Here is a 57,671-nt window from a genome sequence, read left to right as displayed (position 1 = left end):
TAGATCCTGAGCTAGCTGAAAATGAATATAAGTTTAAGATCATTGAAAAGCTGCAACATCTTGCGAATGAAGCGGGGATTCTACTAGCGGATATGGCAGTCGCTTTTACCCAAAGTCATCCGTCCGTCACGTCAACTCTCTGGGGCCCGCGCACTTCAGAACAATTAAAAGCCTATATTGCCGGTGCAGAATTGAGGCTCGGCACGGATGTGTTGGATGCGATCGATGCCATTGTTCCACCAGGCAAACGGATCGATGACAAAGAGCAAACGTGGAGTCCTGAGTGGATGAGTGCCGAACGGCGCAGACGACACGTGAGTTGAAAAATCATTGGAGAGGAAAGGAACCTTGCGAAATCATACAACGGCAGCCGATCACACGATCGGCTGCCGTTGTTTATCGTAGTATTGGGGAGTGCACGTTTCGGATCTTCATGAATATTAATGATGATTTGTCCCTCTAAACGGCTTGTAGAAGGCACGAATGTCTTGTGCCAAGAGCTCGGGTTCTTCCAATGCGGTAAAATGTCCGCCACGGGGCAGCGTAGTCCAGCGGGTTACATTTAGGTTGCGTACAGCCCATTCTTGGGGCGGCAGCAATATATCTGCTGGGAACAACGCGATGCCTGTCGGCACCTCAATGTAGCCCAATGGCGGCAAGGAATGAGAATTCTCATAATAGATGCTCGCTGCCGACATGGCCGTGTTTGTCACCCAATAAATCATCATATGCGTGATCAGTTCATCTTTACTGAATTTTTGCTCAAGATTACCGTTACAATCGCTCCATGCCCGGAATTTTTCAATGATCCAGCTTGCTAAGCCGACCGGTGAATCGGTTAGTCCATACGCTAATGTTTGGGGGCGGGTCGATTGAAGGGACATATAGCCACCCTCTTCAGCAATCCATGCCGAAGCGTTTTTCTTATATCGCAGTTCTTCTTCCGACAGCTTTGCCTGATCCGTTGCCGTCATCAAATCTCTGATAATGCCGATATCCGTCAAGTGGATCCCGAATAACAGTTCCGGATGGTTTGCTGCCAGGTACCTTGTAACACCGGAGCCGATATCCCCGCCGGCGGCAGCAAATTTACTGTAGCCTAAGTGCTGTGTCATCAGCTTAGCCCACATTTCCGAGACACGAAAATTGTTGACACCGGGATGTGCAGGGCGGCTTGAGAATCCAAAGCCAGGTAATGATGGGACAATCACATCAAATGAGTCTTCAGGGTTACCGCCGCAGCTGGCTGGATCCGTAAGCAGAGGAATGATTTTTTCGTAACGAAGGTAACTGTCGGGCCAACCGTGGGTAAGAATGATGGGCAGAGGGTTAGGGCCTTTACCGCGCTCATGTACAAAGTGCACATCGATCCCGTCGATATGGCAGCAATACTGGGATAAGCGGTTCAACTCGGATTCCTTGGCTCGCCAATCATAATGGTCCTTCCAGTACGAAACGAGCGACTTTAAATAACTTAATTCCGTGCCTCGTTCCCATCCATCGTTATCTACTTGTTCCGGCCAGCGAATATGATCCAGTCTGTATTTTAGATCGTCCAAAATTTCGTCTGCGACATGAATGTGAAAACGCTCAATAGTCATCGTGCTTTCCCTCCTTTTGTCGTTGCATCGCCATTATATCCTTTGTGCTGGTATGGTACACTGGCATAAACGAAGCATCTAACTATAAAATTTGATAGGTGATTGCTATGCCGCAAATAGACCGACACAAACATCGTACCGTGAATATTGAGTTTGCCGCTGTGGAGGATCTCAGCATGCTTCCTTATCCTGAGCGTTATACTCTCATTCTCTTCACATCAGGAAGGATGAGCGGGACGTTAAACGAACGGCCGATTTCGATCGTAGCTCCTGGTATCCTTTGCTTGGCTGAGGATGATGAGATGGAAGTGACAGAAAAACAAAACGTTGCTGCACAATCCTTTCGTTTTCATCCCGAATTTCTTAACACGATCACTCTCTCCGAAACGCGGGGCTATTTCCCGACGAGTCCGAAAATACAAGCAGGCCGTTCCCTTTTTCACAGGGAGGATTCATATACAGCTGTACCCCGTATCACCGAGAAAGCATTTCCGCTATTATTTGAATGGTTTTTTATACTTGGCATGGAAGTGCAGGCGCAAAGTGATGCCCGCTGGGCGTGCAGAATAAAGAAATACCTCATCCAGATTTTAGGTTTGCTCGAGGATTTAAACCGAAATGGCGAACATTCCCCTGTCGATTTGGTGCTAGAGTATATTCACACGAACTATTCCAGGAAGATTTCTTTGGAAGATCTGACGAGCTGCGCTCATTTAAACCGAGTGACACTGAATAAGCTGTTTCAGGAAAGATGCGGTCTTACAGCCATGGGTTACTTGCTGTCATACCGTTTAAAAGTTGCAAGTGAACTTTTAACGCACACCGGGATGAAGCTTGATGAAATTGCTCACGCTGCCGGATTTGAGTATGACACTCACTTGATCAAGCAATTTACGGCTAAAAAAGGCATCTCACCTACAAAATACAGGACCATCTCCCGCAAGTTTTCCACGGTTCAATAAAAGACGGAGAGCCCTTGAGCCTCCATTGACAGTGATCCGCTTAACGATTAAGGTAGTGGAGGATATGAAGTAGAAAGTCATTTATTTTTGGAGGATATTTATGAATCAACGCTTTCGAATTACGAGATCGATGCAGCCGGACTCCGGTGATCAAGACATTTCATTGGAAGAATGCAAAGCTTATTTTTCTACCAAGGCTGATTTTACTTACCAAACGGTGCTGACTGTACAAGGGGAAGAAAGTACTATGTCGATCGAAGGGGATTTCTTTATTTGGCAGCATGGAGACGCCCTCATTCCTTTTAGGCATTATATGGGGGAGTTGTATGCAGCTGTCTCTCATCAAGACGTCGTACCCCTTATGATTGAAATTGCAGGAGATTTGCGGGCGGATATCGTGGAAGGGTAATGGACATAGGAGGGGAGACCATGGAAGTTTTTGAAGAATACTTAACACGGATGGATAACCCCGAGCATCGTGCCAGATTGGAAGAAATACTGGGCTGGATCACGAAGACATTCCCGAATTTAACGCCAAAGATTGCGTGGAATCAGCCTATGTTTACCGATCACGGCACATTTATCATCGGCTTCAGCGTAGCCAAACATCATCTGGCTGTTGCCCCTGAAAGGGCCGGGATTCTTCATTTTTCAGATTTAATTAAACAGTCTGGTTATGATCACACCAAGGAGTTGGTGCGGATCCGCTGGGATCGTCCTGTTGATTACTCCTTACTTGAGAAAATGATCAAATATAACATGTTGGATAAAGCAGACTGCACAACGTTTTGGCGGGCATAGCTTATTCATACGGTGAAAATAGCAAGATTACGAGAATACACATTAGTTAAAAAAGCCGCAGCTGTGCGGCTTTTTTTGTATTTTATATCCAATTGCAAAAACCTGGCCTACTTAACCTTGTTGTTCTTCTTAAAATAGGCGCGCGCATCTTCCCGGGTTTCCTTGGGCAAGGTGCGCTCCAGTTCCTCGTTCATCCACTGCAGTGTCCGGCTTCGCAAAGAGTCCCGCATTTTCTCCTCCGCATCCAGCATGACCATATTGATCAAGCAATCCGAAGGTGTACAGGAAGCGCAAGCATCGTTGTTTTCCTTGCTCCGGTAGAAATAGTTTTTATCTTTAATGTTCTGGCATTGAAAAATGGGCTGATCTCCTTCGACGGCCGTTACGACATCCCAGAAAGTTATCGCATCAGGGGATTTGGCCAGCTTGTAGCCGCCCTTGACCCCTGGTACCGAATCCACAATACCCGCTTTGGACAGCTTCCCGAAAATTTTGGACAGATACGTCTCCGACAAACCTTGGTAGGCGGAAAGTTCTTTGATCCCGATCGGACTGTCCACCGGGAGATCAATCAAATATACGAGGCAATGCAAAGCATATTCGACCCCAATACTATACTGCATGCAAGCCACCTGCCTCCCGACAAATTCACTAACCTTAATGTTAAAAGCAAACATTTTTGATGTCAAACGTAACGCGATTGACAAACGGAATGATTGCAAGTTATAATGTCGACATAACTAATCGACGATTAATCCTGTCGACAATTATATAAATAAGTAGGAGAGGATGCATCATGAATAAAATGCTGGTTCTAAATGCCCATCCGGACGTCGAATCCACCACCTCGGTGACTTTAAACGTGCTCGAGTCTTTTTTACAGCGTTACAGAGAGCTTGTCCCGGATGGTGAGGTCGAACAACTCAATCTTTATGGTGACGAGGTACCACTGCTGGATCATGTTGCTCTAACGGCCCGCAGCAAGTCTGCAGCAGGAGAATTGCTTACACCGAAGGAGCAGGCCGTTACGGACCGGACGAACGAACTGCTGCGGCAGTTCATAGGTGCGAAGAACATCGTCATTGCGATGCCGATGCATAATTTCAATATCCCGTCCAAACTCAAAGACTACATGGACGCCATTCTCATTCCGCGGGAAACGTACACGTTTACCCATTCGGGATCCGTAGGCTTGCTCAAGGACGGACGGAGCGTACTCGTTATTCAGGGAAGCGGATCGATATACACCAATAACGACTGGTACACGGAAGTGGAGTATTCCCATCAATATCTACGATCGATGTTTACCTTTATGGGATTTGACAGCTACGAGATCATTCGCGCGCAGGGAAACGCTGTTTTACCGAAAGAGAACGTACTGGAGCAGGCCAAGCAGGAGGCTCTTCAGGCGGCCGAACGTTTCGCATATCGCATGTCTGGCGGCGTTACGCGATAAGTACTCGTATTAAATATCGTGCTGGGGGATACGATAAAGATCAAATCGGATCTGAAACGCCCCGCCATCTTTAGGCCAGGAAGGAAAACCGTCATGGAATGCGTCATTTTCATTGGGATACAGGCTTCCGGAAAATCAACATTTTACAAGGAAAGGTTCTTTGCAACTCATATGAGGATTAATCTTGATATGTTGAGAACAAGGCATCGGGAGAATGTTTTTCTGGAAGCATCCGTCCGAACGATGCAATCCTTTGTGATAGACAATACGAATCCCACCGTGGAGGATCGAAAAAAATATATCGATTTCGTGAAAAAACATCATTATAAGGTTATAGGGTATTATTTCGAACCTGACTATGAATTATCCCTTAACCGTAACAACAAGAGGGAAGGGAAAGAAAAGGTTCCTGAGATCGGAATGATTAGCACGTTGAAGAAGCTGCAACGGCCGTCTTATAGTGAGGGTTTTAATGAGCTGTATATAGTCAAGTCACTAAATGATGCGTTTGAGATTCAAAAATTACCTTTATGAAGGATAACGCAATCCTACCGTGCGCCGTTAGGCGGCACGGTTTTTTTGCTAATCCTTTCCGGTCAACAGCCGTCTTCCGAGCTGCAGTCTCGCTTCAAGCTCAATCCGGTTTTTGCAATCCTCGCAGTAATACATTCCATTTCTGTTTCGTTTCGCGCGGTCGTAAGCTGAAGTGCCCTCGAAGGCGTTAAATGCCCGTTTGCACCCATAACAGATCAGTTGCACACGAAATCCATTAGATTGCTCCTGCACAGAATTCCCCCTTCTGTAATTGATGAAAAAGTCCAGCTCCCTTGACTTGGTAACCACGGCACGGTATAACTGAAAAATGAAATAACACACTGTGCTATTTATAATAATACAGTGTGTTAAAATAAAATCAAGGGGCGTTTTCACCGTGCCAAAAATTGTGGACCATGGCCAAAAAAGAAAACTAATCGCCGAATCGGCATGGAAAATTATTGGAACAAAGGGGATTGAGCATGCGTCTATCCGTGCCGTCGCCGCTGCGGCAGGGGTTTCGCCTGGAGCCTTACGGCATTATTTTTCAACGCAGGACGAGCTGCTGTTATTTATCGTAGATTATTATTTGACGAGGGGAGCCGACAGAGCAAAAGGAACAGAGATAAGCCGTATTCCGATGAAAGCCGCGCTGGAAGTGGTATTAGAGCTCCTCCCCATGGATTCGGACAAACGAACGGCAGCCGGCGTCTGGTGGGTATTCGCCATCCGTTCCCTCACGAGCTTGGCGTTACAAGATAAAAAGGATGAGCTCACGGACGGGCTTCATGACCTGACCAGAACCGTCCTCGATCTTCTGGCTAAGGCAGAGCTTCTTCCCTCATCCATCAACATGGAGCTCGAAAGCTTGAGATTGGCCGCGCTGATCGAAGGCTTGACGGTCCTCGCATTGCTTCGGCCGGAGATCTACGGGCCGGGGACCATTGAACGGATCATCGTCCGCCACCTTCAGGAGCTGTGCGGGCACGCGGTGAATGAGTAAACAAGAAGAGGAACGGTTTCACCAAACTCAACTTAGCAATTGAAAAGAAATCGCAATCGTTGAAATACGATAATATTGGGTTGAGCTTATTGCGTCATTTCTAAAGCGATCTGCATCACTATTGCTCGGATGAAGGAGATGTGCGAAATGAAGGTCAATAAAATAGATCATGTAAGTATAAACGTAAATGATCTCTCGGCCGCCAAAGCGTTTTTTCTCGATATAGGCTTTGAGGTGCGAGCGGAATGGGAGATGGAAGGCGAGCTGTTGGATCGGGTACTAGGGCTCCGCAACGCAAAAACAGCCTGCGTAGCATTGGGGGCACCAGAGAGCCAGGCATGGATCGAGCTGGTCAAATATTATCATCCGTCCGATGATACCGAAATTCAGCAGTCTTATCCCTATACGCTCGGTATTCGGCATATGGCCATTGAGGTTGAAGATATTGAAGCCATCGTCTCCACATTGAAACAGAAGGGCACGGAAACCTTTAGTGAGATCCAGCAATATGAACAAAGTTACAAGTTATGCTATGTTCGTGGGCCGGAAGGGATCATTTTGGAGTTGGCAGAGAAGGTCAAATGACGGGAGATCACGTCTCAGGCATACGCAAGGGATTGCATGCGCAGACAATCAGGGTTACTCGAATTTCGAAGGCGGCACGTTGTAATATTTTTTGAAGGCTTTTGAAAAGGTAAACGGATCAGGATACCCAAGAAAGCCTGCGATCTGTTGGATTGTGTATTTTTTGGCGTAGAGATAATCTCGTGCCCGGTTCATTTTGATTTGGGAAATGTATTGTCCCGGCGTAATGCCAACGCTTTTCTTGAAATAGGAGATAAAATACTTTTCGGATACGCCGACTAGCGCAGCGAGCTCATTCATCCGAACGGAACGGTGCAGGTTTGCATCCACGTATTGAAATACGTCCTGCAGTACACTTAGGCTTCCTTCGGTTTTACCCGGTTTCCTGCCGTTGAGGAATGTGCCGGTGTAGGCGCCTTGCCCGTGAAGCTCAAGGATCTTCGCAATAACGGCGAGGAGGCAGGCTTTCAAGTAAAGCTGGTTCCCCGGTGTGCCGCTGCCCTGTTTCAACCGGCGATAGGCCTGTGTGAACAATACCGCTTCCTCCTGGATCTGGCCGCTTGGCACAATTCCAGGGAGTTCGAACTCACCTAGTATTCGCTGTTGTTCGCCGATGCCGAAATTGAAATGAATGTAAATGAATCGGCAGCCGTCTTCGGTCGTCGAAGCGATATAAGGCATATCGGGATAAAAAAACACCGCATCTCCCGGACCCGCCGTATGTTCGGACCCGCCGATCGTCACCTTCACAGAGCCCGATTGAATGAACCACAGATCGTAATCAGGATGGGACTTGTGCTCGGTCCAATTCTTATCGTGAGCTTGTTCTAAATAAGAGCTTATGCCGAGCGTGACATACTCCGAGAGTTCGTTGAGAATACTCATGTTTGCATTCATCGGGTTGCTTGGCCCTCCTCTACCGCATGACATTTATGATTTTAATCTTAGTATAACAAAGGGTTTACGAGTTGTTAATGATATTACTTTTTGACATGTACTTGAAACTATCTCACATTCCGTTTTCCGGCCATCCTCCTATAATGGACTTATACCATACGAGGAGGGTTATTTGTGAACGGTGTGAACATGCAGCAGCCGAAGGTCGTCGTCATTGGAGCAGGCAGCCTGTTTTTCGGTCGTCAGTCCATTTGGCAGATGGTCCATTCTCCATACTTGAATCAGGGAACGCTTGCTTTGGTGGATACGGACGAGGAACGACTATCGAAAATGGTCAAACTGGCGGAGATGGTGGCCCGGGAGAACAACGTATCTTTGAAAGTGGAGGGCTCGACGGACCGAAGACAGGTGCTTCCGGGAGCTGACTTTGTCGTACTCAGCTTTGCGGAGCAATCGGTCAAATACCGGGGAATCGACTGCCAAGTATCATTAAAATACGGCATTCGCATGTGCTCCGGGGACACGATCGGTCCAGGCGGTATATTTCGGGCGATGCGGGAGCTGCCGATCATTATGGAATGCGCTAGAGATATTGAAGAGCTGTGCCCCAACGCCTGGGTGATCAACTATATTAACCCGTCTACCGTACACGGGATCGCTTTACACCGGTATGCGTCGAAGTTGAAATCATTCGCGCTGTGCGACAGCCACCATATGCCGCATAAAAAGGCCTATTACGCCGTACGGGCCGGAATTATCGGGGACAGAAGCGGGTTCAGCGAGGAGATCGACCGGAAGTTCGACTTCCGCGTCGCCGGCGTCAACCATTTCACGTGGCTTTTGAAAGCGGAGTTCGAAGGCAAGGATGTCATGCCCACGATCGCGGAAGCGATGCGCAAAGCGGCTGGCGAGGAGAACAACGGGGGAGACCGCGGGGCAAAGGCGCTTCATAACGACGCCATTACGTATGAGCTGTACGATATTTTTGGGTATATCCCTACGTGTACGGCCCATACCAAGGAATACGTCCGTTATTGGCAAGGTCACGGCAAGACGCCGGACGCCATTCCGCCGTTATCGATATGGGAGACGGAGGACCGGTATCAGCGTCACAACGAGATGTGGCGGCAGGTCGACGACTTCCTCACAGGAAATGTTCCGATTGCCGATTACATGAGTACCTTCGGCCCGGATCATGCGACGGACATTATCGAAAATATGGTGGGCAACTTGGGGAAACGGTTCTTCATCAATACGCTGAATCGCGGAGCGGTCACAAATATGAGCGACGACTCGTTCCTGGAACTGCTGTGCGACGTGAGCATGGACGGGGCGAAGCCCGTTCACGTAGGCGAGATGCCGCGGGGAATCCGGGGCATGCAGGAGCTTGTGTTGGATACGCATGAGCTTACGGCAGAGGCGGTTGTGGAGCAGAGCTACGAGAAGCTGCGGAGAGCGATGCTGACGGATCCGCTCGTGAACTCGATCAGCGACGCAGACCAGATCATCAAAGAACTGCTGACACTTGAGCGGGAGATGATCCCTGATGTCTGGTATTAAGAATGACCATCCAAACCCAAACCAGGTTCGGCGTCATGATCGTCAGTATATGTAGGAGAAAGCCGGGCGCATTAAGCTGAAAAAGTTCCATGATTGGACGTTGGTGCCCATACAACAATAGCAAGCGAGCTAGCGCATTATGCGCAGCTCGTTTGTTGTTTTTGGATAATCAGGCCTCCGATCGTGCTGGATTTATCGTTTCGGGCTGGGGTACATCACCATCACGCCAATTATACACATGAATCTTTAATAACACCTTATTATATAGAAGGCATGTATTCAGATAAAATATTATTGAAACGATCTTCTCCCATTATGAATAGCTGATATAAAAGGGTGTATATAAAGAAAAAGGGATGGTGGAAAATGATGAATTTTACGAAGCTTACTGCGTATCTGGATACTTTTTATAACGAAAAAAACATTCCCGGTTTAGGTGTCGCTATGTATCACAAACACCAGCCTGTTTACGAACATTATACCGGGTTTTCAGACGTAGAGAATCTAGTTCCATTTAGCCGGGACAGCATTTTCAAACTGTATTCTGCAACAAAGGTTGTGACCTGTACAGCACTGCTGCAGCTGCTAGAGCGAGGAAAATATAAGCTCACGGATTCTTTGTATGAGTATATCCCAGAGTTTAAGCACATGCTTGTTCGTCATTCGCGGCCAGATGGAACAGTCGACCTGCTTCCTTCACAAAATCCAATTACCATCGAGCATTTGTTTACAATGACAGCAGGAATCGAAACGATTCATACGGATGCAGTTCATAAGGCTGTCGCCGAGAGCAACAGTGAGGGACGCACACTTGCTGTTATCAAGGCGGTGGCGCAGGAGCCGTTAGCCTTTGAACCGGGCTCGCATTTTAAATATACCGCGTGCCACGATGTGCTGGGTGCATTGCTCGAGGTCATAACTGGGCAAAGCTTTGGACAATATTTGCAGGAGAATATTTTCGATCCGCTAGAGATGAAAGATACCTCATTCCAGCTAAAGGATGAGAGCCGCTTTTGCAAGCTGTACAATCGATTTAATGGTAAGACGCACACGGCAGAAAGCGTCGGAGAAACTTTTAAGCTTAAGCCAGGCCCAGCTTATGAAAGCGGCGGCGGCGGATTATATTCCACAGTGTCAGACTATATTATATTTGCAGAGGCATTATGCAATTACGGATTGGCACCGAATGGCGTGCGCATCCTTAAACCGGACACAGTGGATGCTATGCGAAGCAAGCACTTGTCGCCTACTGCGCAGCAGGACTTTACCAAATTCGGCGGGGGAAGCAAACTGGGCTACAGCTATGGCTTAGGCGTAAGAACCTTAGTGAATCCTGAGGATAACAATGCACTTAGCCAACACGGGGAATTTGGCTGGGATGGCGCTAGAGGCTGTTACGTTGTCATGGACCCAGTATCGGAAGTCACGCTGTTCTATGCGCAGCAGGAACATGGTTCGGAGTGGTATCGCTGGCACGGAACGATACGGAACTATGCCTATGCGAGCATTTGGGATGCAGGGATGCCGCCAACCCGATAACATAAGCCGACGCTTAGTGGATTTGTGGGGCGAAAAAAGCCGCATGGTTGCGGCTTTTTGTATTTTCTTAAACGACCCTTGCTGTTCCAAATGCATAATGATGCCATAAAATATCTTCCACTGTATCAGCCTGCTCCTCCTCACACTCAATCAAGAGGATCACTTCCGAATTTTTGCCCCGTAACAGACGCCGCTGCTTTTTAATGACTTTGTAGTAGAACAAGTCGATGCAAACCCCAAGGATAAAACCAACAGACGTGCCAATCAGGCCGCAGTAGATCGGCCCCCAAGCCAGCTTAAACCCGACACTGGCACCAATGACGGCAAACGCTGTTCCAAGCGCTGCTCCAGTGCTGATCAACGAAATGCCGTCCGCGTTGTGGATACTGTCAAACAATCTCCGCTCCGTTTTGCGGTTCGTTAAGGGTACAGCGAAAATGTTCTCTTTATGGATTCCGTTTTTCTCCAGAACCGTGATCGCTAATTCCAAATTGGTGGAATGCTCAAACGTTGAAAATATCTGTACCATCGGGTTTATTTCACTACCTTTCCCTTTTTTACTTGAAACGAAGGGCTTTGGTAATGCTTGATCAGGAAGCTCTTCTGCTCGTTGTTAAACAGCTTGTTGTTTTCCACGGTGTTTGCATACGAATCGTACGCTGCAAATCCCCACATGGAGGGCATAAACAGCAGCCATTGTTTGTCAAGCACGGCCGTTGATTCCGTTAATTGACCAAGGAACAGGTATTGGACGGACAGAAGCAGTTTGGAGAAATATAAAAATGCGATCGTCCAAGCAAGTGAGAAAAATGCGGTGACGATGCGGTGAATGTGCAGCTGTCCAAGCCCTGGCATAAATAAGGACCAGATGGCTGACATAACGGGTTGTCGTTTATCCAAATAATTGATTTCCATCGCTCCGATGGTAAAGGAGTTAAACGGAGCGTTTTCTTTTTCCGCGAGTAAAAACACTTTGTTCATATCGACCGATGTCCGGTAACTATCCCATATGCCAAACAAATAAACCGGGATATACATGAGCATCCACCTTGGTTCCAGGACCTCTTTCGCTGCCTCAATATTCCCGCAAAACGAATGTACTATCGCCAGATTAATCTTTGCGTTGTAATTGACAATCACTTCCCACATAAACAAGGTGAACCCACGTAAATATTTGCTTAACAGGAGGTGCCCAAAACCAGGAAAGGCCGCAGACCACCAAGCAATGACATACGGATTGCGGATATGAAACTGGGTGGTACCGGCAATGGAAATATGGGCTTTGTAGCGGCGGAATTTGTTTTCGACATTCCTGTAATTATCCACGAACTTTCCTCCATAAATACACTTAACGATTGGCTATTTGCCTTCTCACGAGTTTCAGATTATACACAAGAATTAAGAATATAAAGGGATATAACACAGCTGAATACCACAGCTTCCAACCGTTATAATAAAAAAAGTCAGTCTGCAAAGTTAGCCATTCAAAGCTGGTAGAAAATACTGACCACACAATAATATATATCATTTTGAACCGCATTCTCTTATGGAAAGGGAAGAAATTCAAGAACAGAAAGCTGACGGATGGGAAATACATGATAATCGCCAACATTGACAGCCACTGGAAGCCAGGGGACAGATAACCATAGAGATCATAATGCAGGTCGAACACCACATCCGTTGTAAGACCGAATGCGTAGGCAAAAAAAGAAGTCGCATAAACCTCAATCCTGCTTAAATTTTTGGGGACAGCAAAAGACACAATGTTCAGAAATAAAAAAAATACAAATACATAGACCATGCTTATTGACCACTTCCCATTTTGATCCGGCGCAGTTCTGTGCCTGATTAGCATTATGGGATGATTCAGATGATTATAAACCCCCTTCACTGAAGACAGTAAAAAGCCCTCGGCGATGGTGCCAAGGACTTATCGGATTTTTGTTGGGCATTACTAGTCTCCCCAAAAGATCATACTTTTGGTCGGGTCGTGTTTCTACCCAAGCATTACCATAGGGACAGCATACATTAATAGAGTCAACTTATGATGATTAAGGAGGAGATATGATGGGGAACAACAATATTCACGGCTGTCCCGCTCCACAGAATATTACATTGGTGCAGCGCTTGCAGGCGCTTGTGGGACGAACGGTGACGGTGTTCCAGCCCGGGTTTCCAAGATTGACCAAAACGACAGGCAAGCTCTCCAATGTGACCAAGTCCTCGTTTACAGTTGGCAAGACTGTAGTCGCAATCCAAACCTCCTTTTATATCGTCACGAACGAAAGGGTTGTACGGACGAAACCCTTTGACTTGACGGCCACCGCAGAAGATATCGGCGAACTGAACGGGATATTAATCCGCGTGGGTCGGGGGTTTGTCGAGTTTGTCCAGACCCCGGGCCGAAGAGTGCCTACCATTTTTCCATTAAATATATTTACTGAAGTGACTTGCGAAAGCGAAGAGGAGTAAGAACCGCACCAAAGCGAAAACCTTCAATCCGTTGTGGCATGGATTGAAGGTTTTTGAGTTTAGATGCTTCTATTATATTGTAAGATGTAATGCAGTTTTTTACCCTTCTTCCGTCGAGTACGTCTTCAGGTTCCGAAGAACAGGGAAAAGCCAATACATCCAGATTACGGCAACAGCTAGGGTGCCAACGCCGCCGATGATGGTTGCCGGCACGGCACCGACCAACCCGGCCATCGTACCGGATTCGAATTCGCCGAGCTGATTGGAGGTGCCGATGAAGAGCGAGTTAACGGCATTGACCCGGCCCTGCATCTCTTGGGGCGTGTTCACCTGTACAAGCGTCGAACGGATCACGACGCTGACGACGTCGGCTGCGCCGGTGAGAAACAACGCGAAGAGCGAAAGCCAGATGCTGCGGGAAATGCCAAACAGGATGGTCGCCAAGGCGAACACCACGAGCGAGGCAAACAGCGTTTTGCCAATGGCTTTCTCAATCGAAATTCGCGTAAGAATCAGCGAAACAACGATCGCGCCGACTGCTGGCGCTGCGCGAAGCAGGCCGAGACCGGTCGGACCGGTCTTCAGGATTTCGTCGGCAAAGATGGGCAGCAATGCCGTCGCGCCTCCGAGCAGAACGGCGAACAGATCGAGCGAGATGGTGCCCAGGATGATTTTACGGGCGAATACGAACCGCAGACCGCTGAAAAAGGTGTCGATCCCGACGGCATCCAGCTTTTTAACGAAATGAACGGTCTTCACGAAGAAAATCAACACGACGGATATTAGGAGCGCGACCAGCGTTGTGATGTAGGCCGTAGAGATGCCCCAGATCACGAGTACGCCTCCGAGCGACGGGCCGACGATCATCGCCGTTTGCATCCCCGAGGCGGACCAGGCTGCTGCCTGCGGCAGCTGCTCGCGGTCGACGATATCCGGCACGAGGGCGGCAGAAGCCGGGCCTTCGAAGGTACGGCAAGCGCCGAGAATGGCAGCGGCGATCAACAAATGGACAGAGGTGATCCAGCCCTCAATGCTGCTGATGACGAGAAAGACGACGACAACGCACTCTATGAGTTGGCAAATATAAACGATGGTACGGCGATCATAGCGGTCTGCCGTCTGCCCGGCCGGCAGCGTCAGCAGCAGCATAGGCAGGAACTGGGCAAGCCCGACAAAGCCGAGCTGAAAGGCGCTGTCTGTCAGTGCGTACATCTGCCAACCAATGACGACTGACAAAATTTGAAAAGCGCTGGCCGAGAAAATCCGCGCGATCCATAGGTGCAAAAATGAGCGGTTATGGAGCACGGACGAAGTGTTCACATTCAATGCAAGTCATCCTTTCTTGTTGTGGAAAAAATGCCGAACGTATAGTTTCCGTAAAGCGAAACTATGTATTTGCTTACATAGTGCTAATTCATTTTATATGAAATGAAAAAAAGAAGGAAGGGAGGGGGAGAAAAACATTCTCAGAACCGCCAAGGCTGTCTTATACTTGGAGGCCACTGGAGATGTGAGGCATATGTTACTTGAACGATTCAAAGTTTAGGGGATGTTTAAGTAAACCGGATCTTAAGTAACGGCGAACTATAATGTGAAGATTACAAGGAAGCCCCTCACGATAATGATCGAGAGGGGCTTGCTTATTATTCGTGCTATTTCCGAAAGTTACCTTTTCCCTAGGGACTATTGCAATGGAGCAGAAATCATAGCTTTCAGGCTGTCTTCCGGGAGTTTGTCCATGCCCCAGAAAACGGCAGTATAATAAATATCGTTTTGCTTCCATAAGTAATAAGGAAGTTTAATGTTATCGTCTGATGATAAGTAGACATGATTCTTGTCTTCATAAGCCGAAACTTCGACGCCGTCCAACTCCATTGTCCGGGTGAGCGAGAGTTGGGACGCGTCGAAAAGCGGCTCTTTGCTCTGATATAGCGAGACAACGGTTGAGGAATCGGAAGGTCCGTGATAAGTTGTCCATAGTGCGTCCGCCGCTTGTCTGAAACCATACATGGTATTCTGGTCGCCGGCTCTAAGCAGTACCGAACCGCTCAGTTTATGTTCGGGCAATTCCTGAGGGATTTTCACCTTAAAGCCGAGAATGTTCTTCGCCGCAAGCAAATCTTTCTCATCATACAGGGGAAATGAGTTTCCAGCTCCGTCGTAGTGGACATGCTGTACTTCCTTCGGCATAACAAAAGATTGCACCATTTTTGTCGGATCTTCCTGCGACATATACTCGCTGTAATAATCGATTGCGTACCATACGTGGTCATCCTGCCAATAGAAGCTTCTGCCGGTTTCCGGCCTTTTCTTGTCGCGTCTCATATCCGTGAATAAAGTACCTTTGACATTGCCGATCGTCACTTCTTCCTGTCGGTATTCAAGCGGCTTGTTCGGATTTGGGGGAATCTGAGAATAAGGAGCTCCCCGCAATTCACCTTCCTCAAACAAATTTCCCTTGCCCTTGGAAGCCTTGACCTCTATGGTTTGTTCATTTTTTTGGCCAAAGTTAGATACAAAAGTAACGGATACTCCGTCGATAATAGGATCGGTATCATGAATGTTGGTGACTTTTTTAAAATATGTGATAGCCTCAAATTGATAACCTTCAGGAAGATAGTCAGGTACTTTATAGTTATACTTCGGAAAATCAAGTGCCTGATCGATACTATGAAACCATCTGAAACTGTCGTTGTATGTAGGATATAGATTCAAACCAGTGTTTACGGATGGTTCCACCATATCCAACTTAGTATCCTTCCCGGCATCCGACGCATTGGTGAGCAAGATGGCGCCCAAGACCATAACCAAAAGAATCGCAGCGGCGGATAGCTTGTACGAACCTTCCTTAAACTTGGTAATCATCTTCATTCTCCGTTTCGCTTCATATTTGCTGTCCCCAAAATGCGACAGGTTGATGCCAGGAGGAGGTTGTTGGGAAAATGAACGCGACAGCATGAGTAAGGTCTTGCCATAAGACAAAGCTTCACGCTCTCCCAATGTTTCAAGAACTCTTGCGTCGCAGGCCACCTCCTGATCGGCTTTCATCTTTCTAACGGTAAGCCACACCAAAGGGTTGTACCAATGCATTCCTACGGAAAGAGCCCACAGAGAGTTGAACCATAGGTCCTTACGCTTGTAGTGAATCAGCTCATGCATCAGGATATGCGTTAGCTGATTTGAATCGGCGATCGTGCTGATATCTTCGGGCAAATAAATCCTTGGCTTCCATAAGCCATAAAGACAAGGGCTGCGAAGATGGCTTGTTTCATAGGCGTATATTCGTTTTTTTATATTCAACTTTCGTTTACACGCTTCAAGAACGTTGAGTACTTTAGTGTCCTCAATCTGTAAGGAGTTTCCAACTCTTCTTCTGAAAATGAGCGCGCTCAGCAGGTAATATCCTCCTACGCATAGAAGCACTACAAGCCATACCAGCGAGCCGATCGATAGCCAAGTCAGTCCATTCGTAGTGCCTGTGGAATGGTCTTGAGAAGAACGTGTTACGAAGGAAGACCCAAGTTCCTCCGCCGGATTTGGAGTGAGTTCAGGAAGCTGTTTTTTTACATCCGTTTCATTGTATTGAATTTCCGTACTTGATCCGTTCTCACTTTGATGAGTAGGTTGTATACTATCCGAATTTCGTTCCATCGGGAACATTTGCGGCAGCACATTAAACAGGCTCATCGGACTCTGCGGAGCAATGGGAACCAGAAGCTTAATCAACACAAGAAACCACAATATATAAACAACTCTAGGTTTAAGATGCTTTTGGAACAGCTTCCGGATTATAAGCAATAACAGTAGGATTACCGTCGATGCCACTGACGCTGTGAACAGAAGAGAGAAGGCCGTTTCCAGATACTTCATGACTTCTTCTTGTTCTCCAAGATTTGTTGAAGCTCCTCAATATCTTTCTCCGAAAGTGCCTCTTCTTCGAGAAATTTTGCGCACAGCATCCCTACAGCTCCTTTATAAACTCTATTCAGGAATGAGCGATTCTCGGCTTTCAAGTATTCATCATGCGAAACTAGCGGATAGTAGAGGTAATTCCGGCCGGACTTTTCAAATCGAATGGCCTTTTTTTTGTGAAGCCTATTCAGGAAGGTTTTAACTGTCTGGTCTGACCATTGCATTTGCTGGGTTAATTCAGAAATGATCTCGCTTGCGGACATAGGCTCCTTTTGCCAGAGAAGCTTCATCACTTCGCTTTCGGCTTCGGTAATGTGCGGGGATTCGTGCATGGTATTCACCTTTCTTGGTTTTTTTGTTTACAGCTGTAAACGATATTTAAAGTTTACGAGTGTAAACGTAACGTGTCAAGCTTAAATTGAGCCCCCGAACGCAACAAAATACTCATACTTTTAACGCCCGCATCCTTGACAACGGCATACAGTTGACGATCAATCTTTGTAAATGTTATTTTGTAATAATACCCATTTTATGGGTCACAAATTAAGGGGTGCTTGGCATGAAGTTACCTTTACACGATCGATTCATTAAACAAGCGATTGAACATGTAAGCAAAGATCAACGTTTTATGGGCCTGCTCGCGGGCGGATCTATGATGTATGGAGAAATGGATGAGTATAGTGATCTGGATTTAATTATCGTCTACAACGATGCTTTTCAAAAAGAGATCATGGAACAGCGCATCCAATTTGCCGAAAGGCTTGGTCATTTACTGTCTGCATTCACAGGCGAGCATGTTGGGGAACCCCGATTGCTTATTTGTTTATATGGACCAGCCCCTCTCCATGTCGATTTAAAATTTGTTCATTTGGAAGAGCTCGAATCCCGGGTCGAGAACCCACTGATTCTTTGGGAGAGGGGGAGTGGAATTTCAACAAAACTCAATAATACAAGTGCATCTTTCCCCACCCCTCAGCCTCAATGGATCGAAGATCGCTTCTGGGTATGGGTTCATTACTGTGCTGCAAAATTAGGGAGAGGCGAATTATTTGAAGTGATCGATACGATAACATTTATGCGGAATACAGTGTTAGGACCATTGGTACTCATCCGCAACGGTCGTTCCCCGAGAGGAGTTCGAAAGCTCGAAAAGTATGCCGTCAAGGAAATGGAGGAATTACAAGGAACGATCCCTATCCATAGCTTTGAAAGCTGCTATCATGCGCTAAAAAATACGATTAAGATGTATCAGCGTCTACGCCAAGGTTCGGAAATTGTGCCAAGGAACGAAGCAGAACGCGTCTCCATCGAGTTTCTTGACGGTATCTATTCAGAAAACTCCAATGGCAGCTCGTTCAACGAACGGAAACTATAGCGCAGCATAACACAACAGCAGCCGATCCAACGGATCGGCTGCTGTTGTTACTCTCACAAGGGTTTGTTCGATGAGGCGTCATGAATTTAATAATCTATTCATTTGTACTCATCGCCAACAAGTGTTTTAAGTTGTCATCAATAAATTGATTATCGGCAGGGTTGATTCCGCGGCCGGCAAAATGGCCCCAGATCGACTCGATCGGTTTAAAGACGGCATGCGGCATAAGCTCAGCCTCGTATTTGTTGTCGTCCGCCGGGCAGAAAAGATCCGTGCTCCCCGGCATGACGTAGGCGAGCGCTTGAATGCTTCTGAGCGCCTTCTCGAAATCCCCGTTATAGGTGGGGTTCGCACTAATATCTGCATGTATTCCCGTCCGTAACATGGCCAGGACATTGTGCGGATCCATTTTCATAAAGCTATCCTCCCACACGCCGGCCATAAAATCTGCCACTGAGTCAAATCCCATCTCCCGATAAAGCCCCTCTCTGTAAAACGCCTGCGATAACCCCCATCCCGCATAAACATGGCCAACGGCGCGCATGTCAGCGGAAGTCAACTGGTTTAGCTTACTTGAATCGAAGCGGGCGGCAGCCATGAGCGGAGCCTTCATTCCCTTCAGGACCAAATACGTTTGCGGCCAAGTCTTGGCCATACCGGCAATAGGCGCCATTCGTTCCACCATGTCGGGATAGCTTGCTCCCCATTGGAAGGCTTGAATACCTCCCATGGACCAACCGACAACGAGGGCGATCTTCTGAATGCCGAATTTTTCGGTCACCAGCCGATGCTGGAATGTAACGTTGTCATAGATGGTTACCTGCGGAAAATTCGCCCGGTCGAATGGAGGTGGCGTGTTGCTAGGAGAGGAAGATAATCCGTTGCCCAATAGATTCGGAACGATAATGAAATATTTCTGCGGATCCAATGCCATGCCGTTCCCAATCAACCATTCATTCTGAACGTGCTGGTCGCCAAAAGCCGTTGGATAGACGATGACATTATCTTTTTTCTCATTCAATTGGCCATAAGTCTTATAAGCGAGAAATGCGCTCGGTAACGTTACTCCCGATTGCAAGGTTACGTCACCCAAATCAAAAATTTCATAATCCATCATATCGTTTGCTCCTTTCAAAATGAAACCAATAGATTGTATTGCTTGTTGTCAGTATAGTTCTGTGTTACTCTCAATAAAAGTGAATAGAATTCAAAGCAGTGTTCAATATTTTTGAATATGAAAGGGGAGCATGTGATGGAATTGCGCCAGCTGAATACGTTCCGTACGGTTGCATCCACATTGAATTTCAGTCGGGCTGCGGAAGTGCTAAACTACGTCCCTTCCAACGTCACGATGCAAATAAAAGCATTGGAAGATGAGCTTGGAGTTCGCCTCTTTGACCGCTTGGGCAGGCAGCTTGTTCTCACGACGGCGGGGAAACGCTTTTTAACTCACATTCAAGGTGTTCTGGACAAGCTGGACGAAGCTCGCGGCGCCGTTCATGACAATGAAGATTTAACCGGCACCCTGACGATCAGTGCCAATGAGGTCGTATGCGCCTATCGGCTCCCAGCTGTCTTTCAACGATTTCGCTCGAAGCATCCGGGGGTTCGTCTGATCTTCCGCTCCGTTCCAAATCTAGAGCTCAAGCAAGCACTATTTGAGGGAACTGCCGACGTCGTCTTTATGCTGGACGAGCCCATTCGCTCGAGCGGACTTGCCGTGGAACCGTTGGTGGAAGAGACGTTCCGCCTTTTTGCTGCTCCCGACCATCCTCTCGCAAAAAGAAACCTGCTGCAGCTGGATGATTTTCATGGAGAAGTCTTCCTGACGAATGAAAAGGGTTGTCCTTACAGAACCATGTTCGACCGGTCATTTGAGAAAGAGGGGATAGATAGTATTACGTATCTAGAGTTTCAAAGTGCTGAAGCTATTAAACAATGCGCCGTTTCGGGAATCGGCATTGCCTTTCTTCCTGAAATCGTAACGGAAGCTGAAGTTGAACGGGGCGACCTTGTTGCTCTTCCATGGGAAATTCCGGATCTGCAAGTGTATACCCAGATGTCTTGGCATAAAGACAAGTGGCTCTCACCAATTATAGAATCTTTTATAGAAACGGCAGGGGAAGTACTTGCAAATTCCCCTATTCATGCCGTGTAGCTCGCGGAACTATTTATTAAACAAAAAAACAAGTTCTCGTCTTTATCGAAAGACAAGAACTTGTTTGGTTAAAATGGATCGTTGGGGGACGTATCATATGGATAGAAGGGCGTGGCTAGAGGCATATAGGTTCCATTCTTATAGCCGCTTGTAGTCCTGGACAATGGTGTCCACCACATGCTTTCCCCAATCCGCAGCTTCCGAGCCCTTTTCATTCCAATCATAGGTGATGAGCCCTTTCCATAGGGCCCAGCCGCGAGCGCGATGAATGGTGTCCACATCAAAATCCATCCGTTTCAGGAACAGGTCGCGGCTGGCTTCATCAAAAAAGTTCCAGGCCATCACAAGGTCGCTCGAAGGATCGCCTACGCCCATCGTTCCAAAATCAATAACGCCGCACAGTCGACCATCCCTCACCAGCAAATTGCCTACGGCAACATCACCATGCAGCCATAGCGGCTCTGATCGGTATCTTGTCGCAAGGGCAAGCTCCCATATTTCCGTTAGCAGGTTGTGATCGTATTGACCGGATAGCTTTTCGATGATCGTTCTTGTATCATCATCATATACCGCAAGATTTCCCCCTCGATGAAAGTTCTGGACCCCTGCCGGGACGCCGCGGCTTGCGTCGATCGCCTCCAACTCTTGTAAAAAACGGGCGAGGTCTTCGGCAAATTGGTTGTGATCGGATATGTTGTTATGCGTGACCGTGTCGCCGTCAATCCAACGGTTAACGGACCAGGGAAGAGGATATTCGTCCGTGGGCGCTCCTTTTGCAACCGGAACCGGAATGGGGACGGAAAGAAGCGGTTTGAAAACGGGAAGCCAGGTCAGTTCTTTTTCAACAGCCGAGGCGTAGCGTTCATGACTTGGTAAACGGACGGTCATTTCACTGCCCAGCCGGAAGGTACGGTTATCGTGGCCGCTTTTTTCTACATGCTTTATCTCTAAATTCGCCCATTCCGGAAATTGGCTGTCGATTAATCGGCGTACCAGCTCAATGGTAATCTCCATCTTCTCACCGCTTTCTAAAAAATGGTAATCAAATTATAACCTTTCACCTGCATCTCCTCAAGGGTTGGAGAGACCAAGAAATAAGAACGTAAAAAAACCGGGACATGTATAGCCCGGCTATCGCTATTTTTGATCATGTCTCTATGAAATCAGAACAGTCACCCTGGTGGAGAGCAATATTATAATCAGCTCAACCCTTTAAAATTTGAAGAAAATAAGATTTTAAATCGACGACCCGCAGTGACTCCGGTTTATGGTCTGTACCGGCAATCATTAGAGGAACAAGCGACTCCGCTTGACTTATGCCCCCGTGCCCTGCGCCTCCTATATGCGTGGGTGAACTGCCGTACTTCAGTTCATATCCCGGCTTTGCGGTTACGACCATGTACTCCCCATGATGTGAATGTAAGGCAGCGAACAATCGCCGGAGAACATCGGGATAATGTCCATAGTCCACCGTATTCTTTTGGGTATTGATTTGTAAATCAAGCACTTCGGGATCTTCGGCCAATGTCCATGATTGATGATAGGGATCAACCGTGTCTCCTTGTGACCGATAGGCAAATTTCTTGGATGATCCTGATCGAACAACGCGAATCCAATCATCATCTTTCCAAGCCAATATATCGATTCTCGGGTCAGCCTTCAATACCTCTGATATTTGCTCAAAAGAATATTGTGAGGTTAGCTTGTACAGATAAGCCATTCTATCATTGATGGCAAGAATAAGCTCGGTCTGGTCCGTGACGGCGCCTCCCTGCCGTAAAATGCGGTACCCGTTCAAGATTTGCCCTAAATCAATTACCGGTTGGCGATTTTTCGGGTGGACGTGAGCCATTCCGTTATCCCCCATGATGATGATTACGGCTTTTTCCAGAGCCTCTTCCGGTGAACCAAATGCCTGCAGCAAGGTCTTTAATTGGTGATCGGTGCGGATCACGCCATCCAAATCCGACGGACCTTTTTTATGTATTTTTTGGTCCAGATCTGGGAAATAGACATATAGAAAATGAGGCAATTGCTCGTTTTGAATGAGATGCGTCACCATTTGGAGCGCATATTCATTGTTAAAGCCGAACTTACCGATGGGGCTCACCGGCAACCTTTTCACGCTTTTCAGCGGATTTGAAAATGCTCCATAGGCAAACAAATCCGGACCTTTGACCGTGACATTTTTAGGTAACGCTGTCGGCATATGAAGCCAAAAAGGAAAATTCAGCTGGTGATCCGCGCTTCCCCGATAGATCAAGCCATTAACGGACCCCGATTGTAGCCCCATACGGTTCAATTCTTCAAAAATGGTCGGTATTTGAGGATTCAAGTGGTCGCCGTTCATACGGATTAAGGCATCATTCAAATATTGGTTGATTCCGTTCTTGTAGATTTCCCAAAACCCACTGCCATAATTAATGACTTTCTTGTCTTGTGTTGAGTACCAGACCAGTCCCGGTACACGATGTTCATCCGGATACGTTCCCGTCAGCAGCGTGCAGTCAATCGACACGGACATCGTCGGAAATGAGGTAACGACATTCCTATAGTATTGACCATGTTCCATCAAGAACTGAAAAGTTGGAAGTTTGTTTTGCTCGATTCCCTTATCAATCGACTGGCTCATTAACGTATCGACACAAATGAAGATAATGTGCTGCAACCTGTTCACCTGCCAATTTTTTCTGCAAGCCTATTCTTAAGCCACATTATTTGCTATCAGTATTCAAAATATTCGGCAAGTGGAATGTCATGTAGGATGACATCCGATAGAAGGGGGAGTAGAAGTGAGCGATCGTGCGGATTTGGCGCTGCCATTGGATAAGCTTTTTGAACAGTTTCATATCAAAGAGGCCTCTCCATTGGGTGGGAGACTCAACCAGCACTGGCTGATAAATTTCAAGAACGACCACCTTGTATTACGGCGCTGGTACAAAGAAACTCATTTGGATGAGATCGATTATGAGGTGAAATTGCTTAAAAGCATAGCCGAGCTTGGATGGCCTGTGGCAGCTGTTATTGAAGGGCCGTTCGAGATGGATGGGTATATCTGGGGTTTGTTCCCTTATCTTTACGGTGAACCGCCATCTGTGGACAATCGGGCGGTCGAACAGCGTGCAAGGGGGCGGCTTATGGCCCAGTTTCACTCTGACCTTGGCAAACTCAGTGGAATCGGTCAGCGCAAGGATTGGCGGCGGTGCGAAGAGATTCTATTTGACTCCGAGCTGGATCGATTGCTGTCACGAAATGAAAAGCAGCGCCCTGAGGAAATACGAATTCTGCGGTGGCATTTGGAGCGTGCCCGCAGGCGGGTGGAGGAGCTGAAACTTCATTCCAGACCCGGGATCGTGATCCACGGGGATTTTACACCCTGGAACCTGCGATTCCAGGATGGGAAGCTCTCCGGCATACTCGATTTTGAGCTTGCGCACTGGGATCATCGAGTAGGCGACTTTGCTCTTTCTTGGCGGGGAAAGTACGACGAGGTTATTTATGGGTATGATGAAGTATCACCTCTTGAGCCTGAGGAGTGGGAACTGATCACGCCGATGTGGTGGGCGGGGCTGATTGAGAATGCATGCAGGCACCTGAAGGAAGGAACTTGGGACGACGGCTGGATTGTCAGGAAATTGTTAGAGCGTTCACCGTTGATGGGGCAGGACGCCGTCCCGTTCCGTTAAATGCGGCTGTTAGACTTCAAGATGATAAACTTTAATTTGTTTGGTTCGTTTGAAAAAGCACTTCGAACATCGCTTTCCCTTTCTTCTCCAGCCAAGTGTCAAAATCCATAAGACCAGGGTGTAGGCTGCGCAATGTAGGAAAATCGACTTCGTAGCCGTCTCCGTTTAACCATTCATAGATCCGCGCCAAGGTTTCGTTGTGCTGACGTATCGTTTCTATAGGAATTTGGACATAGCTTATCGGGCGGCCTGTCGCACGAGTGATGGCTGACGCAATGCTAGGTGGAGTCCGCGCGTCACCTGCGATTTCGATCGTCTTGCCCAGAAATTCGCCGGGATGTTTGAAGGCCAGCTTGACGAATGCACCGATGTCATCCACAGCTATGCAATATACAGGCACGTCCGGGTTGGTGGCTTCAGCCAATGTCCCGTGCTGAATACCATAAAACGGACTGGCGTAACTTTCCATAAATCCCGACGGGCGCAAGATCGTTGCAGGAAGACCAAGCGTCTTAATGTATTGTTCAATTTCCCACTTGGCAAAATAACGAAAGCGGGACTGTACGTCAGCACCGCTATTCGATGAATAAACGAAATGCTGAACCCCGGCATCTTTCGCCGCATCGGCTGCATTTTTACCCCAACGAATTTCTTCGGCCGTTCTTGCATCGCTTGGCTCCCACGTAGGTGGTTGAACACTGAAGACCCCGTGCACTCCTTGCATGGCAGCATCCAGTGAAACGCGATCTCCCAAATCCCCCCGGAACAATTGAGCACCCGCTTGAGCAAGGGTTTGGGCTGCCTTACTTGAAGGATCACGGGTGAAAGCACGCACCTGCCAGCCATCAGCAAGCAGATGTGCCGCTACCGCACCCCCTTGCTGGCCTGTGGCTCCTAAAACCAAAATCGTCTTCTGAAGTGTAGTCATATGCTTCCTCCTTCAAGGTAATGGAATAACTAATTGGAAGTGTAAATCATATATTATTTCTTTGTAAGGAGACACTTTGTTGAGTTATACTTACGAATAGTAAGTAATTTGTGAGGAAGTGATTGCTTGAACCCAAGTGATGAACAAAAATGCCTATCCGCGGTTAACGAAGCGTTACAAGTGATAGGCAGCAAATGGGCCTTCCTGGTAATCTCTCAATTGTATTATGGACCTCAGCGCTTTAATCAGCTGCGCCGGAATTTGAGCACCATCAGCATCAAATCTTTAACCGATATTTTGCGGCATTTAGAACATTATAAAATCGTAAATCGTCAGGTTTACCCAACAAATCCTATTAGCGTCGAGTACTCTCTAACGGAAAAAGGCAGAGAGTATCGGGAAGTACTTTTTCAAATGCGCCAATGGGGAGAAAAATGGAGCTCCACCTCAAATGAATAAAAAGTTGTCAACCATAGGTGCTTTGAAGAAGCAGGGGAGGACAGTAATACAAAACCCGACTAACATTAAGTTAATCGGGCTTTTGTGCGCAAGCCGGCTTTAATGATTAACTCTCAGGACAGAATACATATGTCCATCAGGGTCAATAAACCCAAAGAAGCGGCCAAAGCTTTCATCGCGGATGGGTGTAACCGGAACGCCTTTTGAACGAAGAAAGCGATAGAGCTTATCGATTTGATAAGTCTCGAATCCGATCATAGGAACAGCTTTTCCTTCCATGTTTATTTTTCCATTGGATGACCTGTTATCAGATCTGGTAAGAATTAATTCTGGACCGCGCTCCAGACGTAATATTCCGATATCGTCATTTTTATATTGAACATCAAATCCGAGAAAGGATTGATACCATTCAAGCGAATACTCCAGATTTGATACTGGGATATCATTAAAACGGATTTGATATAGGTAGCTGTTCATACAAATCAACCCCTCTGCCCCGAAGCACTGACAGCTTTTTCAGGGTGCCGTTGCTGTCCCGTTTTCAGTAAGAAGATGAGCAGGAACGCATAGATGACGGACAAGATGAGAACAAATTCAAGCGCGATGGTAAAGGCGTGTGCATAACGGGCATGCGAGTCAGGCAAAGCTGAAATATCCAAAGCACGATAGAAGAAGATTCCGACGAAACATACGCCCAGCGCGGTGCTGAGCTGGGTTGCAGTCGTCAAAACTCCGGAAGCCGCCCCGATATTCACCTGACGTACCTTGGACAGAATGGTTCCGATGAGCGGAGCCGCGCAGGTGCCTTGCCCAATGCCAATAACGAACAAGCTCGGCCAAAGCGCCATCCAAACCAGATGACCGCCGTGATGATGGACAATTTCCAAAGTGTAACCAATGCCACCTGCCGTAATTATAGCTCCGACTAACAGAACAGCCGGTCCGAACCTGCTCACGAGCTTAGGTGATGCCAGTGAAGCGAGGAAGAAGCCGATTCCCAAGGGCAAATAGGTTAACCCCGACGTTAAAGCAGAATAGCCGAATCCCTGCTGGAGCATAACGGCCAACGTAAAGAACAATGCCGAAGCGATCGCATAAAAGACGAGTATGAGCGATATGCCGAGGCTAAAGGAACGATCCCGGAAAAGTGAAGGGGAGAGCAGTGGCGATTTTCCATTTTCAAGCATTTTCCGCTCATATATAATAAACAGTGTCAAACCTGCCGGGAAGCAGGCAAGCAAGATGAACGACCATGCGGGCCATCCAGCCTCACGGCCTTGAACAAGAGGAAATGCCAGCGCCAGCAGGCTTGCCGTTAAAATGATTGCGCCGACCAGATCAAGCCGTTTGGCTGAAGGGTTGCGCGACTCTTGAAGCAGCGGGATTCCGGCGAGTAACGCAGCCACACCAATTGGGACGTTCACAAGAAAAACGGAACACCATCCCAAACTGAACAGATTTTGGCTGATAAGGTAACCTCCGAGCAGCTGCCCGGATACGGTGGCGATGCCGATAGTCGCACCATACAAACCGATGGCTTTCGCTTTTTCATGCTCGGGAAAACTCACTTGGATCATGGCGAGCACCTGCGGCATCATGGCCGCCGCCGTTATGCCCTGAAGCACGCGAAACAGGATCAGGTACAGCGAGGAGGGAGCCGCACCGCATAGCGCCGAAGCGACTACGAATCCTAACATCCCCGTGAGAAACAGACGTTTTCGCCCAAACATATCGCCGAGCCGGCTCCCGGTAATCAGCAGTACGGCATAAGCAAGCGTATAGCCTGCGAGAATAAACTGAATGTCCGAGGCGCTTGCCCGTAAATCGGCTTGGATGGACGGAATCGCAACATTAACGATAAACGAATCAAGCAAAGCCATAAATGTCGCTGCCAACACCACCGCCAAAGCCCACCATCTGCGAGAATCGACGCGCTCTCCACTAGTCTTGGTCATTTCAATCACCTTTCTCCATCAAGTTATATCCCTATCCTAGATGAAAAAGGTCTTTTCGTAAGAATACCGTTTATACGATTATAAAAAATAATACCTAGCAAGAATGAACGTGAAAAATGATTTCATATGTAGATAGAGCGGAGGGAAGGGCATGGAAGAAGATTTGAAACGCCGCAAAGAGTTAGGCGCATTCTTGAAATCGCGACGAACGCGCATATCTCCGGCCGACCTTGGTATCCAAAGCGCACCGCATCGGCGGGCCAAGGGTCTTCGTCGTGAAGAAGTGGCGGACATCGCCGGGGTCAGCAACATATGGTATACGTGGCTGGAACAGGGGCGGGATGTCAGGCCTTCTGCTCAGGTTCTTGACAGTTTGGGCAAAGCGCTCCAATTGAACCGGTATGAGCTGCTGCATTTGTATACGCTTGCGGAGCACCGTCCGCCCGCCAAGGATTGGATGTCCGACATTCACGTGGATCCGTCCCTGCAGCGTATGCTGGATAAATTAGAGCCTTTTCCCGTTTACATAAGAGGACCCCGATGGGACACGCTCGCTTGGAATCATGCGGCTTGCGAGCTGTTTGGCGACTTTAACCGGATGAACGTTTTGGAAAGAAACAGCTTGTGGCGAATGTTTGCCCGTCCCGATTACCCCGATTTGCTTCCGGACTGGCCGCATGTAGCCCAGAACCTCTTGGCCCAATTTCGGACCAGCTACGGACAGCATATTGGCGATCCTTCGTTCGAAGAGTTGGTTGATCTGCTCAAGAAGACGAGCGAAATGTTCAATCAATGGTGGGCTCATCATGAAGTGCTCGGGATCCCGCTGGGACTTAAAAGGTTCAATCACCCAAGGCTCGGTGAACTTGCGTTCGAGCACCAGTCGCTTACGGTTGCCGATTGCCCCGACTTGAAAATGACTGTATATATCCCGGTTCAAGCGGATACTCGATAACCTTTTAATCAAGATCCTTCCATCGTTTGAATGTCAGCAAGTATTGACTTCAGCTGTTCCCTGGCAGATAGATCCAGTGGCAGCAAGGGGAGGGGGAGACTCGGACTTGAAACCAGGCCACTGATTTCTGCCACGGCCGAAGCTACACGGAGGCTTCCATACTGTCGAAATAACGACCAAACCGGTTCAAGTCGTGCTGAGATCCGTTCCGCTTCGTCAGCATGACCGTTCAGGGACAATCGGGTCATTCTTAGACATGTCTTTGGAAACAATCCGCCCAGAACGGAGTACCAAGCCTCACAGCTTGCATTCAAGCCGGTGAATGCAAACGGGTCACCGCTTACTCCAATTTTCACAGAGGGTGGAATCAGCGATCGCAGGCTGCTGACACGCTGCTTGGCTGCTTCGGGGTCAGACGGTACACCAGGAATTTTGATCGAACGAACATGAGGGAGCTCAGCAATTCGGCCATGCAGTTCATCACTAAAATGAAAATGGGTAGTGCTTGGATTATCATAGACGCAAAGCGGAACAGAGAGTGATTGTGTCACCTGTTCATACAATAAATATACCTCTTCATTCGTTAACGCCTGGTAAGAAACAGGAGCCAACAGCACGGCGCTTGCTCCTGCTTTTTGTGCGTCTTCTGCTAATCTAAGTACGTCAAGCGTGCGAATCGCACTTATGCTTGCCATCACGGGAATGCCCTCGGCGGTATCAACGGCAATCTTTAAAACGCGGTAACGTTCTATCCGGCTCAGATAAGCATAATTTCCTGTTGAGCCCAGCGCACCGATGGAGTCTACGCCAGCTGAAACCAAGCGTTGAATCAGTAGTTCGTATTCTTTTTCATTAATACCTACCTCACTCATTGGGGTCAGGGGGAAAGCGGATAATCCATGGAACAACATCAAGCTACACTCCTTTAATTGTTAACCTTCAAAACATCATACAAATGATAAGAATCTATTGGACTAAAATGAAGAGCCAATCCTTCGACAAAAAACTAGGCCAATATGGTTATTAAACGGATGTATCTTGCATAAGTGTTATATGTTCTTATTTAAAGGCTTATCGGATCAATGGTTTCCACATATTCTTAAAAATGACCTTATCTAAACTTAAAAATGGCCAATTTATTGCTGTTACCAATAGCAATACAATATTTTTGAAAGCAAATTTAATAACTGAGACTTGTGGAGGCGTGACTAATGAAACTTGCAATCGATGTACCGGAAGCCAAAAAAATCCGTGTCATCGTGAACAGCGATGCTAAGAATGAAGCGGATGACCAATATGCTATCGTTCATTCGCTGTTAACGCCCCAATTTGTTATCAAAGGACTGATTGGTGCCCACTTCGGTGAAGCGCGAAGCAATACTTCAATGCTAGACAGCGTAAAGGAAATCAAACTTCTGCTGGATATCATGGGATTATCAGGAGAATATTCTGTTTTTCGCGGGGCGGAACATGCCATGCAGGACGAACGGACACCGGCCATATCCGAAGGTGCAGAGCTGATCGTGCGGGAAGCAATGTCTGAGGATCAGAGACCTTTATTCGTCATTTTCCTCGGGGCCATCACGGATCTGGCTTCAGCCTATCTCATGAATCCGGCGATTGCCGATCGTTTGACAGCCATATGGATTGGAGGCGGATCTTGGCCGGATGGTGAAACGGAATTCAACCTGAGCAACGATATTCATGCAGCGAATGTCGTGTTTAGTTCCCCGATCCCGTTATGGCAGGTTCCCCGTAACGTCTACAGCAAGATGCGGGTCAGCCTCGCGGAGTTAAAACGAAGAGTAGAGCCAAGCGGCGACATCGGTCGGTATTTATACCGCCAATTGGTTGAAACAAATGAACTATGGGCAAGCAATCCGCATTGGCCCAAAGGAGAAATGTGGACGCTGGGTGATTCCCCAGCGGTGGGACTGCTGCTGTATGACCAGCCTTATGATTTTGATTGGAAGCCTGCGCCTCGGGTATCTACGGACATGACCTATATCCACCATCAAACGGAGAGACGAATTCGGGTGTATCGGGATATCGACGTAAGGTTTATTTTGGAAGACATGTATGCCAAATTGGAGTTGTTCAGCGCGGAATCGTGATATTCAAACTGATAAAAAACAAGAACATACATCCTTCATAGCCGCAATGTTGCGGCTTTTTGTGTTTTAACGATATAGGCTTATGTCGCCATCGTTTATTAAAACAACCATGGTTAACCATAATTTAATTATGTAAACCGGATACCTGATCAGAAGTGTTTTAATAAATTAATTACCTTGACAGTCACAGTAGTGTATTGTATGATGCAGATATGGAGGTGATTGTATGAGTGACAACAAAATCACATCCGACCTGCTGCGAGGCCATACCGACACGATGATTTTACGATTATTATCCGAAGCGGACCGCTACGGTTATGAAATTGTCAAACTGATTGCCGAACGTTCGGGAGGTGAGTACGAACTAAAGGAAGCCACGATGTATTCCAGCGTCCGGAGGCTTGAAGGGGACGGAGATATCGAGTGGTATTGGGGCGATGAATCGCAGGGCGGACGGCGTAAATATTTTCGAATTACCGAGAAGGGCAAGGAAACGTACGAGCGCAACAAAAGTAACTGGGAGTACGCCAAGCGTGTGCTTGAAAACTTGTTATAAGGGGAGTCGATGGGATGAACGAGAAATTGACGAACTATCTGAATGGGGTTTTTGCACCGTACGATGGGGTAAAGAGTGTCAGCGAATTAAAGGCGGACCTGCACTCCGATTTGCAGGAGCGGTTCCGTGAATTGAAAGCCGAGGGCAAGGACGATGAAACGGCATTGGAGATGACCATCGACAGCATCGGCGACATTGAACAAACTGTATTGGAAGTGGCGAATCTCTCCCGTTCGCTGGAGCGGCAGGTGCTGACCAACCTCAGCGCGAGCAACTTGACGGGTAGCGACTTTGCGGGTGTTACCGCCCATAAGGGAAAATTCACAGCGAGCGCGCTGCGGGGATCCGACTTTACGAACGCGGACTTGACCGGCAGCTCGTTTAAGAGCAGTGACGTGCGGGACGCCCGTTTCGACGGCGCCAATCTGACCGACTGCAATTTATCCACCCTGGACCTTGCGAATGCAAGCTTCAATAAATCCATCCTCGTGCGTACGAACTTCAGCAAATCATGGCTGGCCGGAGCAAAATTCACAGGCGTTCATCTGACTGACGTCAACCTCACGATGACCGCTCTCACCAAAACCGTTTTTGAAAATTGTGTTTTCGACGGGGTGGACTTCACGTCCTCCGATTTGAGCGGACAGCGTTTTGACGGTCAAATCTTCGTCGGCGTCAAGTTCGATAAAGCTGGATTGAAAGAAGTTTCATTCAAGGGCGCGACGCTCAAGAATGTATCTTTCCAAGGATCTCTATTGACCAAGAAATATTACCGCGCGATCAAAACCGTTTGTTTTGACGGGGCGACGATGGATAAGCTGACCTTTGCCGCACTCAAGGGCATGCATGCCAATTTGTCCAAGGTTACGGTGATCTAGTACATATCTCGATTTGGATACCCGGAACAGGAGGTGAGCCATCTTTTACTTGCCGATATTTCGTCTCGTTGATGCAGCTAATATACCTTTTTGACAAAGGGCTTTAAAGCATGAATGACAAGAGAGAATCATAGGGCTGATAACAAGTAAAGAGAGGTCATCCAAATGGAAAAGATGATATCGGGAAAAAGCAGCAGCGGCTTCTCCGAAACCGGGCTGCAAAGAATGCACGACGTGCTGGCACGGCATGTCGAATCGGGGAAAATTTCCGGGCTCGTCGCCCTGGTCAGCCGGAACGGTGAAACGCACGTCGAAGCGATCGGCACGATGCGCCATGACGGAGGCGCGCCGATGCGCCGGGATACGATCTTCCGGATGGCGTCCACTTCCAAGCCGGTCACGATGGCTGCGGCGATGGTCCTGCTTGACGAGTGCAGGCTGCGGCTGGACGATGTGGTAGACCCGTGGCTGCCCGAACTCGCCGACCGGCGGGTGCTGAAGAGAGCCGACGGCCCGCTGGACGATACCGTGCCGGCGCGGCGTCCGATCACCGTAAGGGACCTGTTGACCTCCACATTCGGGCTCGGCATGGATATGACGTCGCTGGGCACGCCGATCATGAACTCAATTTTCGAGCAGGGGCTCACGCCAGATCTGCCGGAACCGATGCCCGAGCCGGATGAGTGGATGCGCCGCCTTGGTGCGCTTCCGCTGATGCACCAGCCCGGAGAGCGCTGGCAGTACCACATCAGTAACGATCTGCTCGGCGTACTCGTAGCCAGGGTCACGGGCCAGTCGTTTGAGACATTTCTGCGCGAACGCATCTTCGATCCCCTCGGGATGAAAGACACCAGCTTCCATGTGCCCGCCGACAAGATCGACCGTCTGCCGCCCCTTTATGCCCCCAACCCGCAGACCAGTGAGTTCAACGTTTGGGACGAAGCCGAAGGGGGACGCTACAGCCAGCCTCCGGCGTTCCAGGGCGGCGGAGGCGGACTTTGCTCCACTGTTGATGACTACCACGCGTACTTTCAAATGCTGCTGAATCAGGGGATGCACGGGAACCAACGGATCCTGTCCCGTCCCGCCGTCCAGCTGATGACCACCAACCGCCTCACGCCCGAGCAGCAAGCCGCCCGACACGCCATGGCCACCAACAATGTCCACGTGTCATTCGGTCAAGGGCAGCACGGCGGCTGGGGCTTCGGGATGGCGGTGCGCACCTATCGTGGTGATTACGCGCCTATCGGCCAGTTCGGCTGGGACGGAGGAAGCGGCACCACGACCTACGCTGACCCTCACAACCAGCTCACGGGTATTCTTCTCACCCAGGTCGGGATGTCCACCCCGGATTCAGCGCGGCTTATCCACGACTTCTGGACTACGGTCTATCAGGCAATCGAAGACTGACACCTGGGTAACATTAGCCTCGATGTACCACCTCAAGAAAGGGCACAGAGCCTTTCCGAAAATTCTCCATCAATTTGAGCTTCCGGGAATCGATCAGCATATTTAATAATGAAGCAGGTTAGAAGGCGGCCGTCATGATGATCGGCTGTCTTTTTATTTGCACGAACGTATCACGCTTAAAAGCCGAAAAGGTGTTGATAAAAAAGCAGGAAAGTGCATGAAGCAAGAGGAATACATACACAAATCATCAAGCTAAGGAGGTCATGAATTGGCGTTTCCGACACATATAGTATCTGCAGGCGGTATTGTAGAAGATGGAAAGGGAAATATCCTATTAGTAAAAGCGCATGACGACGGTTGGGTATATCCTGGGGGAATCACTGAAGTTGGCGAAAACCTGATGGATGGCGTGATCCGTGAAATCAAAGAGGAAAGTGGAATAGACGCCACGGTTAGCCATTTAATCAGTGTTGTTTCAAATACAGCGATCCATAAGTGGTATGACGGTGTAACCGATGTTCCTACGAAGGTCATGTTTGATTTCGTGTGTACAGCTGTGGGGGGAGAGTTAGCGACGTCTGAGGAGACGAGCGAATGCAGGTGGGTTCCAAAAGAAAATGTTCTGGATTTGATTACCTTACCCGCAATCCGCATGCGCTACGAAGCTTATTTGAACTTTAACGGCTCTGTGAATTATATGGAGTACGTCACTGCAACAACTTCTGAATGTCAGGTTAAACTTCAAAGAAACATTTAGTTGTACGTGCCATTAAATCCTTTCATTTACGGGATACTTTTAGTTCAGGGTCATTCAGCAGCAGATTTTCACTGTAAATATAGACAAGCACATATCCTCAGAATAGCCGCATTATTGCGGCTTTTTGAAGTCCCCCTCATATTGTGCCGGCGCGGCGGCTAAGAACCCAAGGCTAATGTTGAAGAAAGCATCCTACTGTTCTACATTCCGGAATAATAGGATTTAAACTGTGAAGGCGTCATATTCATATAGAACCTGAACCATTTGGAAAAATAACTGACATGCTGATAGCCAGACTCGAGAGCAGCCTCAAGCACATTGTACGATCCTGTGCTCAGCAAATTAGCAGCTTTGTTGATGCGGATAAAATTCAGAAATTCCATCGGCCGCATCCCGGTCTGCGTTTTGAAAAATTTGCAAAAATGGGAGCGACTGAGAGAAACTACGCCAGCCAACTGATCCAATGCTAGCTTTTCGTGAGAATGCTCTTCCATAAAAGCCAGCACTTTTTTAATTTGCTGGTTATATTCGTTTCCGGGGCTGTTTCGCTGCTCCTCACTTTGTTCCATCATTCCGAACTGGCACATATCTGCAATCAGTTGCAGGAGAAGGCCCTTCAAGCTCAGCTCGTAAGCGGGTGAACGGTTCTCGTAACGAATAAGGATCTGTTTTATATAGCCCAACAATTCGGGAGGCGAGCCGCCTGAAACCGATAATAAGGCGGGAAGTCGGAGTTCCCCAAGTAGGATTGGCCCAAGGAACAGCTCCTGGATTCGATCCGCTTGGAGCGAAGACAACCAGGATAACTTAAATACGATCGAGTAATAGCATATCCCCATGTCTTGATCGTTAATTCCCGAATGGAGTTCGCCAGGGTGAACGACGAGCGCTTCTCCTTCACGGATAGCAAACTCCCGGCTTTCGATTCGGAATGTGGCCGTTCCCTTGGACAAATAAATGATTTCCATCTCATTATGCCAATGGACGGGCAGAATCGTGCGGACCCCAGCTTGATGCTCCACCTTGTATATATACAGAGGGAAGCCGGGAACCCCGTGCAGCTTGTTTTCTCGGTACCGGTGCTCGTACATTTGGGCTCTCCTAAGAATCGTAATATAGTGACGATAGTACGCGATTAAATGCTAGATAATTCAAAAACAACAATAATATCATTATATTAAATCACATCCTTAGGGAAAGGAGTAGTGTTATTCATAAAATCCGGGTTTCATACATTTTTATGGTATGGATCATAACCGATGGAAAAGAGGTGACCGGTTTGTTTACCAATTTTCGCCTTGATGAAGTAAGGTTGACAGACAGTTCCTTTGCATTTCGCAGAGAACTTGTAAAAAAGTATATTGTTGAATTTGATCTGAACCGGCTTATGCATACGTTTAAAATGAATGCCGGGCTTCCGTCCAACGCGGAGCCCTTGGGCGGTTGGGAAAGCGATGAGAGCGGTATCAGAGGACATTTCGTCGGGCATTATCTGTCAGCCTGTTCCAAATTTGCCTTTGCCGATCAGGACGAGGGGTTGAAATCAAAAGCAAATGAAATCGTTGATATGATGGAGTTATGCGCTAAGCCTAACGGATATTTGAGCGCTTTCGAAGAGGAGAAGCTCGATACGCTCGAATTCGAGGAAAATCGAAATGTATGGGCGCCATACTACACCCTGCACAAGATTATCCAGGGGTTGGTCGATTGCTATGCGTATCTCGGCAGTGAAAAAGCCCTGGCTCTTTCCGTAAACCTGGCCCACTACATTCACGGACGTTTTGAAAAGCTTTCCTTCTGGAAAATCGATGGGATTCTCCGTTGTACGAAGGTGAACCCTGTAAATGAGTACGGAGGGATCGGCGATGCCCTGTACACCCTGTATGACACCACCGGCGATGCCAAAATATTTGAGCTGGCCCAACTCTTCGACAGGGATTATTTCCTGGATCATCTTGCGGACGGCAAGGATGTGCTTGAAAATCTGCACGCAAACACTCACCTTCCGATGATTATAGCGGCAATGCACCGGTTTGACCTTACGGGCGAGGAGAAATATCGAACGGCGGCCTTGAATTTTTATGATTACTTAAAGGGAAGAACTTTTGCCAATGGAAACAACAGCTCAAAGGCCACCCATTTTATCAAAGGCGGAGTTTCCGAAAAATCGGAGCACTGGGGAGGCTACGGACAGCTGGCAGATGCATTGACCGGCGGCGAAAGCGAGAGTTGCTGCGCGCATAATACGGAAAGGATTCTGGAGCGGTTGTTTGAATGGTACGGGGCGGTTGAGTATCTGGATCATATGGAATCGCTGAAATACAATGCGGTGTTGAATAGCGCCAGCGATGAAACGGGACTTTCGCAATACCACCAGCCGATGGGCAGCTGCGCGATCAAAAAATTCAGCGATCCGTACGATTCCTTCTGGTGTTGTACCGCCTCAGGCATCGAGGCAATGAGCGAGCTGCAGAAGAATATCTGGTTTAAAAGCGGGGATGCTCTGTTGATGAATGCCTTTATTCCATCTGCTGTGGTTTGGAAAGAAAAGCATGTCACAATCACACAGCTTACGGAATTCCCCGATGGGCTTACGTCCACGCTCGTGGTTGATGCAGCCGAACCGTCAGCTTTCAAACTAATGCTCAAGGAAAAAGCAGTCAAAGCTGTAAAAATCAATTCCGCTCCGATCGAACTTGTCAGGGAAAACGGGTACGTCGGGATTCAACGTGTTTTTCAGGATCAGGATACGATCGAAATTGAAATAGAGGCATCCCTGCATTTGGTTCCTCTCCAAGGCTCAGACCGTTTGGCGGCGGTGATGTTTGGCACCGTGTTACTGGCTCAGAACGGGCAAGGTTCGCTTTTGCAAGGGATGTCAAATGCAAATATCAACGAAAGATTCGTCAGATCGGAAAAGAAGCAACTGGAGTTTGCCCTTGACGATGACCAAGTCAAACAAGCGAAATTCATACCGCTATTCAGAGTTGAGGAAGAAGCGTATTCCGTATATTTGGACTTAGAAGAGGATTCCAGCCTCAACCGCCGTTTTTCCTTTGCTAAAGATGGCAGCTCGGCGTATGAAGAAGCGTGAAGGCATATTTAAAGGAGTGAACGTTTATGATGAAAAAACAAGGGCTAAACCCCTATCTCCCATCGTGGGAATACATACCTGACGGAGAACCGTACGTTTTTAACGACAGAGTTTATGTATATGGCTCGCATGACCGCTTTAACGGACATGTGTTTTGTTTAAACGACTACGCTTGCTGGTCGGCACCCGTAAATGATCTAGGCGACTGGCGGTATGAGGGCGTGATCTACACCAAAACAGATGACCCGCTAAATCCTGATGGCAGGATGTGTCTTTATGCGCCGGACGTCACCGTCGGACCGGATGGTCGTTATTATCTTTATTATGTCCTGGATAAGGTGCCGGTTGTTTCGGTTGCCGTCTGCGATACACCTGCTGGAAGGTATGAATTTTACGGATACGTAAGGTACGCGGACGGTACACGCTTGGGCGAAAGAAAAGGAGACGAGCCCCAGTTTGATCCGGGTGTGTTGACAGAAGGGAAGAAGACGTACTTATATACAGGTTTCTGTGCACCCAAAGATAAATCCAGACATGGCGCAATGGCCACGGTGCTTGGTGAAGATATGCTTACCATTGTGGAGGAACCTGTATTTGTCGCCCCAAGTGAACCTTACAGTGCGGGAAGCGGGTTTGAAGGGCATGAATTTTTTGAGGCTCCCTCCATCCGTAAGAAGGGTGATACCTATTATCTTGTCTATTCATCGATTGTCATGCATGAATTATGTTATGCCACCAGTAAATTTCCGACAAAAGGCTTCATTTATCAGGGCGTCATCATAAGCAACAATGATCTTCACATCGATTCCTACAAACCGGCGGACAAACCGATGTATTACGGCGGTAATAACCATGGCAGCATTGTGGAAATTAACGATAGATGGTTCATTTTTTATCATCGCCATACCAACGGTACGGCTTTTAGCCGGCAGGGCTGCATCGAACCGATCGTCATTCGGGAGGATGGAACGATTCCTCAAGTGGAAATGACCTCTTGCGGTCCCAATGACGGCCCGCTTGTGGGTCGCGGTGAATACCACGCCTACTTGGCATGTAATCTGTTCTGTAAAGACGAAGCATTGTATACAGGCGGTTTCGGCTCAGGGGCATGGATGGACAGCCGTTTTCCGAAGATCACGCAGGAGGGAAGAGACGGGGACGAAGAGATCGGATACATCGCTAACATGACAGACTCCGCTACTGCCGGTTTCAAGTATTTCGACTGCCAAGGAATCCGGAAGGTGAAACTCAAGGTGCGTGGTTATTGCCAGGGCAACTTTGAAATTAAAACGACTTGGGACGGACCGGCTCTCGGAAAAATACCCGTTAACTTCACGAATATATGGACGGAATATTCAACGGATCTCGTCATTCCGGATGGCATACAGGCTCTATATTTTACGTACACGGGCAGCGGAAGCGCGGATCTGGCTTCGTTTATTTTAGAGTAGGCCGCCCGCCTGGGAACCAGTTTCCCGAAAAAATACGCAAGCAGTTCAGAGCATTTTCCGGAACTGCTTTTTTTGGTTTGTGTGATCTTTTAATGATAAAGCTATGGAGGCCGAGTATTAAAAAATGACAACGCTTTCTTAAGAATGTTGGCTTACGAGCAGATGGGTCAAGAGGATAGACTAGCAATAAAGGAGGAGCGCATATGGATTTGGATGCACAGATTACGAGAACTGCGGATCACGGCGGTCAGCAGCACCAATTATGGAAGCGGTTCAAAAAGCAAAAAATACTGCATGTATTTGTAGGACTGGGTATGATCTTTCTGCTGATTTTCTCGTACACGCCGATGTTCGGTATTCTTATGGCGTTTAAAGACTACAGTATTTCAAATGGTATCAAGGGGATCTTTACCAGCGAGTGGGTCGGTTTGAGATATTTCGATGAATTCATCCATGATTATCAGTTTGCCACGATTGTACGCAACACGCTTGTCCTGAGCTTACTGAAGGTCATCTTCGCTTTTCCCGCACCGATTCTGCTTGCGATCCTGTTGAACGAAGTGAAAAACATGGCGTTCAAACGATTCGTGCAGACGATCAGCTACTTGCCGCATTTTATTTCCTGGGTTGTAGTCGTCGGAGTATCCTATGCCTTCCTGTCCGCGGATGTTGGCATGGTAAACAGGGTCCTAGTCGAAGCTGGTTTGATTGACAAACCGCTCAACATTTTGACGAGTCCCAACTATTTCTGGGGACTTGCTGTCGGCAGTGCGATCTGGAAGGAAATGGGCTGGTGGACGATTATATTCTTGGCGGCCATAACGGGAATTAATCCTTCGCTTTATGAGGCCGCTGAGATGGACGGCGCCGGCAGACTGGCGCGGATCCGATATATCACACTTCCGGGAATCAGGGGAACGATCGTCGTCGTGCTGGTGTTGACCATTGGCAGTATTCTCGGAGGCGGCCTGGTTGGCTCCAACTTCGAACAAGCCTACTTATACGGTAACAGTATCAACAATCCGACATCGGAAATTGTCCAGACGTACGCATTCAAGGTTGGTCTGAGTGACGGGCGATTTTCCTATGCGGCAGCAATCGATCTCATTCAGTCTGTTATCTCGGTCATTTTGATTTTTTCAAGTAACTTTATCGCCAAGCGGGTGTCGGGATCAAGCTTATTCTAAAAAGGAGGGCTGGTGGTGCTTAAGAGCCAAAGACAGAAGGATGTTATTTTTGATAGCTTTATTTACATCATGTTGTTTATATTGATGCTCATCATGCTGTATCCATTCTATTATGTATTCATCGCCTCGTTCAATAAAGGCTCCGATACGCTCCTGGGTGGCGTATATTTGTGGCCCCGAAAAGTAACTCTGGAAAATTACAAAATTTTTCTGGAAGATCCGAAGTGGTATCGAGCCTTTTTGGTCACGGTTGCCCGGACGATTTCGGGTACGGCATTGGGACTGCTGCTGACAAGCCTGGTCGCTTACGCCCTTTCGCACCGTGATTTGTTGTTCAGCAAAACGTATTTTACGGTCATCATTTTCGCGATGTACTTTTCCGGCGGATTGATTCCTTATTATGTTGTGCTGCGCTCGATCGGATTGCTTAATTCATTTGCAGTGTACATCGTGCCGTCCATGCTCAACACGTTTTTCCTGCTCATTGCCATCTCGTTCTTCCGCGAAATCCCGGGCGAACTAAAAGAATCTGCGCATATCGACGGTGCTGGCGAACTCAAGATCTTTTTTCGGATCATCCTGCCGGTCTCGACGCCGGTACTCGCCACGATGGCGTTATTTATGGGTGTTGGCCAATGGAATTCATGGCTGGACTCCGCCTATTTCGTGCAATCGGAAAACTTGCGGACGCTTACCTTCCGGATGATGGAAGTGATCAACAAGAGCAACACGCCGCTGGATTCCATCGCTGTAGCAAACAGCGCCTCGGCTTCGGCCGGAGTGACGAGTTTCTCGCTGCAGGTGACGGCGATGGTCATCTCCATCGTGCCGATCCTATGCGTATACCCGTTTTTGCAAAAATATTTTGTGCACGGAATTATGTTAGGATCTGTGAAAGGGTAATCGCTGTTTCTATATTTAACCGCTTACATTAAAATACCAGTATATCCATTGGAGGGGTACACTTGAAAACAATCAAGAGTTACAAGCTGCTCACTGCGGCACTGTCTGCGGTGCTTGCCTTTACAATGCTGTCCGCCTGCGGCGGCAACGGTAACGGCGGGGATTCGGCCGCGAAGCAGGACGGTAATTCGTCGGCAGCATCAGGCGGCGTGAAGGAATTGTCGCTGTTTATCGATGAGCCATGGTATCCGGTTAAGGAATGGAAAGGCCCGGTAGCAGAGAAAATCACCGAAAAGACAGGTGTCAAGCTGAACGTCACTGTCGCAACGGACGATAAGCAGCTGCCGCTGATGATTGCCTCCGGAGATTTGCCGGACCTCGTCTTCACGAATGCTAACATTGATCGGCTGTCGGATTCGAAGCTGTCCTATCCCTGGAATGAGCTGATCGAGAAATATGCCCCGGATTTCAAAATCGACAAAACGAGAATTGCGATCCATACGATGGACGACGGCAACTTCTATACGGTGCGAAATTCCTTCGCGACGCAAGAGGAGATGGCTCAAAGTAAATATTCGATTGGCAGCGACGGCAATCCCGGCCTTGCCGTCCGGGAAGATATTCTAAAGGAGCTCGGCAATCCGCCGATCCAATCGCTGGACGATTTCGTAAAGGTTTTAGGCATGGTCAAGCAGAAGCATCCCGATATGGTCCCACTGGTCCTGGATAAGAATTGGATTGAGCAGTACTTTATGCAGCAGTTCGGCACGGAAGCTCTAATCGACGGCTGGTATGAGCGAGACGGAAAAGTCGATTATGCGATCAGACAGCCGAAGATGTTGGAGTATTTCAAGTTTATGAACAGCTTATATCGCAATGGATTCATTCTCGCGGAAAATTTTGCTTTTGCGAATGACCAGATTGACGATCAATACGTGACAAGCGGCAAAGCCTTTGCTCACGGTTATACCGTTTCCGCGGCGGAAGCGGACAACAATAAAATCAAGAGTAACGGGGGCGCCTTTACGCTGAAAATGCTTCCGAGCGCTTTGTCGAAGGATGCCAAAGCCGTGAGTACGGGCCTGGGATTTGCCGGTACGTTCATCACGAAGAAAAATAAGGATCCGGAAGCATCCATCAAGTTTATTCAGTACCTGGCAAGCGACGAAGGCAAAAAACTGACCATGTTTGGTGTCGAAGGCGAACATTGGACATGGAATGAAGCGGGTTATCCAAATCTGAAATACGATCCGTCCGATGCCGATTTCGTTAACGGTAATGGAATAAAATGGTGGTACCTGTATAATGATGGGGTCACCGAAGGCATGCTGTCCTATGTTCCGGGAACGCAGAAGACACAGGCTTTAATGGAGACTAAGGCTATTACGACTTACAAGCCGGCGATCGGTCTTATTCAAACGCAGCCGGATTCCAAAGAAAGAACGCTCAAGACAAAGATCGACGAGATGATTAAAAATGAGAAGGTGAAAATTTATTTGGCGAAATCCGAAGAAGAGGCGGTTGCGAATTACGAAAATATGGTGAAGACCGCCGAGAGTATGGGCTTGCAGGAGCTTGTAGATTGGGCAAATGAGACATACCAGAAGAAGAAAAGTTTGTTTGAGTAACACGATGCCACTAAACCGGTAGGGACGTAAAATCTCTACCGGATTTTGCTTGCTCATGGTACGTTTAGTAGAAATAAACCGGCAGCCGGGGGGATTCAAGACCGTGAGTATCGTGCGCAAAATTGTTATCGGATATATTTTCTTTGTCTTTATCCCGGTCGTTACGTTTGGATATTACTACTACGTACAAATATACGGCAATCTGACTCAACAATTCGTAGAAAGCCGGCAAAAGATCCTGGAGCAGGCCAAGGCAAATATGAAAGCGGATCTGACCCGCATCGAATCCGTCCATCGCTTGCTGCAATATAACCCGTATGTCACGGACTACCTGGGCGGAGTTTATGGATCCGACGCCGACAGCATTTATGCCTACAACCGTTATATCAGTCCGATCATGACACAGTCGCTATTTGCCAATCCGGAAATCGAGTCGCTTCGAATCTATAAAACCAAGAAACAAGCGCTTCGAATTACCGACCGGTTTCTCGATATGTCATCTCTTGATGCACAGGGCAAGAAGATAGCAAGTTCATTAAAACCCGGTCAAGGAGGATGGATTGTCCAAGGTCCGGAAGCTCAGGAACCGCGGCTTGCTTTTTATCAGAACATTTATAACCCGGAGTTTACCGAAATTGTCGGGCTTCTAGAACTGCGCATTGGCGGCAGTCTGATGCAGAAATTTTACAAGGCTATCGGCATAGAAGGTGACTGGGAAGCGATCCTGTTACCGTTTGGTGAAGAGGCAGCTGAGGGCACAGCTTCCGGAATGGATGAGGAGACGCTCAAACTGCTCGGCGGAAGTGACAATAAGCCCTATTTCATTAACCGGAAAACGATCGTGAATCAGCTTTCCTTTGAGGAGCTTGGGGTCAGAGTTGTTGTGATTGGGAAGGTAGACGTCGTGTTTCACACGATCAAACGCAAGGAAATGATCCTGATCTCAACCGTCATCGTTTTTTTGGCGGCATTGTCGCTAGCGTATTATGTACTCGCTTCCACAATCACCAAGCGCATTCTTCGCCTGGCTAGACACATGCGTAACCTGGACGACAACAATATGAGACCGTACATCAGCAAGCACGACAGTCCGAACCGTCAGGATGAGATTGGCTTTCTGATCATGACTTACAATTCGATGATTCAGCGGATGGACGAATTGATTAACAATGTCCACCGGGCCGAGCTGCGAAATAAAGAAGCAGCCTATAAAGTGCTTCAGGCTCAAATCAAACCGCATTTTCTTTATAATACGCTCGAAACGATCAGAATGCTGGCCGAGTCCAATAACGATAAGGAGGTAGCCGACATTTCCTTCTGGTTCGGGAAGCTGATGCGTTACAGCTTGTCCTCCAAGGAGGATCATACGGTTCTCGCCCAGGAAATCGAGACGGTCATCTTCTATCTTAAGATTCACAAGATGCGGCTCCGAAACAGACTGAGCTACGAGCTGGACATCGATGTGGATGCAGATCAGATCGATTGTCCCCGGTTCATGCTCCAGCCCTTGATCGAGAACAGCATCGTCCACGGAGCTGCAGCAACACTTCGGCCCGTCCATATCAGGCTGCGTGCGTATGAAACGGCTGACGAGGTTCGGATCTCCATATCTGACAGTGGGGCAGGCATGCCGGAGGACAAGCTGTCCAGGCTCCGTTCACTGCTCATGGGGGATAGTGACAACTATTCCAGCAGAGAGACCGAGGGCGGTGGTGTTGGCCTGATTAACGTCAGCGAACGGGTGAAATCCTTTTTCGGCGGTGCTTCACGGCTGGTTCTTGATAGTGAGCAAGGAGTAGGAACATGTCTCACAATCATCATAACGAAAGGGGCGGCGGTTAACGATGAAACTATTGATTGTAGATGATGAGCCGATTATTCTTGAGGGATTAGTCAAGGTCATCAAGGACGCGGCTCCGCTCGGTACTGAGGTGCGTGAGGCAGGCAACGCTTTTGAGGCTCTTGAAGTCATGAAGGGTTTTATGCCGGATGTCACGGTGACGGATCTTCATATGCCGGAAAAAAACGGGTTCGAGTTGATGGAGGAGGCGAAAGGGAACGGACTGTGTAAGCGGTTTATTATTCTGACTGGCTATGACGAATTTGAATACGTAAGAAGAGCACTGCGCAGCGGCGTCGTGGATTATTTACTTAAACCGCTGGACAAAGACGAAATTGCTAAGCTGCTAGCAATTATCGATGAAGAGCTGCCTTCCGAAGCCGATTCCGACTGTGAACGGCACACGAAACGCATTCTTGCTTATACGCAAACGAATTTTATGAACGATCTTTCCTTGGATCACCTTGCTGATTTGATGAACCTTCATCCGAATTACATCAGCAGTCTGTTCAAGAAGGTGACAGGTGACACGTTTGTCAATTATTTGAACGCATTTCGGATCAAGGAAGCGCAGAAATTGCTGAGGACGCATCGGCATCTTTCCGTAAGCGAGGTCGGTCGGCGGGCGGGGTTTGAAAATAAACATTATTTCACCAAAGTCTTCAAAAAGTATACAGGGATCACACCAGGTGCCTACCGTGAAACAAATGATTTGGATAATATAGAGGCGGATTCTAAGGAAAGTTGCTAAACTGGGAGATGACTCATGGTCATTAAAACGTTGATTGAACTGGATTGAACACACCATTTTTTCGCCTGTGAGGCGGATTGGAGGAAAAGCATGACGAATACGAATCCCACGGAGACCGTGGAACAGAAGCAGCGATTATGGTACCTCAAGCCTGCCGCAGAGTGGAACGAGGCACTGCCGATTGGGAACGGCCGGCTCGGCGCCATGATCTTTGGCGGAATAACCGAGGAGAAACTGCAGCTGAACGAAGATTCCGTATGGTACGGCGGTCCGCGTGATCGCAATAACGAAGACGCCCTGGCGCATCTGCCGGAAATCCGCAAACTGATTATGGAGGGACGCCTGAAGGAGGCGGAGGCACTTGCGGGGATGACGATGGCGGGGCTGCCCGAATCGCAGAGACACTACTTGCCGCTCGGTGATCTTCTGATTTCGTTCGATCGTCATGAGAAGGCCGAGGATTACGTACGGGAGCTGGATTTAGAACGCGGCGTTTCCCGGGTCAGCTACCGGATCGGAGATGTCCGGTATATCCGTGAGCTGTTTGCCAGTTACCCGGATCAGGCGATCATGATGCGGATTTCCGCTGACAAGAAGGGGGCGCTTTCCTTAAAGGCCAGGTTTAACCGCCGAAACTGGAGATACATGGAGAAGACGGAAAAATGGGGCCAGCAGGGACTTGTGATGCAAGGGGAATGCGGCGGTAAAGGAGGCAGCTCGTTCTGCGCCATCGTGAAGGCGCTTCCAGAAGGCGGAGTGTGCAAGACCATAGGCGAATATTTATTGGTTGAAAATGCGGATGCGGTTACGCTAATGCTTGCCGCGGGTACCACCTTCCGGCATCCCGATCCGGTGCTTTACGGCAAACGACAATTAGAGGTATTGAGCCAGGTTTCCTATGCCGATCTGCTTGCCCGACATGTGAAGGATTACTTTGCATTGTTCGGGCGGGTTACCCTGAGGCTGCCGGATAGCCCAGGCAAAAACGCGCTGCCGACCGATGAAAGACTGAAGCGGTTCCGTGAGGGCGAAGAGGATAACGGGCTGATCGAAACGTATTTTCAATTCGGCCGATACTTGCTTATTTCCTCCAGCCGGCCGGGTTCCCTGCCTGCAAACCTTCAAGGGATCTGGAACGATAGCTTTACTCCGCCTTGGGACAGTAAATTCACGATCAATATTAACATGCAAATGAACTACTGGCCGGCGGAAAACTGCAATCTGTCCGAATGCCATGAGCCATTGTTCGATTTGCTCGAAAGGATGCGTGAGCCCGGGCGGGTCACGGCCAGCGTCATGTATGGCTGCCGGGGATTCACGGCGCATCACAATACGGACATTTGGGCGGATACGGCGCCGCAGGACACCTATCTTCCGGCATCATTCTGGCCGATGGTCGCCGCCTGGCTGTGCCTGCATTTGTGGGAGCATTATCGCTTCAGCCAGGATCGTTATTTTCTAGCGCGTGCCTATGAGACGATGAAAGAGGCAGCTTTGTTCCTGCTCGATTATTTAATCGAGGACAACGAGGGACGCTTGATGACTTGTCCGTCTGTCTCCCCGGAGAACAGCTACAGGCTGCCCAATGGCGAAACAGGAGTTCTCTGCGCCGGGGCCACCATGGATTTTCAGATGATCGAAGCGCTGTTTGATGCTTGCATCCGCAGCGGGGAAATCCTTGAGAGAGATGAGGCGTTCCGAGAGGAGCTCGCCGCCGCCTTGAAGCGGCTGCCCAAACCGCAAATCGGCAAACATGGACAAATTCAGGAGTGGATGGAGGATTACGAGGAGGTGGAGCCGGGACACCGCCATATCTCCCATCTATTCGGGCTTTATCCGGGCGAAGGCATTAACGTGGATTCCACGCCGGAGCTGGCAGCAGCGGCCCGGACGACGCTGGAACGCAGGCTGGCTAACGGCGGTGGACACACCGGCTGGAGCCGGGCGTGGATTATCAACTTCTGGGCCCGGCTGCTGGATGCGGACAAGGCCTATGAAAATGTAAGAGCGATGCTGCATCATTCTACGCTGCCGAACCTGTTCGACAATCATCCGCCGTTCCAGATCGATGGCAATTTCGGCGGCACGGCGGGCATTGCCGAGATGCTGCTGCAGAGCCACTCTGGTTTGATCCGGCTGCTGCCCGCTTTGCCTGACAGCTGGAGTGATGGGGAAGTCAGAGGGCTGCGGGCTCGGGGCGGCTTCACCTTGAATTTCACCTGGACGAAGGGTCAGGTTACTGAAGCGGTCGTAACCTGCGCGGTTTCTGGTCCATGCCGTCTGGAAGCACCTGGTCTTGATCCCGTTTCGTTTGAGGGGGAAGCAGGCCGCTCCTACACGTTCACCAAACGAATGAGTGATGAAATAACACCTTAATTGCTTGTGACTGTTTAAAAACTTATGACCGGATCATAGAGGTAGCCGATTATAGGATATCGTTAAATGAGTTACTGATCCGGCTCATAAGCTAAGGGCTGCTGCTGGACTTGATTTCGGTACTCGCTTGGAGCCATCCCCGTCCACCGCTTGAACTGGCGGCTGAAATGCGAATTGGTTTTATATCCGAGAATCATGGCGATGTGGTCGATCCCCAAATCGGTTTGCAGCAGCAAGCGCTGTGCCTCGTTCAGCAGCGTTTCGGACATAAACTTACGCGGGGCTTTCCCGTAGATCTGCTTAAAGATGCGGTTCACTTGCGAAGGACTCATATGAACCGACTTGGCAATGTCCTGAATCCAGGTTCGTTCGTTTTCCCGAATCTCTCCATGAAGGAGAATGTATTTTACGGAATCTTCTATTTGATCGGCGATCTGCTGGGCAAGTGATTCCTTTTTGGATCGGGCGACGGTTGCAGTCTCTGACAGTTGGCCAACCAGGGATCCAAGCAGCTCGAAGACAGCTGCATGGACCTTCATCTGTTTGGATGTTGGGAGCGGGCTGCGCAGGTGCTCTGCCGCAAGACGATACAGCGTCGATAAAGACGGAGACAGCCCTTGGACTAACGGCGAGTCTGACGGATAATAAAATTCCTTGCAGCGGTTGAGCTCCTTGCAAAAGGATGTATCGTCCACGCTGAAGTGAACGGAAAAGTAGGTGAAACCCTGGGATCCGGCACGGGTGCAGGAATGCGTCATGCCCGGATGGATGAACAGCAGGTCCCCCCGGGACTGCCGGTATTTTCGCCCATTAATCACCATGTCCATTTCTCCCTCCACGACCCAGTGGATCTCGTACATGGGATGCTCGTGGGAAGGATAGGTCCAGCGGGAATCCACTTTTCGCGCATGCAGGCCCAACAGCTGAAATGACATGCGGACATCGGGAAGACGGCCAACATAGACTCCGGGAAGCTCGGTCACGGCGATACCCTCCTCTGTATGGTACAAGTTATCAGTTTGTTACGATTATAGCTTGATCCTTCCGGAAAAGAAATGCGTGAAAAGGGTAAATCGAAGTGAAGATTAGCGTATCGTCAAGGGTCATAGGCGATGATAAGGTAGTATTATCAACCCTTATAGGGAGAAATTGGGGGCAATATTGAATGCGAATTATTCGATATTTGGACGGACGGCAGACGAGACTCGCGGCGGTTACGGATGATGAGAAGGCTTATCCATTGCCTCACTCTGATTTGATATCGTTGATTAATCAGGCCAGGGAGAAAGGCGTCTCACCTGTCCGAATTGTTGAAAGCGCTATTACACCGCAAAATGAGCTGACTGCCGCATGGCCATCATTGCAGCTGCTTACTCCAGTAGATGCGCCGGAGGTCTGGGCAGCCGGCGTCACCTATCAGCGCAGCCGGGAGGCGAGGAATTATGAAGCCACTGGCGGAAGAATGGATGCGGAGACGTTCTACGATAAGGTCTATGACGCCGTGAGACCCGAAATATTTTTGAAATCCACGGCGGCACGCACGGTCGGACCGAATCAGGATGTAACGCTGCGCAGCGATTCGGTATGGCAAATCCCCGAGCCGGAGCTTGGCTTGGTGCTTGCCGGCGACGGGACCATCGTGGGATACACGGCTGGCAATGACATGAGCTGCCGCGATATCGAGGGGGAGAACCCGCTATATCTGCCGCAGGCAAAAATATGGCGGAAGTCCTGCTCGATCGGGCCAGCAATCCGGCTCGCGGATACCGTGGATGACCCCTACGATTTCAAAATCGTCTGTCAGATTTACCGCGAAGGCCACGTTGTGGTGGAAAGTGAGGCAAGCACAAGTCAGTTAAACCGCAAGCTCGATGAGCTGGTCCGCTTCCTGGCGGCGGACAACGATTTGTTTGACGGTACCGTTCTGTTGACGGGCACAGCTATTGTGCCGCCGGCCGACTTCACGCTTGCTCCCGGCGACCGCATCGAAATTTCGATTAGCGGGATCGGGACGTTGGTGAACCACGTTATTTCAAACTAGGGATTTGGGGAGGAGATTGTCATGACAGCATTCCAGGGAGAACAGATTTATCGCAATTTCATCAATGGTGAATGGACGGCGGCTTCCACCGGACAAACGGAGCCCAGCATCAACCCCGCCAATCGCCATGAAGTGGTCGGTTATGTACCGGTTTCCACAGAAGAGGATGTGAACCGTGCCGTCGCAGCAGCCACAGCAGCCCGGCGGGCTTGGCGCAGCCTGCCCGGATCGGAACGCGGCAATATCTTGTTTCGTGCGGCCAGTGTATTGGAACGGCGGGCCCATGAGGTCGCCGAGGCAATGACAAGAGAAATGGGCAAGACGCTGGCGGAAGCCAAGGGGGAGACGATGCGCGGGGTCGCTATCTTGCGGTACTACGCTGGTGAGGGGATGCGCAAGTCCGGTGACGTGATACCTTCGACGGACAGCGAGGCGCTGATGTTCACGACCCGGGTGCCGCTGGGGGTTGTCGGTGTGATCGCCCCGTGGAATTTCCCCGTAGCCATCCCCCTCTGGAAGACTGCGCCGGCTCTGATATACGGCAATACCGTTGTGTTGAAACCGGCCCAGGAAACGGCGGTGACCGCAGCCAAATTGGCCGAATGCTTCGAGGAGGCGGGAATTCCGGCGGGTGTCTTTAATCTTGTATGCGGCAGTGGTTCGGTGGTCGGTTCGGCGCTTGTAGAGCATCCGGACGTGGGCGGAATCACTTTCACGGGCTCCAACGAAGTCGGGAAGCGCGTCGGCGCGGCCGCGCTTGCCCGAGGAGCCAAGTACCAGCTCGAGATGGGCGGCAAAAACCCGATTATTGTCGCCGAGGATGCGAACCTGGATTTGGCGGTCGAAGCGACGATCAGCGGCGGCTTGAAATCCACCGGCCAAAAGTGCACGGCGACCAGCCGGGTGATCGTTGTACGCAAAGTGTATGAAGCCTTTAAAGCGAAGCTGCTGTCCCAAATCGAGGGCATTCGGCTTGGTGACGGCATGTTACCCGAGACCTGGATGGGGCCCTGCGCTAATGAAAGGCAGCTGGAAACTGTGCTGCACTACATCCAAAAAGGGCTGGATGAAGGAGCCGTATTGCTGACCGGAGGGGCAAGGGCGAGCGGCCCGGCACTTGCGGACGGGTTCTATGTCCAGCCGACCGTATTCGATGGGGTGACTCCTCAAATGTCCATTGCAAGGGAGGAAATTTTCGGTCCGGTGCTTGCCCTGATTGCCGTGGACAGCCTTGAAGAAGCGATAGCAACGGCCAACGATAGCGATTATGGCTTGAGTGCCTCCATCTATACGCAAAATATCGGCGCCATGCTGTCCTTTATTCAGGACATGGATGCCGGGCTGGTTCGGGTGAACGCGGAAACAGCGGGCGTTGAGCTGCAGGCCCCGTTCGGCGGGATGAAAATGTCGAGCTCGCACTCCAGGGAACAGGGGCAGGCGGCCATCGAATTTTTCACTTCCATCAAAACGGTTTTCGTGAAGCCATAATCTTGGGGAGGGTGCCATGCGCAATTCGATCAAGTCGATCATGGGGAAGGATGACCTGGCAAGCGGCGACATTACAACGCATGCCCCCGGGGTGCAGGGAAGGCTGCCATTAACAGATGATCTGCTGAGAAATGCCCCAAGCGGAGACCTGTTTGGCATGTCCCAAAACGTCGGGATGGGCTGGAAGCCGGGAGAACTGAACGGAAAGCAGTTTCTGATTCTGAGCACGCAGGGAGGGATTCGCCAAGAGGACGGCAGTCCCGTAGCCCTGGGATATCACACAGGACACTGGGAGGTTGGCTTGCTGATGAAGGCTGCGGCGGAGGAAATTTCCGGCCGCGGTGGTATCCCGTTCGCCGGCTACGTGAGCGACCCCTGTGACGGCAGGTCACAGGGAACGTCGGGTATGTTCGATTCGCTCCCCTACCGGAACGACGCAGCCGTCGTGTTTCGCCGGCTTATCCGCTCGCTGCCTACGCGAAAGGGTGTTATTGGCGTTGCCACCTGTGACAAGGGGCTCCCTGCCATGATGCTTGCGCTTGCGGGCATGCCGCAGCTTCCGGGAATTGTCGTTCCCGGAGGTGTAACGCTTCCGCCGACCGAAGGGGAGGATGCCGGCAAAATTCAAACGATCGGCGCCAGGTACTCGAGCGGCGAAATCACGCTGGAAGCAGCTGCGGAGCTTGGCTGCTGGGCCTGTGCGACGCCTGGTGGGGGATGCCAGTTTCTCGGTACGGCGGCAACGGCCCAAGTTGTCGCCGAGGCGCTTGGCATGACGGTTCCTCATGCCGCGCTCGCGCCTTCGGGCCAGCCCATCTGGGAGGAAATGGCCCGTCAATCCTCCCGTGCGCTGATGGCGATGGAGTCTCAAGGACTGCGGATGGGCGACATCCTCACAGATGCGGCGGTACGAAATGCCATGGTCGTTCATGCTGCTTTCGGAGGCTCGACGAATCTGCTGCTCCACATCCCTGCGATCGCCCACGCAGCTGGATTACAGGTGCCGGCGGTGCAGGATTGGATCCACGTCAATCGGGATGTACCGCGCATCGTCAGCGTACTACCGAACGGCCCGGTTTTTCACCCGACCATTCGGGTATTTCTGGCCGGAGGCGTGCCTGAAGTGATGCTGCACCTCAGACGTCTCGGTGTGTTAGATGAATCGGTGCTTACGGTAACGGGCTCCTCACTGGGAGAAGTTCTTGATTGGTGGGAATCGTCGGAGCGTCGTCATCGGCTGCGCAAGCAGCTTAAGGAAAAGGACGGAATCGATCCGGACAGTGTCATTATGAGCCCGGAACAATCGCGGCTCCTTGGCATCACTTCCACCGTCACGTTTCCAACCGGGAATATCGCTCCGGAAGGCTCTGTGATCAAATCCACATCGATTGACCCTTCCGTCCTGAATGAGGAAGGCATATATCACCATAAAGGCAGGGCCAAGGTGTTTACAACCGAACGCGACGCGATCCGTGCGATTAAGAACGGGGGTATTCAGGCAGGTGATATCATGGTTCTCATTGGCAGGGGACCGTCCGGAACGGGCATGGAGGAGACGTATCAGCTCACGTCCGCGCTTAAGCATCTGTCCTTCGGTAAATATGTGTCGCTTATCACCGATGCCCGTTTTTCCGGCGTTTCAACCGGCGCGTGCATCGGTCATGTCGGCCCTGAAGCGCTGGCAGGCGGACCGATCGGCAAGCTCAAGGACGGCGATTTGATTGAAATTGTCGTTGACCGTAACCGGCTGGAAGGGCGGGTTGATTTTATTGGAGAAGGGGACCTGGAGGTAACGCCGGATGAGGGGGCCCGGTTATTGGCCCAGAGGCCATTCCACCCAGGAATGCGTCCCGATGATGACCTCCCGGACGATACGAAGCTATGGGCTGCTCTGCAAGCCGTCAGTGGAGGCACATGGAAAGGCAATGTTTATGATGTAGAGCGAATCGTCACAGCTATCGAAGCCGGAAAAAAGGCGCTCGGTTGGAACTAAAAACTAGTGAACCTGATCAAAACTGTGTACGGTAAATTATATAGGATTATCATTGCTTTTATTTCATATAGAAGGACTGCTGATTATTTCGGCGGTCCTTTTGTTATTGGACCAGAGGGCTGTTATTCAAGACGGGGTTATAGCTTCAAGCAAACGGACGCGAAGAGCGATTGTGAAATGTTAAGAAAATATGAGCTTGCCGAGATAGCTTCTAGTAGAGCGGCTCCTGTGGGTTCAGCGTAATTTGCCTGTTGAGCTTGTTACCAATTATTACATACCGTATAATTTCAATGTGCGACCAAGTGTGCACAGTGCGGTTAAGAACAAATTTAATAAGATAAGGAAGTCACACATGAGAAAATGGCTAGTGTGCACGTTGGCGATCATGCTGAGCTTAGGTGCATTTACCCCCGCGATTTACGCTTCTGAAGTCCGTGTATCCGTGGACGGGCGTGAAGTACAATTCCCAGATGGACACCCCTATGTCGATCAAAAATCCAGCCTGACAATGGTTCCGCTTGCTTTTGTATCCGACAAGCTCGGAGCGACAACGAAATGGAACGGAAGTTTAAAACAAATCACGATCTCGCTTAACCGTGACATCATTATTTTGGTGATTGGCCATAATTATGCACTGGTGAATGGGAAAAGAGTGGACTTTGAAGGGTCGGCGGTGCTTAAAAATGGCCGCACGATGGTTCCGCTGCGCTTTATTAGTGAAGCTCTGCACTCCAACGTGGATTGGCAGCCTTCGAGCAATCTGGTGAGCATCATGTCTTCGGTGGCCCGGGTTCCGAAAGGAACATGGATATGGGACAGTCACATCATCAAACAGGATCAAGATCAAATCATAAATTTCGCAAAAGTAAAAGGTGTAACATCCATTTACCTTCAAATCGACAGAGATCTAGATCCGGCAATATATGATGGCTTCATCCGGAAAGCGAAGAAGGAAGGAATTCAGGTGGAGGCACTTGAGGGCCGTCCGGAATGGGCCAAAAAGTCTGCGCAGGGGGATATTCAAAAATTTATAGCGTGGGTGAAAGCCTATAATTCCTCTGTTGGCCCGGAAGCAGGCTTCACGGGATTTCATTTCGATATTGAACCCTATGGTCTTAGCGAATGGACCACGGACAATAAGACCATTCTTGAAAGCTGGATGGACAATTTGAGACTGATTGAGAAAGAAAGCAAAGGAAGCGGCTTGAACATTGCGATCGACGTTCCGTATTGGCTGAATACGATTAAATTACCGGGAAAGGATTACAGCATGAGCGCATGGATGCTGGAGAAGTTCGATTCCCTTGTCATCATGAATTATCGGAATCATGCGTTAGGCGGTAATGGCATTGTTGAAAATGCGCAGGCCATGTTGAGGGAGGCTTCCACGCTGAACAAGAAGATTGTTATTGCTGTCGAAACGGTCAAAAGCAATGAGGGTCCGCGGGTCTCATTCTATTCCATGAGCAGCGATATGATGGATAAAGAGCTGCAGTCCGCCCATAATCAATTGGCTCATTATGCAAGCTATGCCGGCTTCGCCATCCACGATTTCAAAAGCTGGCAGGACATGAAGTGAGAAGCCAATCCATTACAAAGTACACCGTATAGATGCTGGGAAGAGAAAGGGAGCCGTTGACGGGAGGCGTTCAATGAAACTATAATGGTTTTATTGAAAGGGGATGCCGAAAATGGCTATCGTAAGCCGCTACACCGTTGCGCTTCATATATTGACTTGGCTGGCTTATTGGTCGGAGAAGGACGAATTTTTCCCTTCCGACCGGATTGCAAACAGCGTAGGAACAAGCCCGGTTTTTCTGAGACGGATTCTCGGCCAGCTCGCGAAAGCAGGCCTGGTTCTGGTGCAGCACGGAGGGACAGGGGCCGGGTGGAAGCTGGCGCGCCTTCCGGAGGAGATCAGCCTGCTGGATGTGTACGAAGCCGTTGTGCAGACGCCACTATTCGAGCTGCATCACAGCCAGCCGAACCCGAGCTGTATCATCGGCCATGGCATTCAGCCCGCTCTGCAAACGGTTTACGAGGACAGCGAGGAAGCATTGAAGCGCCGGCTGGCACAGGAATCGATCAGTGATCTGGTCGCCTCGTCGCTGGAGCACGGGAAGCGGTGATGCCGCGCAACGGCAGGCATTCTTCGAGAGCCGCTTGCCGGAGTGGGCCAGATTAGCGGCCAGCAGCTGCTGGATCCGAGATTCCGGCCTCTGGAGACTCCGGGTGAGAAATCCGTCACGCCGTTAGACTGACCCGCGTTTTTTTTGCTCCTCAATGTAACTGATTCAGTTTCAATGAAAGGAGGTGGCAGGCGACTGCTCACGTTCAAGTGAGGATGGAAGTGGGGAAAGGCCGTGTAGAGTAATAACATCTGCCTGATCGCGGGCGCGAGTGAGAAGCAGGTATGATATTGGACTATCCTTCAGCTGGTGGATTGTCCGATGTATGTTTCGAATCGGCTGGATGTGGGCTCATTACGGTGTTCAATGTAACCGATTCGGTTGTATTGATGACGAGAAGAATGTAAAGATGTAACCGAAAATGAGCTTTTTTTTGCTTCTCATTGTAACTGATTCAGTTATATTGACAAGACAAATCTAAATAAGGAGAGGGATTTCATGGACAAACGGATTTTTTGGCTGGCACTTGGGGCGTTTGCGGTCGGCACGGAAGGGTATATGATCAGCGGGCTGCTGCCAACACTGGCGGCGGCGATGCATGTGTCGACGGCGCTTGCCGGACAACTGGTGACGGCGTTCGCGCTCGTGTACGCTGTATCGTCGCCGGTGCTGACGACACTGACCGGGAGGATGGAGCGCAGAAAACTGTTGTTCGGTTCGCTGCTGCTGCTCACTGTCGGAAACGTGCTGTGCGGGTTCGCCTCTTCTTATGGCCTGATGATGACCGGGCGGATTGTCGCCGCGCTGGGGGCAGGCCTGTTCTCGCCGGGGGCCGTCGCCGTCGCCTCCACGCTGGCCGCGCCTGAGAAAAGAGGGCGTGCGGTGTCGATCGTTATTGCCGGGCAAACCGTCTCCCTGATCCTGGGCGTCCCCTTCGGGATGTGGGTCGCCCTGACGTTTGACTGGCGTACGACGTTCTGGATCGTCGGCGGGGTGGCGCTGCTCGCCGCGCTAGCCATCCGGCTGCTGTTCCCGCAGGTGGCGCCGGGCGCGGCGATCGGCATACGGGAACGCCTTTTGTATCTAAAGAAGCCGGAGCTGCTATCCGCCTTGCTGATTACGCTCGCTTGGGCCACCGGTATTTTTGCGCTCTTTACGTATGTTTCCGAACTTTTTTCCGGCTATGGTGCCGGAGGCCGGACGATCAGCATGGTGCTGTGTCTCTCCGGTATCGCCAGCTTCATCGGGGTGCGGACAGGCGGCTTGGCCGCGGACCGGATTGGACCGAACCGGGCGATTCCGCTGGCGCTTACCCTGCTCACAGCCGCGCTTATCTTGATGTCTGCGTTATACGGCTTTGCCGGCCGGCCTGGTATTCTCGCCATGGCGGTGGCTGCTATGGCACTGTTCGGCTTCAGCGGCTACATGTTCAATCCTGCGCAGCAGCATCGGTTGATCGGGCTGTCGGGGCCTTCGTCCGGCATCGTCCTGTCGCTGCAGTCTTCCGTCCTGTACGTCGGCAGTGCCTTGGGCGCATCGGCCGGAGGAGCTGTCGTGCGCTTCGCTACCGTCGGTGAAATTGGCTATTTCGCAGGCGCTATGACGGCTCTGTCGCTCGTCTTGTTTGCGGTTAGCCTGCGTCTGGAGCGGCGCATGAAGCGGCGGGCAGCCGTAACGGGGCACGCGCACGCTGCAGACGAGTCGGGTGCCGCCGGCTAAGCTCAGCTGGCTTTTACATCCGTCCGCATTTTGTAAATACGATATGTCAATGGTGACAAGATGTTGTCATATTTTGAATGCTACGATTGAGAGGTGATCACAAAATTTCGATAGGAGTGAGAAGGTTTGTTCACACACCGGGAAGTACTTGTGAAAGAAGTTCCGATCCATGTAGTCGAAGCCGGTTCCATATCAAAGCCGACTGTGTTTTTGATTCATGGTTGGCCGACCTGTTGGCTGGAATTTGAAGGCGTGATGCATAGGCTTGCCGAAGAATATCATGTTATCGCCATCGACATCCCCGGGATCGGTAATTCAGTCATTCCTTTGCAGTCATACAGCAAACGCAATATAGCCGAGCATGTTCGAGGAATTATGGATCATATGTATTTGCAAGATGTGACACTGGTAGGTTGTGATGCTGGAGGCCAGGTGACGTATGCTTTTCTGAAGAGCTTTCCTGACAGATTATCGTGCGCGGTAATTATGAATGTCGCCATTCCTGGAGTTGATCCGTG

General features: G+C 49.4%; 54 protein-coding genes (2 of these 54 running past the window's edge). 36 read left to right on the top strand and 18 right to left on the bottom strand.

Going from position 1 to position 57,671, the window contains the following annotated elements:
- Positions 1 to 323: the end of an aldo/keto reductase gene (locus IAE55_RS19305; protein ID WP_145159213.1), read on the top strand. The gene continues 709 nt to the left of window position 1, outside the view; the window shows 323 of its 1,032 coding nt (coding positions 710-1,032); the start codon falls outside the window, past its left edge; it ends in the stop codon at positions 321 to 323.
- Positions 324 to 440: 117 nt separating this feature from the next.
- Here the strand turns inward: IAE55_RS19305 and IAE55_RS19300 are convergent, their stop codons facing one another.
- Positions 441 to 1,601 carry an epoxide hydrolase family protein gene (locus tag IAE55_RS19300; protein ID WP_145159215.1) on the bottom strand — a complete coding sequence of 387 codons (1,161 nt, stop codon included), beginning with the start codon at positions 1,599 to 1,601 and terminating at the stop codon, positions 441 to 443.
- 107 nt (positions 1,602 to 1,708) lie between these two features.
- Here IAE55_RS19300 and IAE55_RS19295 point away from each other — a divergent pair, with 107 nt between their 5' ends.
- The 3 genes from IAE55_RS19295 (at position 1,709) to IAE55_RS19285 (ending at position 3,364) form a co-directional block, all read left to right on the top strand.
- Positions 1,709 to 2,563, top strand: a complete 855-nt coding sequence (locus IAE55_RS19295) for a helix-turn-helix domain-containing protein (protein WP_200633589.1) — start codon at positions 1,709 to 1,711, stop codon at positions 2,561 to 2,563.
- Between the two features lie 100 nt (positions 2,564 to 2,663).
- Positions 2,664 to 2,972, top strand: coding sequence for a hypothetical protein (locus IAE55_RS19290; protein WP_200633588.1), 309 nt, complete (start codon positions 2,664 to 2,666; stop codon positions 2,970 to 2,972).
- Positions 2,973 to 2,992: 20 nt separating this feature from the next.
- Positions 2,993 to 3,364: an iron chaperone gene (locus IAE55_RS19285; protein WP_200633587.1), complete on the top strand. Its 372-nt coding sequence runs from the start codon at positions 2,993 to 2,995 to the stop codon at positions 3,362 to 3,364.
- Between the two features lie 107 nt (positions 3,365 to 3,471).
- Here the strand turns inward: IAE55_RS19285 and IAE55_RS19280 are convergent, their stop codons facing one another.
- Positions 3,472 to 3,987: an RrF2 family transcriptional regulator gene (locus tag IAE55_RS19280; protein WP_145159221.1), complete on the bottom strand. Its 516-nt coding sequence runs from the start codon at positions 3,985 to 3,987 to the stop codon at positions 3,472 to 3,474.
- 173 nt (positions 3,988 to 4,160) lie between these two features.
- Between IAE55_RS19280 and IAE55_RS19275 the strand changes: the two genes are divergently transcribed.
- The 4 genes from IAE55_RS19275 (at position 4,161) to IAE55_RS19260 (ending at position 6,942) form a co-directional block, all read left to right on the top strand.
- Positions 4,161 to 4,820, top strand: coding sequence for an FMN-dependent NADH-azoreductase (locus IAE55_RS19275; RefSeq protein ID WP_200633586.1), 660 nt, complete (start codon positions 4,161 to 4,163; stop codon positions 4,818 to 4,820).
- Positions 4,821 to 4,913: 93 nt separating this feature from the next.
- Entirely contained in the window at positions 4,914 to 5,354 is a 441-nt protein-coding gene (locus IAE55_RS19270) for an AAA family ATPase (RefSeq protein ID WP_200633585.1), read from the top strand.
- 397 nt (positions 5,355 to 5,751) lie between these two features.
- Positions 5,752 to 6,357: a TetR/AcrR family transcriptional regulator gene (locus tag IAE55_RS19265; protein ID WP_200633584.1), complete on the top strand. Its 606-nt coding sequence runs from the start codon at positions 5,752 to 5,754 to the stop codon at positions 6,355 to 6,357.
- Between the two features lie 147 nt (positions 6,358 to 6,504).
- Positions 6,505 to 6,942: a VOC family protein gene (locus IAE55_RS19260; protein WP_200633583.1), complete on the top strand. Its 438-nt coding sequence runs from the start codon at positions 6,505 to 6,507 to the stop codon at positions 6,940 to 6,942.
- A gap of 54 nt (positions 6,943 to 6,996) precedes the next feature.
- Here IAE55_RS19260 and IAE55_RS19255 read toward each other — a convergent pair whose 3' ends face one another.
- Positions 6,997 to 7,839 (bottom strand): helix-turn-helix domain-containing protein, encoded by an 843-nt coding sequence (locus IAE55_RS19255; RefSeq protein ID WP_105442599.1) that lies wholly within the window; start codon positions 7,837 to 7,839, stop codon positions 6,997 to 6,999.
- Between the two features lie 174 nt (positions 7,840 to 8,013).
- Here IAE55_RS19255 and IAE55_RS19250 point away from each other — a divergent pair, with 174 nt between their 5' ends.
- Complete coding sequence (locus tag IAE55_RS19250) at positions 8,014 to 9,399, top strand: family 4 glycosyl hydrolase (protein WP_200633582.1); 1,386 nt, start codon at positions 8,014 to 8,016, stop codon at positions 9,397 to 9,399.
- Positions 9,400 to 9,765: 366 nt separating this feature from the next.
- Positions 9,766 to 10,938, top strand: a complete 1,173-nt coding sequence (locus IAE55_RS19245; RefSeq protein WP_200633581.1) for a serine hydrolase domain-containing protein — start codon at positions 9,766 to 9,768, stop codon at positions 10,936 to 10,938.
- A 67-nt stretch (positions 10,939 to 11,005) separates the two neighbouring features.
- Here the strand turns inward: IAE55_RS19245 and IAE55_RS19240 are convergent, their stop codons facing one another.
- The 3 genes from IAE55_RS19240 to IAE55_RS34380 are packed head-to-tail and all read right to left on the bottom strand — an operon-like array spanning position 11,006 to position 12,739.
- Positions 11,006 to 11,467, bottom strand: coding sequence for a hypothetical protein (locus IAE55_RS19240; RefSeq protein WP_200633580.1), 462 nt, complete (start codon positions 11,465 to 11,467; stop codon positions 11,006 to 11,008).
- 5 nt (positions 11,468 to 11,472) lie between these two features.
- Positions 11,473 to 12,264 carry a hypothetical protein gene (locus IAE55_RS19235; protein ID WP_200633579.1) on the bottom strand — a complete coding sequence of 264 codons (792 nt, stop codon included), beginning with the start codon at positions 12,262 to 12,264 and terminating at the stop codon, positions 11,473 to 11,475.
- 22 nt (positions 12,265 to 12,286) lie between these two features.
- Positions 12,287 to 12,739, bottom strand: coding sequence for a CBO0543 family protein (locus tag IAE55_RS34380; RefSeq protein WP_442793339.1), 453 nt, complete (start codon positions 12,737 to 12,739; stop codon positions 12,287 to 12,289).
- 266 nt (positions 12,740 to 13,005) lie between these two features.
- Here IAE55_RS34380 and IAE55_RS19230 point away from each other — a divergent pair, with 266 nt between their 5' ends.
- Positions 13,006 to 13,410 (top strand): hypothetical protein, encoded by a 405-nt coding sequence (locus IAE55_RS19230; RefSeq protein ID WP_105442605.1) that lies wholly within the window; start codon positions 13,006 to 13,008, stop codon positions 13,408 to 13,410.
- Between the two features lie 99 nt (positions 13,411 to 13,509).
- Here IAE55_RS19230 and IAE55_RS19225 read toward each other — a convergent pair whose 3' ends face one another.
- The 3 genes from IAE55_RS19225 to IAE55_RS19215 all read right to left on the bottom strand — a co-directional run bounded on the left by IAE55_RS19225 (position 13,510) and on the right by IAE55_RS19215 (position 17,654).
- Positions 13,510 to 14,730, bottom strand: a complete 1,221-nt coding sequence (locus IAE55_RS19225) for an MFS transporter (RefSeq protein WP_325168666.1) — start codon at positions 14,728 to 14,730, stop codon at positions 13,510 to 13,512.
- A 363-nt stretch (positions 14,731 to 15,093) separates the two neighbouring features.
- Complete coding sequence (locus IAE55_RS19220) at positions 15,094 to 17,280, bottom strand: M56 family metallopeptidase (RefSeq protein WP_200633577.1); 2,187 nt, start codon at positions 17,278 to 17,280, stop codon at positions 15,094 to 15,096.
- A complete protein-coding gene (locus IAE55_RS19215; protein ID WP_145159238.1) occupies positions 17,277 to 17,654 on the bottom strand; it encodes a BlaI/MecI/CopY family transcriptional regulator in 378 nt (125 codons plus the stop codon). Before IAE55_RS19215 ends, IAE55_RS19220 begins: the two co-directional genes overlap by 4 nt.
- Before the next feature lie 227 nt (positions 17,655 to 17,881).
- Between IAE55_RS19215 and IAE55_RS19210 the strand changes: the two genes are divergently transcribed.
- The gene (locus IAE55_RS19210; RefSeq protein WP_145159240.1) at positions 17,882 to 18,697 is read left to right on the top strand and encodes a nucleotidyltransferase domain-containing protein; all 816 of its coding nucleotides are present in this window, start codon (positions 17,882 to 17,884) and stop codon (positions 18,695 to 18,697) included.
- Between the two features lie 94 nt (positions 18,698 to 18,791).
- Here IAE55_RS19210 and IAE55_RS19205 read toward each other — a convergent pair whose 3' ends face one another.
- Positions 18,792 to 19,811, bottom strand: coding sequence for an alpha/beta fold hydrolase (locus IAE55_RS19205; RefSeq protein WP_145159242.1), 1,020 nt, complete (start codon positions 19,809 to 19,811; stop codon positions 18,792 to 18,794).
- A gap of 138 nt (positions 19,812 to 19,949) precedes the next feature.
- On the opposite strand from IAE55_RS19205, the gene IAE55_RS19200 reads away from it, so the two are divergent.
- A complete protein-coding gene (locus IAE55_RS19200) occupies positions 19,950 to 20,855 on the top strand; it encodes a LysR family transcriptional regulator (protein ID WP_145159244.1) in 906 nt (301 codons plus the stop codon).
- A gap of 138 nt (positions 20,856 to 20,993) precedes the next feature.
- Here IAE55_RS19200 and IAE55_RS19195 read toward each other — a convergent pair whose 3' ends face one another.
- Positions 20,994 to 21,869 (bottom strand): aminoglycoside phosphotransferase family protein, encoded by an 876-nt coding sequence (locus IAE55_RS19195; RefSeq protein ID WP_145159246.1) that lies wholly within the window; start codon positions 21,867 to 21,869, stop codon positions 20,994 to 20,996.
- A 190-nt stretch (positions 21,870 to 22,059) separates the two neighbouring features.
- A complete protein-coding gene (locus tag IAE55_RS19190; RefSeq protein WP_234489679.1) occupies positions 22,060 to 23,523 on the bottom strand; it encodes an alkaline phosphatase family protein in 1,464 nt (487 codons plus the stop codon).
- A 124-nt stretch (positions 23,524 to 23,647) separates the two neighbouring features.
- Between IAE55_RS19190 and IAE55_RS19185 the strand changes: the two genes are divergently transcribed.
- Positions 23,648 to 24,541: a phosphotransferase enzyme family protein gene (locus IAE55_RS19185; RefSeq protein WP_181152743.1), complete on the top strand. Its 894-nt coding sequence runs from the start codon at positions 23,648 to 23,650 to the stop codon at positions 24,539 to 24,541.
- Positions 24,542 to 24,572: 31 nt separating this feature from the next.
- Here the strand turns inward: IAE55_RS19185 and IAE55_RS19180 are convergent, their stop codons facing one another.
- Positions 24,573 to 25,469 (bottom strand): NmrA/HSCARG family protein, encoded by an 897-nt coding sequence (locus IAE55_RS19180; protein WP_200633576.1) that lies wholly within the window; start codon positions 25,467 to 25,469, stop codon positions 24,573 to 24,575.
- A gap of 126 nt (positions 25,470 to 25,595) precedes the next feature.
- On the opposite strand from IAE55_RS19180, the gene IAE55_RS19175 reads away from it, so the two are divergent.
- Entirely contained in the window at positions 25,596 to 25,928 is a 333-nt protein-coding gene (locus IAE55_RS19175; protein WP_200633575.1) for a winged helix-turn-helix transcriptional regulator, read from the top strand.
- A 99-nt stretch (positions 25,929 to 26,027) separates the two neighbouring features.
- Here the strand turns inward: IAE55_RS19175 and IAE55_RS19170 are convergent, their stop codons facing one another.
- Positions 26,028 to 26,405, bottom strand: a complete 378-nt coding sequence (locus tag IAE55_RS19170; RefSeq protein ID WP_200633574.1) for a VOC family protein — start codon at positions 26,403 to 26,405, stop codon at positions 26,028 to 26,030.
- Between the two features lie 5 nt (positions 26,406 to 26,410).
- Positions 26,411 to 27,883, bottom strand: a complete 1,473-nt coding sequence (locus tag IAE55_RS19165; RefSeq protein ID WP_234489700.1) for an MFS transporter — start codon at positions 27,881 to 27,883, stop codon at positions 26,411 to 26,413.
- A gap of 151 nt (positions 27,884 to 28,034) precedes the next feature.
- Between IAE55_RS19165 and IAE55_RS19160 the strand changes: the two genes are divergently transcribed.
- Positions 28,035 to 28,838: a helix-turn-helix transcriptional regulator gene (locus IAE55_RS19160; protein ID WP_200633572.1), complete on the top strand. Its 804-nt coding sequence runs from the start codon at positions 28,035 to 28,037 to the stop codon at positions 28,836 to 28,838.
- A gap of 8 nt (positions 28,839 to 28,846) precedes the next feature.
- Here the strand turns inward: IAE55_RS19160 and IAE55_RS19155 are convergent, their stop codons facing one another.
- Complete coding sequence (locus IAE55_RS19155) at positions 28,847 to 29,746, bottom strand: dihydrodipicolinate synthase family protein (RefSeq protein WP_200633615.1); 900 nt, start codon at positions 29,744 to 29,746, stop codon at positions 28,847 to 28,849.
- Positions 29,747 to 30,049: 303 nt separating this feature from the next.
- Here IAE55_RS19155 and IAE55_RS19150 point away from each other — a divergent pair, with 303 nt between their 5' ends.
- The 5 genes from IAE55_RS19150 (at position 30,050) to IAE55_RS19130 (ending at position 34,553) form a co-directional block, all read left to right on the top strand.
- Complete coding sequence (locus IAE55_RS19150; RefSeq protein ID WP_200633571.1) at positions 30,050 to 30,952, top strand: nucleoside hydrolase; 903 nt, start codon at positions 30,050 to 30,052, stop codon at positions 30,950 to 30,952.
- Between the two features lie 226 nt (positions 30,953 to 31,178).
- The gene (locus tag IAE55_RS19145; protein WP_076164694.1) at positions 31,179 to 31,508 is read left to right on the top strand and encodes a PadR family transcriptional regulator; all 330 of its coding nucleotides are present in this window, start codon (positions 31,179 to 31,181) and stop codon (positions 31,506 to 31,508) included.
- A 14-nt stretch (positions 31,509 to 31,522) separates the two neighbouring features.
- On the top strand, positions 31,523 to 32,386 hold the full coding sequence (locus IAE55_RS19140) for a pentapeptide repeat-containing protein (protein ID WP_200633570.1): 864 nt from the start codon (positions 31,523 to 31,525) through the stop codon (positions 32,384 to 32,386).
- A 165-nt stretch (positions 32,387 to 32,551) separates the two neighbouring features.
- Positions 32,552 to 33,796 carry a serine hydrolase domain-containing protein gene (locus IAE55_RS19135; protein WP_442793338.1) on the top strand — a complete coding sequence of 415 codons (1,245 nt, stop codon included), beginning with the start codon at positions 32,552 to 32,554 and terminating at the stop codon, positions 33,794 to 33,796.
- Between the two features lie 268 nt (positions 33,797 to 34,064).
- Positions 34,065 to 34,553 (top strand): NUDIX hydrolase, encoded by a 489-nt coding sequence (locus IAE55_RS19130; protein ID WP_089547628.1) that lies wholly within the window; start codon positions 34,065 to 34,067, stop codon positions 34,551 to 34,553.
- Positions 34,554 to 34,753: 200 nt separating this feature from the next.
- Here IAE55_RS19130 and IAE55_RS19125 read toward each other — a convergent pair whose 3' ends face one another.
- Positions 34,754 to 35,644, bottom strand: coding sequence for an AraC family transcriptional regulator (locus IAE55_RS19125; RefSeq protein WP_267918346.1), 891 nt, complete (start codon positions 35,642 to 35,644; stop codon positions 34,754 to 34,756).
- Positions 35,645 to 35,823: 179 nt separating this feature from the next.
- Here IAE55_RS19125 and IAE55_RS19120 point away from each other — a divergent pair, with 179 nt between their 5' ends.
- The 8 genes from IAE55_RS19120 to IAE55_RS19085 all read left to right on the top strand — a co-directional run bounded on the left by IAE55_RS19120 (position 35,824) and on the right by IAE55_RS19085 (position 47,783).
- The gene (locus tag IAE55_RS19120) at positions 35,824 to 37,647 is read left to right on the top strand and encodes a beta-L-arabinofuranosidase domain-containing protein (protein WP_325168665.1); all 1,824 of its coding nucleotides are present in this window, start codon (positions 35,824 to 35,826) and stop codon (positions 37,645 to 37,647) included.
- 29 nt (positions 37,648 to 37,676) lie between these two features.
- On the top strand, positions 37,677 to 39,098 hold the full coding sequence (locus IAE55_RS19115) for a family 43 glycosylhydrolase (RefSeq protein WP_200633613.1): 1,422 nt from the start codon (positions 37,677 to 37,679) through the stop codon (positions 39,096 to 39,098).
- A gap of 203 nt (positions 39,099 to 39,301) precedes the next feature.
- Positions 39,302 to 40,285: an ABC transporter permease gene (locus IAE55_RS19110; RefSeq protein WP_145159282.1), complete on the top strand. Its 984-nt coding sequence runs from the start codon at positions 39,302 to 39,304 to the stop codon at positions 40,283 to 40,285.
- A 15-nt stretch (positions 40,286 to 40,300) separates the two neighbouring features.
- Positions 40,301 to 41,188 carry a carbohydrate ABC transporter permease gene (locus tag IAE55_RS19105; protein ID WP_325168663.1) on the top strand — a complete coding sequence of 296 codons (888 nt, stop codon included), beginning with the start codon at positions 40,301 to 40,303 and terminating at the stop codon, positions 41,186 to 41,188.
- Positions 41,189 to 41,250: 62 nt separating this feature from the next.
- Complete coding sequence (locus tag IAE55_RS19100; RefSeq protein ID WP_200633567.1) at positions 41,251 to 42,816, top strand: extracellular solute-binding protein; 1,566 nt, start codon at positions 41,251 to 41,253, stop codon at positions 42,814 to 42,816.
- A gap of 103 nt (positions 42,817 to 42,919) precedes the next feature.
- Positions 42,920 to 44,683 (top strand): sensor histidine kinase, encoded by a 1,764-nt coding sequence (locus tag IAE55_RS34280; RefSeq protein WP_105442624.1) that lies wholly within the window; start codon positions 42,920 to 42,922, stop codon positions 44,681 to 44,683.
- Entirely contained in the window at positions 44,661 to 45,407 is a 747-nt protein-coding gene (locus tag IAE55_RS19090) for a response regulator transcription factor (protein WP_200633566.1), read from the top strand. Before IAE55_RS34280 ends, IAE55_RS19090 begins: the two co-directional genes overlap by 23 nt.
- Positions 45,408 to 45,497: 90 nt before the next feature.
- On the top strand, positions 45,498 to 47,783 hold the full coding sequence (locus IAE55_RS19085) for a glycoside hydrolase family 95 protein (RefSeq protein WP_200633565.1): 2,286 nt from the start codon (positions 45,498 to 45,500) through the stop codon (positions 47,781 to 47,783).
- A 71-nt stretch (positions 47,784 to 47,854) separates the two neighbouring features.
- Here the strand turns inward: IAE55_RS19085 and IAE55_RS19080 are convergent, their stop codons facing one another.
- Positions 47,855 to 48,718: an AraC family transcriptional regulator gene (locus IAE55_RS19080; protein ID WP_145159527.1), complete on the bottom strand. Its 864-nt coding sequence runs from the start codon at positions 48,716 to 48,718 to the stop codon at positions 47,855 to 47,857.
- Positions 48,719 to 48,948: 230 nt separating this feature from the next.
- On the opposite strand from IAE55_RS19080, the gene IAE55_RS19075 reads away from it, so the two are divergent.
- The 7 genes from IAE55_RS19075 to IAE55_RS19045 form a co-directional block, all read left to right on the top strand.
- A complete protein-coding gene (locus IAE55_RS19075) occupies positions 48,949 to 49,824 on the top strand; it encodes a fumarylacetoacetate hydrolase family protein (protein WP_145159290.1) in 876 nt (291 codons plus the stop codon).
- Positions 49,825 to 49,845: 21 nt separating this feature from the next.
- Positions 49,846 to 51,312, top strand: coding sequence for an alpha-ketoglutaric semialdehyde dehydrogenase GucD (gucD, locus tag IAE55_RS19070; protein ID WP_145159292.1), 1,467 nt, complete (start codon positions 49,846 to 49,848; stop codon positions 51,310 to 51,312).
- Positions 51,313 to 51,328: 16 nt separating this feature from the next.
- Positions 51,329 to 53,305 (top strand): YjhG/YagF family D-xylonate dehydratase, encoded by a 1,977-nt coding sequence (locus IAE55_RS19065; protein ID WP_200633564.1) that lies wholly within the window; start codon positions 51,329 to 51,331, stop codon positions 53,303 to 53,305.
- Between the two features lie 352 nt (positions 53,306 to 53,657).
- Positions 53,658 to 54,884 (top strand): copper amine oxidase N-terminal domain-containing protein, encoded by a 1,227-nt coding sequence (locus IAE55_RS19060; RefSeq protein ID WP_200633611.1) that lies wholly within the window; start codon positions 53,658 to 53,660, stop codon positions 54,882 to 54,884.
- A 112-nt stretch (positions 54,885 to 54,996) separates the two neighbouring features.
- Entirely contained in the window at positions 54,997 to 55,434 is a 438-nt protein-coding gene (locus IAE55_RS19055) for an Rrf2 family transcriptional regulator (protein WP_200633563.1), read from the top strand.
- 498 nt (positions 55,435 to 55,932) lie between these two features.
- Positions 55,933 to 57,153, top strand: a complete 1,221-nt coding sequence (locus IAE55_RS19050) for an MFS transporter (RefSeq protein WP_200633562.1) — start codon at positions 55,933 to 55,935, stop codon at positions 57,151 to 57,153.
- Positions 57,154 to 57,303: 150 nt separating this feature from the next.
- Positions 57,304 to 57,671: the 5' end (the start) of an alpha/beta fold hydrolase gene (locus tag IAE55_RS19045; RefSeq protein WP_200633561.1), read on the top strand. It continues 463 nt past the right edge of the window; the window shows 368 of its 831 coding nt (coding positions 1-368); the start codon lies at positions 57,304 to 57,306; its stop codon lies beyond the right edge, outside the window.

This window comes from Paenibacillus sp. S28, from assembly GCF_016624415.1.
In the GTDB taxonomy this organism is placed as follows: Bacteria; Bacillota; Bacilli; order Paenibacillales; family Paenibacillaceae; genus Paenibacillus_AQ; species Paenibacillus_AQ favisporus.
The sequence above is the reverse complement of the archived record's forward strand: the minus strand, read 5'-3'. Positions and strand labels throughout refer to the sequence as shown.

Excerpts from the sequence above, each read along its gene's own strand:
- IAE55_RS19295 (WP_200633589.1), top strand. The coding sequence starts at position 1,709 with ATGCCGCAAATAGACCGACACAAACATCGTACCGTGAATATTGAGTTT.
- IAE55_RS19125 (WP_267918346.1), bottom strand. The coding sequence starts at position 35,644 with ATGTACGAGCACCGGTACCGAGAAAACAAGCTGCACGGGGTTCCCGGC.
- IAE55_RS19240 (WP_200633580.1), bottom strand. The coding sequence starts at position 11,467 with ATGGTACAGATATTTTCAACGTTTGAGCATTCCACCAATTTGGAATTA.
- IAE55_RS19065 (WP_200633564.1), top strand. The coding sequence starts at position 51,329 with ATGCGCAATTCGATCAAGTCGATCATGGGGAAGGATGACCTGGCAAGC.
- IAE55_RS19280 (WP_145159221.1), bottom strand. The coding sequence starts at position 3,987 with ATGCAGTATAGTATTGGGGTCGAATATGCTTTGCATTGCCTCGTATAT.
- IAE55_RS19115 (WP_200633613.1), top strand. The coding sequence starts at position 37,677 with ATGAAAAAACAAGGGCTAAACCCCTATCTCCCATCGTGGGAATACATA.
- IAE55_RS19075 (WP_145159290.1), top strand. The coding sequence starts at position 48,949 with ATGCGAATTATTCGATATTTGGACGGACGGCAGACGAGACTCGCGGCG.
- IAE55_RS19290 (WP_200633588.1), top strand. The coding sequence starts at position 2,664 with ATGAATCAACGCTTTCGAATTACGAGATCGATGCAGCCGGACTCCGGT.
- IAE55_RS19220 (WP_200633577.1), bottom strand. The coding sequence starts at position 17,280 with ATGAAGTATCTGGAAACGGCCTTCTCTCTTCTGTTCACAGCGTCAGTG.
- IAE55_RS19275 (WP_200633586.1), top strand. The coding sequence starts at position 4,161 with ATGAATAAAATGCTGGTTCTAAATGCCCATCCGGACGTCGAATCCACC.
- IAE55_RS19085 (WP_200633565.1), top strand. The coding sequence starts at position 45,498 with ATGACGAATACGAATCCCACGGAGACCGTGGAACAGAAGCAGCGATTA.
- IAE55_RS19090 (WP_200633566.1), top strand. The coding sequence starts at position 44,661 with ATGAAACTATTGATTGTAGATGATGAGCCGATTATTCTTGAGGGATTA.
- IAE55_RS19165 (WP_234489700.1), bottom strand. The coding sequence starts at position 27,883 with ATGACCAAGACTAGTGGAGAGCGCGTCGATTCTCGCAGATGGTGGGCT.
- IAE55_RS19140 (WP_200633570.1), top strand. The coding sequence starts at position 31,523 with ATGAACGAGAAATTGACGAACTATCTGAATGGGGTTTTTGCACCGTAC.
- IAE55_RS19055 (WP_200633563.1), top strand. The coding sequence starts at position 54,997 with ATGGCTATCGTAAGCCGCTACACCGTTGCGCTTCATATATTGACTTGG.
- IAE55_RS19270 (WP_200633585.1), top strand. The coding sequence starts at position 4,914 with ATGGAATGCGTCATTTTCATTGGGATACAGGCTTCCGGAAAATCAACA.
- IAE55_RS19205 (WP_145159242.1), bottom strand. The coding sequence starts at position 19,811 with ATGGATTATGAAATTTTTGATTTGGGTGACGTAACCTTGCAATCGGGA.
- gucD (WP_145159292.1), top strand. The coding sequence starts at position 49,846 with ATGACAGCATTCCAGGGAGAACAGATTTATCGCAATTTCATCAATGGT.
- IAE55_RS19170 (WP_200633574.1), bottom strand. The coding sequence starts at position 26,405 with ATGAACAGCTACCTATATCAAATCCGTTTTAATGATATCCCAGTATCA.
- IAE55_RS34380 (WP_442793339.1), bottom strand. The coding sequence starts at position 12,739 with ATGGTCTATGTATTTGTATTTTTTTTATTTCTGAACATTGTGTCTTTT.
- IAE55_RS19215 (WP_145159238.1), bottom strand. The coding sequence starts at position 17,654 with ATGCACGAATCCCCGCACATTACCGAAGCCGAAAGCGAAGTGATGAAG.
- IAE55_RS19300 (WP_145159215.1), bottom strand. The coding sequence starts at position 1,601 with ATGACTATTGAGCGTTTTCACATTCATGTCGCAGACGAAATTTTGGAC.
- IAE55_RS19110 (WP_145159282.1), top strand. The coding sequence starts at position 39,302 with ATGGATTTGGATGCACAGATTACGAGAACTGCGGATCACGGCGGTCAG.
- IAE55_RS19255 (WP_105442599.1), bottom strand. The coding sequence starts at position 7,839 with ATGAATGCAAACATGAGTATTCTCAACGAACTCTCGGAGTATGTCACG.
- IAE55_RS19080 (WP_145159527.1), bottom strand. The coding sequence starts at position 48,718 with ATGTCATTTCAGCTGTTGGGCCTGCATGCGCGAAAAGTGGATTCCCGC.
- IAE55_RS19150 (WP_200633571.1), top strand. The coding sequence starts at position 30,050 with ATGAAACTTGCAATCGATGTACCGGAAGCCAAAAAAATCCGTGTCATC.
- IAE55_RS19245 (WP_200633581.1), top strand. The coding sequence starts at position 9,766 with ATGATGAATTTTACGAAGCTTACTGCGTATCTGGATACTTTTTATAAC.
- IAE55_RS19260 (WP_200633583.1), top strand. The coding sequence starts at position 6,505 with ATGAAGGTCAATAAAATAGATCATGTAAGTATAAACGTAAATGATCTC.
- IAE55_RS19285 (WP_200633587.1), top strand. The coding sequence starts at position 2,993 with ATGGAAGTTTTTGAAGAATACTTAACACGGATGGATAACCCCGAGCAT.
- IAE55_RS19210 (WP_145159240.1), top strand. The coding sequence starts at position 17,882 with ATGAAGTTACCTTTACACGATCGATTCATTAAACAAGCGATTGAACAT.
- IAE55_RS19135 (WP_442793338.1), top strand. The coding sequence starts at position 32,552 with ATGGAAAAGATGATATCGGGAAAAAGCAGCAGCGGCTTCTCCGAAACC.
- IAE55_RS19060 (WP_200633611.1), top strand. The coding sequence starts at position 53,658 with ATGAGAAAATGGCTAGTGTGCACGTTGGCGATCATGCTGAGCTTAGGT.
- IAE55_RS19145 (WP_076164694.1), top strand. The coding sequence starts at position 31,179 with ATGAGTGACAACAAAATCACATCCGACCTGCTGCGAGGCCATACCGAC.
- IAE55_RS19230 (WP_105442605.1), top strand. The coding sequence starts at position 13,006 with ATGGGGAACAACAATATTCACGGCTGTCCCGCTCCACAGAATATTACA.
- IAE55_RS19200 (WP_145159244.1), top strand. The coding sequence starts at position 19,950 with ATGGAATTGCGCCAGCTGAATACGTTCCGTACGGTTGCATCCACATTG.
- IAE55_RS19180 (WP_200633576.1), bottom strand. The coding sequence starts at position 25,469 with ATGACTACACTTCAGAAGACGATTTTGGTTTTAGGAGCCACAGGCCAG.
- IAE55_RS19050 (WP_200633562.1), top strand. The coding sequence starts at position 55,933 with ATGGACAAACGGATTTTTTGGCTGGCACTTGGGGCGTTTGCGGTCGGC.
- IAE55_RS19160 (WP_200633572.1), top strand. The coding sequence starts at position 28,035 with ATGGAAGAAGATTTGAAACGCCGCAAAGAGTTAGGCGCATTCTTGAAA.
- IAE55_RS19195 (WP_145159246.1), bottom strand. The coding sequence starts at position 21,869 with ATGGAGATTACCATTGAGCTGGTACGCCGATTAATCGACAGCCAATTT.